The sequence below is a fragment of the Streptomyces sp. NPDC059452 genome (assembly GCF_042750035.1).
In the GTDB taxonomy this organism is placed as follows: Bacteria; Actinomycetota; Actinomycetes; order Streptomycetales; family Streptomycetaceae; genus Streptomyces.
Genome location: NZ_JBHYVE010000021.1, coordinates 115,343 through 159,803, shown reverse-complemented (window position 1 = coordinate 159,803; position 44,461 = coordinate 115,343). Strand labels below are relative to the sequence as shown.

At 70.5% G+C, this 44,461-nt stretch carries 47 protein-coding genes, 1 tRNA gene and 1 riboswitch (1 of these 49 only partly in view); of the genes, 12 read left to right on the top strand and 36 right to left on the bottom strand.

Annotation, left to right across the window (positions count from 1 at the left end; translation table 11 throughout):
- The 3 genes from ACFW9Z_RS26085 to ACFW9Z_RS26075 all read right to left on the bottom strand — a co-directional run.
- Positions 1-209 (bottom strand): hypothetical protein (locus ACFW9Z_RS26085; protein WP_384644967.1); only part of this gene is annotated, 209 nt, incomplete at its 3' end.
- Positions 210-268: 59 nt separating this feature from the next.
- On the bottom strand, positions 269-2,734 hold the full coding sequence (locus ACFW9Z_RS26080; protein ID WP_384644965.1) for an MFS transporter: 2,466 nt from the start codon (positions 2,732-2,734) through the stop codon (positions 269-271).
- Between the two features lie 31 nt (positions 2,735-2,765).
- Complete coding sequence (locus ACFW9Z_RS26075) at positions 2,766-3,278, bottom strand: MarR family winged helix-turn-helix transcriptional regulator (RefSeq protein ID WP_384644963.1); 513 nt, start codon at positions 3,276-3,278, stop codon at positions 2,766-2,768.
- 268 nt (positions 3,279-3,546) lie between these two features.
- Between ACFW9Z_RS26075 and ACFW9Z_RS26070 the strand changes: the two genes are divergently transcribed.
- Positions 3,547-3,762 (top strand): hypothetical protein, encoded by a 216-nt coding sequence (locus tag ACFW9Z_RS26070; RefSeq protein WP_384644961.1) that lies wholly within the window; start codon positions 3,547-3,549, stop codon positions 3,760-3,762.
- 139 nt (positions 3,763-3,901) lie between these two features.
- Here the strand turns inward: ACFW9Z_RS26070 and ACFW9Z_RS26065 are convergent, their stop codons facing one another.
- The 11 genes from ACFW9Z_RS26065 to ACFW9Z_RS26015 form a co-directional block, all read right to left on the bottom strand.
- Positions 3,902-4,201 (bottom strand): hypothetical protein, encoded by a 300-nt coding sequence (locus tag ACFW9Z_RS26065; RefSeq protein WP_384644959.1) that lies wholly within the window; start codon positions 4,199-4,201, stop codon positions 3,902-3,904.
- Between the two features lie 868 nt (positions 4,202-5,069).
- A complete protein-coding gene (locus tag ACFW9Z_RS26060; RefSeq protein ID WP_336678769.1) occupies positions 5,070-5,936 on the bottom strand; it encodes an RNA polymerase sigma factor SigF in 867 nt (288 codons plus the stop codon).
- Positions 5,937-6,170: 234 nt separating this feature from the next.
- Positions 6,171-7,127 carry a SigB/SigF/SigG family RNA polymerase sigma factor gene (locus ACFW9Z_RS26055; RefSeq protein WP_384644957.1) on the bottom strand — a complete coding sequence of 319 codons (957 nt, stop codon included), beginning with the start codon at positions 7,125-7,127 and terminating at the stop codon, positions 6,171-6,173.
- Positions 7,128-7,327: 200 nt separating this feature from the next.
- Complete coding sequence (locus tag ACFW9Z_RS26050) at positions 7,328-7,621, bottom strand: Dabb family protein (RefSeq protein WP_003967684.1); 294 nt, start codon at positions 7,619-7,621, stop codon at positions 7,328-7,330.
- 28 nt (positions 7,622-7,649) lie between these two features.
- Positions 7,650-7,814: a hypothetical protein gene (locus ACFW9Z_RS26045; RefSeq protein ID WP_384644955.1), complete on the bottom strand. Its 165-nt coding sequence runs from the start codon at positions 7,812-7,814 to the stop codon at positions 7,650-7,652.
- A gap of 785 nt (positions 7,815-8,599) precedes the next feature.
- Positions 8,600-9,667 (bottom strand): MarR family transcriptional regulator, encoded by a 1,068-nt coding sequence (locus ACFW9Z_RS26040; protein ID WP_384644953.1) that lies wholly within the window; start codon positions 9,665-9,667, stop codon positions 8,600-8,602.
- A gap of 366 nt (positions 9,668-10,033) precedes the next feature.
- A complete protein-coding gene (locus ACFW9Z_RS26035; RefSeq protein ID WP_384644951.1) occupies positions 10,034-10,885 on the bottom strand; it encodes a helix-turn-helix domain-containing protein in 852 nt (283 codons plus the stop codon).
- A 20-nt stretch (positions 10,886-10,905) separates the two neighbouring features.
- Entirely contained in the window at positions 10,906-11,436 is a 531-nt protein-coding gene (locus ACFW9Z_RS26030) for a DUF6879 family protein (protein ID WP_384644949.1), read from the bottom strand.
- Positions 11,414-11,668: a hypothetical protein gene (locus ACFW9Z_RS26025; RefSeq protein WP_384644947.1), complete on the bottom strand. Its 255-nt coding sequence runs from the start codon at positions 11,666-11,668 to the stop codon at positions 11,414-11,416. The genes ACFW9Z_RS26030 and ACFW9Z_RS26025 overlap by 23 nt, the downstream gene beginning before the upstream one ends.
- A 1,479-nt stretch (positions 11,669-13,147) precedes the next feature.
- Positions 13,148-13,354 carry a DUF397 domain-containing protein gene (locus ACFW9Z_RS26020; RefSeq protein WP_384644945.1) on the bottom strand — a complete coding sequence of 69 codons (207 nt, stop codon included), beginning with the start codon at positions 13,352-13,354 and terminating at the stop codon, positions 13,148-13,150.
- Entirely contained in the window at positions 13,351-14,208 is an 858-nt protein-coding gene (locus ACFW9Z_RS26015) for a helix-turn-helix domain-containing protein (RefSeq protein ID WP_384644943.1), read from the bottom strand. Before ACFW9Z_RS26015 ends, ACFW9Z_RS26020 begins: the two co-directional genes overlap by 4 nt.
- A 229-nt stretch (positions 14,209-14,437) precedes the next feature.
- On the opposite strand from ACFW9Z_RS26015, the gene ACFW9Z_RS26010 reads away from it, so the two are divergent.
- Entirely contained in the window at positions 14,438-14,896 is a 459-nt protein-coding gene (locus ACFW9Z_RS26010; protein ID WP_384644941.1) for an ATP-binding protein, read from the top strand.
- 95 nt (positions 14,897-14,991) lie between these two features.
- On the opposite strand, the gene ACFW9Z_RS26005 is transcribed toward ACFW9Z_RS26010, so the two are convergent.
- From ACFW9Z_RS26005 to ACFW9Z_RS25990, 4 genes are all read right to left on the bottom strand, one after another.
- Positions 14,992-15,079: transfer RNA gene (locus ACFW9Z_RS26005), tRNA-Ser, on the bottom strand.
- A gap of 67 nt (positions 15,080-15,146) precedes the next feature.
- Entirely contained in the window at positions 15,147-15,575 is a 429-nt protein-coding gene (tadA, locus tag ACFW9Z_RS26000) for a tRNA adenosine(34) deaminase TadA (RefSeq protein WP_384644984.1), read from the bottom strand.
- Between the two features lie 220 nt (positions 15,576-15,795).
- A complete protein-coding gene (locus ACFW9Z_RS25995) occupies positions 15,796-16,440 on the bottom strand; it encodes a hypothetical protein (protein ID WP_384644983.1) in 645 nt (214 codons plus the stop codon).
- A gap of 241 nt (positions 16,441-16,681) precedes the next feature.
- Complete coding sequence (locus ACFW9Z_RS25990) at positions 16,682-16,966, bottom strand: hypothetical protein (protein ID WP_384644939.1); 285 nt, start codon at positions 16,964-16,966, stop codon at positions 16,682-16,684.
- A gap of 147 nt (positions 16,967-17,113) precedes the next feature.
- Here ACFW9Z_RS25990 and upp point away from each other — a divergent pair, with 147 nt between their 5' ends.
- Complete coding sequence (upp, locus tag ACFW9Z_RS25985) at positions 17,114-17,749, top strand: uracil phosphoribosyltransferase (protein WP_018513622.1); 636 nt, start codon at positions 17,114-17,116, stop codon at positions 17,747-17,749.
- Positions 17,750-17,867: 118 nt separating this feature from the next.
- Here the strand turns inward: upp and ACFW9Z_RS25980 are convergent, their stop codons facing one another.
- The 6 genes from ACFW9Z_RS25980 to ACFW9Z_RS25955 all read right to left on the bottom strand — a co-directional run bounded on the left by ACFW9Z_RS25980 (position 17,868) and on the right by ACFW9Z_RS25955 (position 23,695).
- A complete protein-coding gene (locus ACFW9Z_RS25980; RefSeq protein ID WP_384644982.1) occupies positions 17,868-18,485 on the bottom strand; it encodes a LytR C-terminal domain-containing protein in 618 nt (205 codons plus the stop codon).
- Between the two features lie 173 nt (positions 18,486-18,658).
- The gene (locus tag ACFW9Z_RS25975) at positions 18,659-18,955 is read right to left on the bottom strand and encodes a type II toxin-antitoxin system VapB family antitoxin (RefSeq protein WP_003967677.1); all 297 of its coding nucleotides are present in this window, start codon (positions 18,953-18,955) and stop codon (positions 18,659-18,661) included.
- A 360-nt stretch (positions 18,956-19,315) separates the two neighbouring features.
- Complete coding sequence (locus ACFW9Z_RS25970; RefSeq protein WP_384644937.1) at positions 19,316-20,866, bottom strand: M28 family metallopeptidase; 1,551 nt, start codon at positions 20,864-20,866, stop codon at positions 19,316-19,318.
- A 162-nt stretch (positions 20,867-21,028) separates the two neighbouring features.
- Positions 21,029-21,721, bottom strand: coding sequence for an HhH-GPD-type base excision DNA repair protein (locus ACFW9Z_RS25965; RefSeq protein ID WP_384644935.1), 693 nt, complete (start codon positions 21,719-21,721; stop codon positions 21,029-21,031).
- Positions 21,722-21,932: 211 nt separating this feature from the next.
- The gene (locus tag ACFW9Z_RS25960) at positions 21,933-23,210 is read right to left on the bottom strand and encodes an RNA polymerase sigma factor (protein WP_384644980.1); all 1,278 of its coding nucleotides are present in this window, start codon (positions 23,208-23,210) and stop codon (positions 21,933-21,935) included.
- 74 nt (positions 23,211-23,284) lie between these two features.
- Positions 23,285-23,695 carry a YciI family protein gene (locus ACFW9Z_RS25955; protein ID WP_384644934.1) on the bottom strand — a complete coding sequence of 137 codons (411 nt, stop codon included), beginning with the start codon at positions 23,693-23,695 and terminating at the stop codon, positions 23,285-23,287.
- Between the two features lie 234 nt (positions 23,696-23,929).
- On the opposite strand from ACFW9Z_RS25955, the gene cbiE reads away from it, so the two are divergent.
- Positions 23,930-25,231 (top strand): precorrin-6y C5,15-methyltransferase (decarboxylating) subunit CbiE, encoded by a 1,302-nt coding sequence (gene cbiE, locus ACFW9Z_RS25950; RefSeq protein WP_384644932.1) that lies wholly within the window; start codon positions 23,930-23,932, stop codon positions 25,229-25,231.
- Positions 25,228-25,977 (top strand): precorrin-4 C(11)-methyltransferase, encoded by a 750-nt coding sequence (gene cobM, locus ACFW9Z_RS25945; protein WP_384644930.1) that lies wholly within the window; start codon positions 25,228-25,230, stop codon positions 25,975-25,977. Before cbiE ends, cobM begins: the two co-directional genes overlap by 4 nt.
- Before the next feature lie 86 nt (positions 25,978-26,063).
- Here cobM and ACFW9Z_RS25940 read toward each other — a convergent pair whose 3' ends face one another.
- Positions 26,064-27,359, bottom strand: coding sequence for a helix-turn-helix domain-containing protein (locus ACFW9Z_RS25940; protein WP_384644928.1), 1,296 nt, complete (start codon positions 27,357-27,359; stop codon positions 26,064-26,066).
- 189 nt (positions 27,360-27,548) lie between these two features.
- On the opposite strand from ACFW9Z_RS25940, the gene ACFW9Z_RS25935 reads away from it, so the two are divergent.
- The 3 genes from ACFW9Z_RS25935 to ACFW9Z_RS25925 all read left to right on the top strand — a co-directional run bounded on the left by ACFW9Z_RS25935 (position 27,549) and on the right by ACFW9Z_RS25925 (position 29,829).
- A complete protein-coding gene (locus ACFW9Z_RS25935; RefSeq protein WP_384644926.1) occupies positions 27,549-28,019 on the top strand; it encodes a hypothetical protein in 471 nt (156 codons plus the stop codon).
- 134 nt (positions 28,020-28,153) lie between these two features.
- Positions 28,154-28,870 carry a class I SAM-dependent methyltransferase gene (locus ACFW9Z_RS25930; protein ID WP_384644924.1) on the top strand — a complete coding sequence of 239 codons (717 nt, stop codon included), beginning with the start codon at positions 28,154-28,156 and terminating at the stop codon, positions 28,868-28,870.
- Between the two features lie 242 nt (positions 28,871-29,112).
- Positions 29,113-29,829, top strand: a complete 717-nt coding sequence (locus ACFW9Z_RS25925) for an SMI1/KNR4 family protein (protein WP_384644922.1) — start codon at positions 29,113-29,115, stop codon at positions 29,827-29,829.
- A 67-nt stretch (positions 29,830-29,896) separates the two neighbouring features.
- On the opposite strand, the gene ACFW9Z_RS25920 is transcribed toward ACFW9Z_RS25925, so the two are convergent.
- A complete protein-coding gene (locus tag ACFW9Z_RS25920; protein ID WP_384644920.1) occupies positions 29,897-30,763 on the bottom strand; it encodes an NAD(P)-dependent oxidoreductase in 867 nt (288 codons plus the stop codon).
- Between ACFW9Z_RS25920 and ACFW9Z_RS25915 the strand changes: the two genes are divergently transcribed.
- Entirely contained in the window at positions 30,762-31,163 is a 402-nt protein-coding gene (locus ACFW9Z_RS25915; RefSeq protein WP_384644919.1) for a winged helix-turn-helix transcriptional regulator, read from the top strand. The two genes, ACFW9Z_RS25920 and ACFW9Z_RS25915, sit on opposite strands and share 2 nt — an antisense overlap.
- 92 nt (positions 31,164-31,255) lie before the next feature.
- Here the strand turns inward: ACFW9Z_RS25915 and ACFW9Z_RS25910 are convergent, their stop codons facing one another.
- The 5 genes from ACFW9Z_RS25910 to ACFW9Z_RS25890 form a co-directional block, all read right to left on the bottom strand.
- A complete protein-coding gene (locus ACFW9Z_RS25910; protein WP_384644917.1) occupies positions 31,256-32,380 on the bottom strand; it encodes a methyltransferase domain-containing protein in 1,125 nt (374 codons plus the stop codon).
- On the bottom strand, positions 32,377-33,330 hold the full coding sequence (locus ACFW9Z_RS25905; protein ID WP_384644915.1) for an MvdC/MvdD family ATP grasp protein: 954 nt from the start codon (positions 33,328-33,330) through the stop codon (positions 32,377-32,379). The genes ACFW9Z_RS25910 and ACFW9Z_RS25905 overlap by 4 nt, the downstream gene beginning before the upstream one ends.
- Before the next feature lie 47 nt (positions 33,331-33,377).
- Complete coding sequence (locus ACFW9Z_RS25900; protein ID WP_384644913.1) at positions 33,378-33,653, bottom strand: hypothetical protein; 276 nt, start codon at positions 33,651-33,653, stop codon at positions 33,378-33,380.
- Positions 33,654-33,774: 121 nt separating this feature from the next.
- Positions 33,775-34,101 (bottom strand): hypothetical protein, encoded by a 327-nt coding sequence (locus tag ACFW9Z_RS25895; protein WP_384644911.1) that lies wholly within the window; start codon positions 34,099-34,101, stop codon positions 33,775-33,777.
- Positions 34,102-34,431: 330 nt separating this feature from the next.
- Positions 34,432-35,211 (bottom strand): GntR family transcriptional regulator, encoded by a 780-nt coding sequence (locus ACFW9Z_RS25890; RefSeq protein WP_384644909.1) that lies wholly within the window; start codon positions 35,209-35,211, stop codon positions 34,432-34,434.
- An 18-nt stretch (positions 35,212-35,229) separates the two neighbouring features.
- On the opposite strand from ACFW9Z_RS25890, the gene ACFW9Z_RS25885 reads away from it, so the two are divergent.
- The gene (locus ACFW9Z_RS25885) at positions 35,230-35,697 is read left to right on the top strand and encodes an NUDIX hydrolase (protein WP_384644978.1); all 468 of its coding nucleotides are present in this window, start codon (positions 35,230-35,232) and stop codon (positions 35,695-35,697) included.
- 25 nt (positions 35,698-35,722) lie between these two features.
- Here the strand turns inward: ACFW9Z_RS25885 and ACFW9Z_RS25880 are convergent, their stop codons facing one another.
- Both ACFW9Z_RS25880 and ACFW9Z_RS25875 read right to left on the bottom strand, forming a co-directional pair.
- On the bottom strand, positions 35,723-36,256 hold the full coding sequence (locus tag ACFW9Z_RS25880) for an NUDIX hydrolase (protein ID WP_384644908.1): 534 nt from the start codon (positions 36,254-36,256) through the stop codon (positions 35,723-35,725).
- A gap of 337 nt (positions 36,257-36,593) precedes the next feature.
- Positions 36,594-37,703, bottom strand: coding sequence for a cobalt-precorrin-5B (C(1))-methyltransferase (locus ACFW9Z_RS25875; protein ID WP_384644906.1), 1,110 nt, complete (start codon positions 37,701-37,703; stop codon positions 36,594-36,596).
- Between the two features lie 30 nt (positions 37,704-37,733).
- Here ACFW9Z_RS25875 and ACFW9Z_RS25870 point away from each other — a divergent pair, with 30 nt between their 5' ends.
- Positions 37,734-38,492, top strand: a complete 759-nt coding sequence (locus ACFW9Z_RS25870) for a cobalt-precorrin-6A reductase (protein WP_384644904.1) — start codon at positions 37,734-37,736, stop codon at positions 38,490-38,492.
- On the opposite strand, the gene ACFW9Z_RS25865 is transcribed toward ACFW9Z_RS25870, so the two are convergent.
- From ACFW9Z_RS25865 to ACFW9Z_RS25855, 3 genes are read right to left on the bottom strand one after another with little or no spacing between them, the layout of a single operon-like run.
- Entirely contained in the window at positions 38,477-40,006 is a 1,530-nt protein-coding gene (locus ACFW9Z_RS25865; protein WP_384644902.1) for a precorrin-2 C(20)-methyltransferase, read from the bottom strand. The genes ACFW9Z_RS25870 and ACFW9Z_RS25865 overlap by 16 nt on opposite strands.
- A complete protein-coding gene (locus ACFW9Z_RS25860; RefSeq protein ID WP_086777636.1) occupies positions 40,006-40,632 on the bottom strand; it encodes a precorrin-8X methylmutase in 627 nt (208 codons plus the stop codon). Before ACFW9Z_RS25860 ends, ACFW9Z_RS25865 begins: the two co-directional genes overlap by 1 nt.
- Positions 40,633-40,685: 53 nt before the next feature.
- Positions 40,686-42,032, bottom strand: a complete 1,347-nt coding sequence (locus ACFW9Z_RS25855) for a cobalamin biosynthesis protein CobG (protein WP_384644900.1) — start codon at positions 42,030-42,032, stop codon at positions 40,686-40,688.
- A gap of 257 nt (positions 42,033-42,289) precedes the next feature.
- Positions 42,290-42,369, top strand: a riboswitch (cobalamin riboswitch).
- A gap of 177 nt (positions 42,370-42,546) precedes the next feature.
- Between ACFW9Z_RS25855 and cobN the strand changes: the two genes are divergently transcribed.
- Positions 42,547-44,461, top strand: the 5' portion of a protein-coding gene (gene cobN / locus ACFW9Z_RS25850) for a cobaltochelatase subunit CobN (RefSeq protein WP_384644898.1). Its footprint extends 1,691 nt past the window's final position; only the first 1,915 of its 3,606 coding nucleotides appear in the window; the start codon lies at positions 42,547-42,549; the stop codon falls past the right edge of the window.

Here is a 44,461-nt window from a genome sequence, read left to right as displayed (position 1 = left end):
CGACCGAGGAGAACCGCTTCGCGCTCACCGAGGTCGGCGCCGACCTGCACGCCCACGAGCACTGGGCCAAGGCCGGCAACCGGCACGAGGCCCTCATGAAGCTGAAGCAGGCCGCCCGGCCGCGACAGCCTCTCCGCAAGAAGTGCCGTCCGACCAGGGGTCTTTGCGATCCCTTCAGTACGTTCACGCGCATCCCTATAGGTGTGCACCTAGGCGCACATCTAGGTGCACGCGTGAACGTACTGAAGGGATCAACGCACCGGGTCGATCACTCCCCCGGGTGGGCGAGTTCGATGTCGTGCCCGTCGATGCCCTGCCCGCTCACCGTCAGCGCGCCCGGCACCGGCGGATAGCCGGTCGCGATGACCGTGTACTCGCCCGCGTCCAGGTCGGTGAAGGCGTACGCGCCGTCCTCGCCGGTCGTCGCGGAGGCGACCACGTTGCCCGCCGCGTCGATCAGCGTGACCCGGGCGTCGGCCAGCGGGCTGCGGGCGGCCCCGGCCCGTACGGTGCCCCGGACCAGCGCCCCGGCCCGCAGGGCGGCCTCGACGTGGGTGACGCCCTGGCCGCCGATCTCCACCGGCAGGGCCAGCGGGCGGAACCCGGCCGCGTTGACCGCGACGGTCACGGAGCCCGGGATCAGCTCGCCGAACGCGAACTCGCCCGAGCCGCCGGAGACTCCGGTGGCCAGCACATCGCCGCGTACGTCGGTCACGACGACCATCGCGCCCTCGACCGGCGCACCGGACTCGGCGGCCCGTACGGTCCCGGCCAGTCCGCTCGTACCGGAGAGCAGGATGTCGAAGGCCAGCGGCTCCCCGCCGACGACCACGGTGGACGCCTGCGGCTGGAAACCGTCGGCGGAGGCGATCAGGACGTAGCTGCCGGAGCCCGGCGCGTCCAGGGTGTACGTGCCGTCGGCCTGGGCGACCGGAGCCCCTTCGGCGCCGCGCACCACACCCCGTACGGGAGTGCCCTGAACGGTGTCGTACGAGGTGACGGCATCGACCGCACCGACCGAGGTGACCCCGGCGGCGCCCTCGGAGGCGAGAGCCGTGGCGCCGACGGCAGCCGGAACTTCCGCCTGCGCCGAGGCAGCCTCCAGGGTGTCGTTCCCAGCACTGCTCTTCAGCGCGACTTCCTTGATGAAGAGCGTCACGACGAAGGCGATCAGCGCGCACGGAGCGGCGTAAAGGAAGACGTCGCCGACGCCGTGCCCGTACGCGGCCTCCATGACCGTACGGAAGGGCTCGGGCAGCTTGTCCAGGTCGGGGATGCCCCCGCCGCCCGTACCGCCGTGGCCGAAGGCGGCGCCCTCGGGCCCGAGGGCGGCGAGGCCGTCCTTCACGTAGTGGGTGACGCGGTTGCCCAGGACGGCACCGAGCGCCGAGACGCCGATCGCGCCGCCGAGGGACCGGAAGAAGGTGACGACGGAGCTCGCGGAACCGAGGTCCTCGGGAGCGACCTGGTTCTGCGTGGCGAGGACCAGGTTCTGCATCATCATGCCGATGCCGAGGCCCATGACGAACATGTAGACGGCGACGTGCCAGTACTCGGTGTCGTACCGGATCGTGCCGAGCAGACCGAGCCCGGCCGTGACCAGGAAGCCACCGCTGACCAGCCAGGCCTTCCAGCGACCGGTCTTGGTGATGACCTGTCCGGAGACGGTCGAGGAGAGGAAGAGGCCCGCGATCATCGGGATGGTCATGACGCCGGACATCGTCGGCGACTTGCCGCGCGCGAGCTGGAAGTACTGGCTGAAGAAGACCGTGCCCGCGAACATCGCGATACCGACGAAGAGCGAGGCGATCGAGGCCAGCGTGATGGTGCGGTTGCGGAAGAGGCGCAGCGGGATGATCGGTTCGGCGGCCCGCGACTCGATGAGGACGAAGATCAGGCCGAGCAGGACCGAGCCCGCGACCATCACGTACGTCTGCCAGGACAGCCAGTCGTACTTGTCACCCGCGAAGGTCACCCAGACCAGCAGCAGCGAGACGGCGGCGCTGATGAAGAACGCGCCGGCCCAGTCGACCCTGACGCCCTCGCGCTTGACGACCGGGAGCTTCAGGGTCTTCTGGAGCACGATGAGGGCGATGATCGCGAACGGCACACCCACGTAGAAGCACCAGCGCCAGCCCATCCAGCTGGTGTCGGTGATGACACCGCCGAGCAGCGGGCCGCCGACGGTCGCGACGGCGAACACCGCGCCCAGGTAGCCGCTGTAGCGGCCGCGCTCGCGCGGGGCGATCATCGCGGCCATCACGATCTGCGCGAGGGCGGAGAGGCCGCCCACGCCGATGCCCTGGACGACGCGGCAGGCGATGAGCATCCCGCTGCTGGTCGACAGACCGGCGACGACCGATCCCAGGACGTAGATGATCAGCGCTATCTGGACCAGCAGCTTCTTGCTGAAGAGGTCCGAGAGCTTGCCCCAGAGCGGGGTGGTGGCGGTCATGGCCAGCAGCGAGGCCGTGACGACCCAGGTGTAGGCGCTCTGCCCGCCGCCGAGGTCGGAGATGATCTCGGGGAGGGCGTTGGAGACGACCGTCGACGACAGGATCGCGACGAACATGCCGAGCAGCAGCCCGGTCAGCGCCTCCATGATCTGGCGGTGTGTCATCGGCGTGCCGTCGGAAGCGCCGGAGCCGCCGGAGCCGCCGGGGCTCGCGTGGCCTCCATGACCTCCGTGCTTGGCGTGGCCGCCCCGCACACCGGCCGGTGTGGTCGTAGCCATTGAGTTCCTTATCCGTGCGTATTTGCTTCTGTTACACAGGTGTACGGGTGTGCGCGTCGTCGCCGAGCCCGTTCCGGCACTCGCCGGAGTGGCTTCCGGGGGCGCAGCCGCCCGGTCCGCGACAGGCGAAGCTGTCGCGCAGCCGGGACAGCAGCGCATTGAGCCGGCCGACGTCGTCGTCGGACCAGTCCGAGAGGTTGCGGGCGAACACATCGGTGGTCCGCCGCGTCAGCTCGTCGAGCTGCGCGTGGCCGCCGGGGGTCAGCCGCAGGATGCGGGACCGCTTGTCCGCCGGGTCCGGGGACCGTTCGATCCAGCCGTGCTCGGCCACATGGGCCACGTGGCGACTGGTCACCGAGAGGTCCACGGCCATCAGCTCGGCGAGCCTGCTCATCCGCATCTCGCCGTGCCGGTCCAGGAGCGTCAGCACGGCGGCGGAGCCACCGGGACACTCGGGCGGCAGTGCGCGGGCGAGCCCCCGCTTGACGGCCCCGACGGCACTGAGCTGCCGTGCCAGTTCCTCGTACCGGCTCCGTGCGGCCACGGGACCCCCCAACGCACTGATGTCCATGTTGTTGCTTAGGGCAACCATAGAAGCCGTTGGTTGCTGCAGGCAAACGAAAACGGCCTTGCAGAAGTAAAGGAACGCAAAAGCCTCCGTAGGCTCCGGGTCAAGCCCCCTGTTCCCCGGGTTCCACCGCTGGATTCCCCGGGTTCTGCCGTTGGGTTCTGCGGGTTCTGCCGCTGGTCGGGCGGGGTGCGGGGTGGCCGGGGGTTGGGCGGCAGGCCCGAGTTCGCTAGGGTCCTGCCCCATGGCACACAACCCCCACGCCCCTCAGCCGGGCCCCGAGGGCACCCCTGATCCGGCGGGCAGCACGCAGATGTTCCGCGCCTTCGTCGACGAGGGCGAGCCGCAGCGCCGGGCGCAGCCGGCCGCGGCCTCGTCCGGGCCGAGAGTCGGGGTGATCGCGATCGTCGTCGCGGTCGTCGCCGTCCTCGGCGCGGTGGCGTGGCTCGCACTTCGCTGACGTATCGACCACTGAACGACTGAACGACGTATGACGACCTGAACGCCCGTGGGGCGGACGGCGAACCGCGAACGCCTGCGGCCGCCGTCGGCCCCACGGGTGTTTCCGTACGCTGCCCCGTCGCATGCCCCCTGAGGGCTCACTGCCACACGGCGGAGACGTCCTGGGTCTCGATGCGCATCCCCAGGGGAACGCGCCAGGAGTCCACGCAGACGGTGTACGTCTCCGAGCGCGTCGCGCCGCCCGCGATGGGCGTCGGCAGGGACTGGCTGGATGTGATGGTGGCCCAGTCGACGCCCAGGGCCCCGATGATGTGCGTCTCGAAGGTGACGCTGCCCGAACGGGCGGGGGAGCCGCCGGTGTTGCGGAACTCCACGGTGACCTTCTCGCACCACCGCTTCTCCGCCGGCGCACGCTGCGGGGCGCCCAGCTTCAGCACGGCGGGCGTCGGGGGCGGGGCGGGCTTGGGGCTGCCACCGGGGGCGGACGGCTCGGACGGCTTGGACGGCTTGGACGGCTTGGAGGGCTGCGGCTGCGACGGCTTGGACGGCGTGGAGGGCTGGCCGCCGGGCTTCGAGGGATCCGATGGCTTCCCGGCCTCTCCAGGCTTCCCGGCCCCAGCCCCGGCTCCTGTCCCAGCCCCGACTCCTGTCCCAGCCCCGGCTCCTGCCCCAGCCCCGGATCCGGACCCCGACCCTGCCCCCGGTCCGGCGGCCCCCGCTCCAGCCCCGCCAGGTGCCCCCGTACGCGCTCCGCTCCCGCCGCCCCCCGGCCCGGAACCCGGGAGCCGCGCCGCGGGACCTCCCACGAGCCCCTCAGCGACTTCTGCGGCTTCCGCGGCTTCAGGGCCTCCGGCGCCATCGGAGCCGTAGGCGCCTCCGGAGGGCGACGAGGAGGCCCCCGGGGACCGGCTGCCACCGCTCCCCCCGGCGCCCCCCACGCCCTCCTCAGCCCCGCCGTCCAACGGGACCAGCGTCACGGTCCCCGAGGGTCCCGAGGGCCCCGAGGGCCCCGAGCCGCCGCCCGCAGACCGCTCGGGCCCGCTTCCGACCGCGCCCACCGCCGCGTAACCGTCCCCGTCCGGCCCGCCCCCGCAGCCGACCAGGAGACCGCCGCCCAGACACAGCGCGACCGCCGAGGCGGCGATCACGGTGCCTCGGCGGCCGTTGGGCCCAGGTGCCTCACGCATCTGACGTATCTGACGCATCTGACGTCGCATCGCGCCAGTGTGTCTGACGCACCGTCAAATCAGAACCCTCATGCACGGCTTACCCGTCTTACCCGGCTTGTGTCGCTCGTGCGACGACTCAGTCGGAGATGAGCCCTTCCCTGAGCTGGGCGAGGGTGCGGGTGAGCAGCCGGGAGACGTGCATCTGGGAGATGCCGACCTCCTCGCCGATCTGCGACTGGGTCATGTTGGCGAAGAAGCGCAACATGATGATCTGCCGCTCGCGCGGGGCGAGCTTGGCCAGCAGCGGCTTCAGCGACTCGCGGTACTCCACACCCTCCAGCGCCGCGTCCTCGTAGCCGAGGCGGTCGGCGAGGGAGCCCTCGCCGCCGTCGTCCTCGGGCGAGGGGGAGTCGAGGGAGGAGGCGGTGTACGCGTTGCCGACGGCGAGACCGTCGACCACGTCCTCCTCGGAGACCCCGAGCGCCCGGGCGAGCTCCGGCACGGTCGGCGAGCGGTCGAGCTTCTGGGCCAGCTCGTCGCTGGTCTTCGTCAGCGCGAGCCGCAGCTCCTGGAGGCGCCGGGGGACCCGTACGGACCAGGAGGTGTCGCGGAAGAAGCGTTTGATTTCGCCGACGACGGTGGGCATCGCGAACGTCGGGAACTCCACGCCCCGTTCGCAGTCGAACCGGTCGATCGCCTTGATCAGGCCGATCGTGCCGACCTGGACGATGTCCTCCATCGGTTCGTTACGGCTCCGGAACCGCGCCGCGGCGTAACGCACCAGCGGGAGGTTGAGCTCGATGAGTGTGTCCCGCACATAGGTCCGCTCCGGACTGTCCGTTCCCTCGGGACCCGAAGCGGGGCCGAGCGCGGCGAGCCGCAGGAACAGGGAGCGGGACAGAGTGCGGGTGTCGATGGCTTCCGGCGAGCTGGTGAGCACGGCGGGTGCCGGCACGCTCTTCGTGAGCGTGAGCACCTTCGAGCTGCCCTGTTCTGCGGACATGCCACCCCCTTGAGGTCGCGGACGGTCGCGGTGGCCGCGACCATCGGAGGAACGCAGCCTCCACCTGAATACCGGAGGCGGGGCTGCGGCAAACGCGCTTCGAGCAGAATGTCACATGTCGGCAACACGCTGTAGTGACATGTCGACAAGTCAGCGCTGAATCCGCCCTGGAAACAGGGGGTGTAGGGCTTTTATGCCGTCAGAACCGGTCCGTGGAGGGTCTACCCGTTCCGGTTACGCTTCGATCCTGTTTGCGGACCTCAGTCGGGCGAAACTTCGCGCCAGAAGCCTTGACACATGCATCTGGGAGACACCGAGTTCGGCGCTGATCTGAGACTGGGTCAAGTTTGAGTAGTAGCGCAGGAGGAGGATGCGCTGCTCGCGCTCGGGGAGCTGGACGAGGAGGTGGCGTACGAGGTCGCGGTGCTCGACACCGGCGAGCGCGGGGTCTTCGTAGCCGAGCCGGTCGAGCAGTCCGGGCAGCCCGTCGCCTTCTTGTGCCGCTTCCAGGGAGGTGGCGTGGTACGAGCGCCCGGCCTCGATGCAGGCGAGCACCTCGTCCTCGGAGATCTTCAGCCGCTCGGCGATCTCGGCGGTGGTGGGGGAGCGCCCGTGGGCGGTCGTCAGGTCCTCGGTGGCGCCGGTGACCTGGACCCAGAGCTCGTGCAGCCGGCGGGGGACGTGGACGGTGCGGACGTTGTCGCGGAAGTAGCGCTTGATCTCGCCGACGACGGTGGGCATCGCGAACGTGGGGAACTGGACACCGCGTTCCGGGTCGAAGCGGTCGATGGCGTTGATCAGCCCGATGGTGCCGACCTGGACGACGTCCTCCATCGGTTCGTTACGGCTCCGGAAGCGGGCGGCGGCGTACCGGACGAGGGGCAGGTTCGCCTCGATGAGTGCGGCCCGGACACGGCCGTGCTCCGGGGTGCCGGGCTCCAGCTCCTTGAGCTGGCCGAAAAGCACCTGGGTGAGGGCCCGCGTGTCCGCCCCGCGGGTCCTGGCGGGCGGGGCGGTGGGGTCAGGGGTCTCGGTCTGGATCTCCCCGGCCGGGACGACGGTCTGCGCGGCGCCCTGAACGGCCTCCTGGGCGGCCCCCTGAACGACGACCCCCTGAGGGGGGTGCTGGGAGGGCTGCTGGGACGGCTGGACGGACTGGGGAGGCACTTGAGGCGCTGTACTGGCCGGCACGGTGACGCCACCCCTTCGCGATCAATTACGGTCAACTCATCCGTCAAAAGCGGTCATAGCATCACAAGACATGCCCACTGTGTGCAAGCACCGCAAAACGACGTGTTGAGGCCATAAAGGCTCAAAAAGCACGAAGAAACCCCTCGCCTGCAACGGCGAGGGGCGGGTGGAGCCGGTCCTGCAAGCGGTGGGGGGAGAGGTCAGAACGGATAGTCCGCGATCACCCAAGTGGCGAATTCGCGCCACTGGCCCGCGGCGGCCTGGTGGGCCGGGTGCTCGATGTAGCGCTTGAGGGCGTCCTCGTCGGCGACGGCGGAGTTGATGGCGTAGTCGTACGCGATCGGCCGGTCGGTGATGTTCCAGGCGCACTCCCAGAACTCCAGCTCCGGAACCTGCCCCTCCAGCTCCCGGAAGGCCCGGTCCCCGGCGACGACCCGCGGATCGTCCCGCTCGACGCCTTCGTTGAGCTTGAAAAGAACAAGGTGGCGGATCATAGGTACCCCTACTGCTTCTACTGCTTCGCTACTTCACCAGTTCGGACATGAAGTCACCGACGCTCTGAGCGGCGCTGGAAACGCCTTCGAACCCTACCCCCACGAGCTCCGCGGACCGCTGGGGCGAGGTGATGATCGTGTACACCACGAAGACCACCACTATGTAGAGCGCGACCTTCCTCGCTTGCGCCACTGCCTTGCCTCCCCGTAGACCCCGCCCGGGCTCCGCCTGGACCTCGTCCGGCCCTCGCGTGCGATCGGCAGATTGTATCCGTACGCATGGCCGTATCCAGTGGCTGCTCTCGATCACTGATGCACCTTTTAAGGACCTACGACCTGCCGGCTGAGGCCTTTTGCCCGCCCGTACGGCTTCTGCACCCCGGCAGGATGGACCCCGGGCCCTCCGGCCCTGGCAGGACCCGGAGGCCCGGAACAGGCCCTCACTGTGGGGTCACCGCCGCGCGATTTCCCCCCTGACCGCGACGGCTGACCGAAGGCCCTGTTCCCACCGGGGGAAGCGGCTCACCCCCCGACGCCGCTTCCCCCGACCTGACTCCGGCGCCGGGCGCCGTACCTTTCCCCGCGTGCGCGGGGACCACGGGGTCCACTCGGACGCCGAGAAGGTCGCACCGGGACCACCCCGCACGCGCGGGGACCACTTCGTGACCTGCGGTCTTATGCGGCCAGGGGCTCGGTTTACTCACTTCTTGAGAAACGGGCATATCCCCCCTATCGAACGGTCAGGCCGAGCCGGAGGCTGCACCTCCCCTCCGGCCTTTGCGGCGGGGGTGTGTCGCCCCTCGCGGGCCAGAGGCTCATCTTCTCCGCAGGTTAGCCACTGCGCAGCAGAGACCGAGAGCGTTCGCAGGCTTTCCGCCGCCTCTCACGGCCCCGGCACCCGGGTCTCCGCCAGGGCTGTGCGAGAGGCGCCGTCAGGTCTCAGGGCGAGGCACTCAGGCGATCCCATGCTGCTGGTCCTCAGACGGGTTTGAGGAGGTTGCGGAGGTTGGCCATGCGCACCTTGATGTCGGCGACTTCGGCGGGTTGGGCCGGGGCCTGGTCGATGTGGGTGGTGCGGCAGGGGCGGCAGAGGCCGTCGGGGAGGTTTTCGGGGCGGGCGGGGCGGCCGCAGTCGGTGCATTCCATGAGGAGGCGGTGGCGGGTGGGGGTGGTTGGGGTGTTCTCGGCCGGCAGGTGGGGTGGCATTTTGTCAGTGAGGCGGCGGCGGAGGAGGCCGACGGGGGAGTCGACCTTGGTGGGGAGTCCTGCGGTGAGGGCGTTGGTGAGGTAGTCAACGCTCACGCCCCGGTTGAGCCATTCGGCGGCCTGGGTTTCCAGGGCGGCGCAGTCGTCGGCGGAGAGCGCGAGGCGGTGGTCGGTGCGGCCCAGGCGGGCCAGGGCGAGGTAGGCGGGAGAAGGACCTGCTTCGGGGGCCTGGAGTGCTGCCGGGGCCGCGTTCGGGGCGGGAGGCGCGGGTTCGGCGTCCGGGGCCTGAACCGGGGTGCGTTGCTGCGGTACGGCGGTGGCTTCGGGGCCCTGTTCCGGGCCGAGGTCCTCCGGGGCGGGCGGCGGGGGTTCCTCCTCGAACGGGGCCCACGGCGGCGGGGGCGTCGCCTCCGGTTCCGGGCCCGCCGTCTGCGTGGCGGTCTCGGTGGCCAGGTAGGTGTTCCACCACTCGTTGTCGCGGGCGGTGCGGGACCAGAAGGTACGGGAGACCCACCTCGTCCCGTCGCCCGCGCCGACCGGGCACCGTACGCGCCGCAGATAGCCCGCCACCGACAGGGCCGTCAGCGCCGTGGAGACGGCTTGTTGCCCGTAGAGCGGGAGCTGTTTGGCGAGCTGCTTCACGCTCATCGCCGCGCCCTCGGGGAGGTGGTCGAGGAACCCGGCAACGTACCGCTCACGCATCGGCAGGAGGGCGAAGTCCTGGGGCGTACGTGGGCGTTGGTCGGGTGCGGAGCGCTTGCCGTAGCCGGGGTTGGCCATCGGGTATGTCGGGGAAAGTGCGGGGGCGTGCGGGGCGGGGCTAAGGTGCTGTGTAGCCATGGGATCGTCTTTCTAGGGTTTCGATCTTGCGGTCAGACCCCGGCTCGGTGTCCCAACACCTACCGGGGTCGCTTAGTTCTCGAACCGTAAGCACTCGTGACGCTCCGCCGCAAGCCGTCACGATTAGTCATACTTCCTCGCCGTTACGGGGTAGGGAGGTGGGGGAGGTTTTCCCAACCCCCTTCACTTACCCACCGGTTAAAGAAGGCGCTCGAATCCCGGGTCTCGCGCCCCGAGGCCCGAATCCCGGGACCCGAGCTTCGGGCCGTGGCCCCATCCCCGTACCCCCGCAAGAGTGAACGGCCCGGTCCCGACGCTCGAAGCCCGGCGCTTGGGACCCGAGCTTCGGGAATGGAGCGCTCCGGGTCAGGGCAGGGCGTCGATGGCCTTCACGATCAGCGTTCGCGCGTCGGCGCCGTAAACAGCCATGGACCGCAACTGTTCGAACGCCTTGAGGTACAGGGCGATCTCGCTGGGCTGGGTGATGTTGACCTGTGCGGAGAGCAGTTCCACGGAGACGAGGGTGTCGTCGTAGATGTGGAAGGTCTCCTGCGGCCAGAGCGTGCGCTCCCTGGTGGCCATGGGGATGATGCCCAACGACACGGCGGGCAGCGCCCCGACGGACAGCAGATGGCCGAGCTGAGCGGCGACGGCATCGGCGGAGCCGAGTTGGAAGTGGAGCACCGATTCCTCGATGAGGAGCAGGACCCGGTGTCCTGGTTCCCGGATGATCCGGGACCGCTCGACCCTGGCCGCCGCTGCTTCCGGGCCGTCGTCGGGGACTTCGAGCAGACGCGCGTTCGTGCTGAGCAGGGCGGCGGCGTACCCCTCGGTCTGTACGAGGCCAGGCACCAGGGTGGGCGAGTAGACGCGGAACGTTCTGGTTGAGCGGTACAACTCCAGGTAGCTGTCCTGGAGTTGCCGCAGACCCGTTCGCACCCGGCGACGCCACTCCGTGTAGAGCGTCTCGGCTTGGCGGGATGCGGCGATCAGGTCATCCGCTCTGCCGGACGCCTGGCACGTGGCGCACCAGACACGGATGTCCCGGGCCGAGGGTGGTGTCTTGGCGTTCTCGATCCGGGACGTCTTCGCGTGGTGCCAACCGCACCGAGCGGCCAGCTGGGTCACGGTCAGGCCGGCGTCCTGCCGGAGTTCGCGGAGTCGGCGGGCCACGTTCTCGCGGGCTGTCTGGGCGGAGGACGACGGGGAGACGGACATGTTTGTGCGGGTGCTTCCTGTCAGAGGAGGTCGTACTGGTCGTGCGGTGTGGCGCGCTCCCATACGGCTTCGAAGGAGTCGGCGCACTGCTTCACGATGGGGGGTTCGGTGCGGAGTTCGAGCGCGGGGTCGGACCATCCCCCGGCACCGGTGAAGTGGTTGAAGAGCACCCGCTGGCCGTCGAAGATCCACAAGTCGGATCCCGGCAGCATCAGTTCGACGGCCTGGCGGCGCGGCAGCCACCGAACCTGCTCCCCGGCGAGGACGTTGACGACGGTACCCGCGTGCTCGTAGCGGATGTACTCGGTGACCGGTTCGGACACGATGCGAGCCCGGCGGACGGTCACTCCGCGCGTGACGGCGCTCTGGATGAGGCCGACCCACGGGGCCCAGTACGCGGATGCCGGGTCTACGTCCCGTCGGCCGGTGCGCTGCCAGGCGGCGAAGTCCTCCGCTTCGTCGCCGACGCCGTACGTGTCCCGCATTTCGAGGTGGACTGCGGAGCGCTGTGCGGCTTTGAGGAGTTCGTCAAAGCTGACGTTCTGCGGCATCGCAGGCCCTCCTGAGTGCCGGCACCATGCGGGCCGGGATGCGGATGACGGTCTCGTGGTCGGGGATTCCCCGGGCGTGACCGGGGACGGTGTTCCGGACACACGCATCACGGGTTGTGTCGTCCGCCGTGTAGCTCTGCATGACGATGTCTCTGGTCTCCGGGTCCACCCATACCGTGGGGGACCCGCTCTGACCCGTCTCAGGGTCGATTCCGACGAACTCTAAGTCCATTGCGGTCTCCTCTACGAGGCCGTGCGCTGATGTGCACCAAGGTGATGGCAACGGAGAAGGGGGTCAAGGGTGTTCTCGGTCATCACTCGCTGATGCAAGCTTCCATGCACACTGGTGCACATTGCTAGCGTGCCGCGTCGTCGATTACATAACGTCTTGCGCATCTCACTCAATGCGTGCGACAGGGTGATTGCCCATGATGACGATCAAGGTGTACGCGGTGAATCGCGAAGGGGACGTTCGCGTTCTGCGTGAACGGGCCGAAGTGGTCCCGCTCGACCAGCCGGACACCTCGCAACAGCTTCCCTCCTGCGGGTGCCGCAGGTGTACGGAGACGGAGACGGAGCCGGTGCAGTGAGGGCTGTGGAGCGGGTGGCTCGGCCGGACGTGGCGTACCGCATGTTCCTTGGCCACACCGTGGTCTGTGCCGGTTGCAGGTCGGCTCGTCGGCCCTGCCCCAAGGCCGTTCAGCTGGGGCGTGCGTGGCGGGAGGCCCGTCGTGGTGTGTGATCGCTGTGACGAGACGATCCCTCCCGGGCAGGCGGAGGAGGTCGTGGTCCACGGGGCGTCCGGTGCGGGCGGCACGGTGGTGTTGCACCGGGTGCCGTGCCGGGTACCGGCTTGCCTTCAGCCTGCGTCCTACCCGGTGGAGGGCGAGTGACTGTTTCCTTGTCGGCCACGGACGTGCGTATCTGCGAGGCCTGTTGGGTTGCTCCTGTACGTGCCGTCCGGCATACGCCGGGCGGCCGTGACCTGCTCTGCCGAGAGTGCGCGGAGGGTAGCTATCCCCGCCGCGTCGACCTCTTCCCGTCGTACGGCATCTACGGAATGGCCGATACGCGCGCATCCTGATACCCGCCGCTGTCATCCGTCCGGGTGGCCGGAGCGGGTGAGGGCAGCACCATCCGCTTGGCGGGGACAGGCTGGCCCGAGACCTGCTCCAGGAGGACACCGTGGACCAGCCGCCGATCTGCCCCCACTGCCAAGGCCGTCGAGCGCTTTGGCGTGACAGCACCCGGACGAGTCCTTGCCCAGCCGCAGCGGTGGGTCTGGTTCTGCGCGGGCTGCCGACGTACGTGGGAGCCCACGCCTGAGCAGAGGGCACCGAGGGCACCGGGCCGTGGGGCATCGAGGGACCGGGGGCACCGGGTGCGCTAGCACCCCTGCCGCTGCGGGGACAACGCCACGAGCCAGCAGGTTGAGGCCTTCTCTACGGACCACTTCCACACACGCGGGGGCCACTCCTCGGGGCGAATGAGGCCGACAGGGGCAAGGTCCCCCCGGCACGCGCGGGGACCACGGACTGCCCCCCGTCGATGCGCCGATCATCTCGGGAGCACCCCCGCGTGCGCGGGGACCACAGTTCGTGACCTGCAGGTTTATGTGGCCGAGGGGCTGTTTTTACTCACTTCTTGAGAAACGGACATATAGGCCCTTGCCTCGCAGGAAGCCTTAACTGTTCCGCCCATCGACATGTAGCTACAGAAGCCCAGCCGCGACCGCCCCGACCATGGCCGCTAGTGCACCCCGGCCGAAGACCAGAGCCGGCCCGTTCGGCGTTTTGCTGTCCCGGACGGCGATGTGGTCGGCGTCGACGATGCCGCACTCCAGGCAGTCCGACTGTGCGTGGGACGCGGAGGACTTCCACCAGGCGACGGGGAGGTTTGAAGAGTCGGGGATGATCATTTCTGGTCCCTTGCTTGTTTGATCAGGTCGAGTGACTTCTCAACGGAGAGCGCTGCGGCCGTGAGTGACTCGTGGGCGTCCGCATAGGTGCTGACCTGGTCGTGGTCCTCCACGTACAGGGCGCTGGTCAGCTGCTCCAGGTGTACGACGCTCAGTTCCGTGAGGTTGCCGAACCCGAGGATCGCGAAGCTGCCGGTCTGCCCGACCGTAAGGGGAGCGCCGACGGGTAGCACCTGGATATTGATGTTGGGCAGCGTCGCGAGGTGCACCAGGCGGGAGAGCTGGTCGTGCATCACGGCTGGGTCCGGCAGTTGGGTGCGGAGTGCCGCCTCCCCGATGATCGCGCGCAGGCGCAACGGCTCTGACCGGGACAGTACGGACTGCCGTGCCAGCCGCACATCGACAAGTGCTTGTACCCGGTCGCTTATGGCCTCGGACATCGCTGTCGATGTGATGGCCGCGTGGGCGTACTGCGGTGTCTGCAACAGTCCGGGGATCGATGCGATCTGCCATGTCCGGATGGTGGTCGCCTCTGCCTCAAGGCTGATCAAGTCCTGGTAGACCGGGGAGAGAACGCTTCGGTAGGACTGCCACCACCCGCGCTGTCCGCCCTCTCGCGTGAGGCGGATGATGTCGCGGCGCAGCTCGGCGTCGGCGACCCCGTAAAGATCCAGAAGGAGTTCGACGTCCGAAGCGGAAGCGGCGTTGCGGGCTGTCTCGATGCGCGACAGCTTCGCCGGGGAGATCTTTCCGCGGGTGCCGTCGGCAGCGTCTTCCTGAGTGAGGCTCAACCGCTCCCGCATGGCTCGCAGGGTGCGGCCGAGTTGTCGTCTCCGAACCGTGGGCGCCGACACGTACCCCTCCCGTCGCTGTTGGTGACGGTCAGTCTGCCGTCAGCGCTGCTCGGCTGTCACCTTTGCTCCCCCGCTTACAAGCAGTTCTCATAGTGGAGTGCAGATTTGCACATTACTAAGAATCGCTTGCACTTAACCCTGAGTGTCGGCACTCTGAAGTGACGATCTGCAGTCGGGTCGACACGGCTATGTGGGCCTCTGTCGGCCTGCCCTACCGTGAGGGGGCCGCATGACGACCATGCGTCCGAGCGCCTTACCGTCCATCTCGCCCATCCAGCCCCGCTGCACCTCCGCCGTGGAGCCCGTGCCGCCGCAGGCGGTCTACCTGGCCGTGCCGGAGTCCGTCGGGCCCGCCCGGCGGTACGTCAGAGAAGCGGCCACGTATCAGGAGCCGTCGATCGGCGAGGACGTGCTCGACACCCTGGAGCTCCTCGCCAGCGAGCTGGTGACCAACGCCGTTCGGTACGGGTCCGAGCCCGGCGATTCCTTCAAGGTCGCCGTTGCCGCCGAACCCGGGAAGTGCCGCGTGGAAGTCCACGACACCCGGCGGCGGACGCCCCGTCTTCGGCCGGTCTCCGATCAGCGTGTCCGTGGGCGGGGGCTGCACCTCGTCGAGGCTCTGGCCTCGCGGTGGGGTGTGGTCGAGCGGCCCTTCGGCAAGGTCGTGTGGGTGGTCGTCACGTGGTGAGCCGTCTCCGAGCGCCGTAGGCGCCGTAAATCGGAGACCGTAAACGCAGAACGCCCCCTTGATCGCGTTTCCGCAGATCAAGGGGGCGTCAGAAGCGGTAGCGGTGGGATTTGAACCCACGGTGACGGGTTACGCCACACTCGCTTTCGAGGCGAGCTCCTTCGGCCGCTCGGACACGCTACCGAGAGAGAGCTTAGACCATTCCGGGGCGTGCACAGAAATCGGTTCTTGGAGGTGGGGCCCCACCTGGTCAGAGTGCGCGGAAGAACGCCGTCAGCTGCGTTGCGCAGGCGTCCTCCAGCACGCCCGCGATGACTTCCGGGCGGTGGTTCAGGCGGCGGTCGCGGATGACGTCCCAGAGGGAGCCGGCCGCGCCCGCTTTCTCGTCGCGGGCGCCGTAGACCACCCGGGCCACCCGGGACTGCACCAGCGCGCCCGCGCACATCGTGCAGGGCTCCAGGGTGACCACCAGCGTGCAGTCGGTCAGGCGCCACTCGCCCACCGCCTCCGCCGCCCGGCGCAGGGCCAGGATCTCGGCGTGGGCCGTCGGGTCGCCGGTGGCCTCGCGCTCGTTGTGGGCGGCGGCCAGCTCGGTGCCGTCGGGGGCGAGGACGACGGCGCCGACCGGTACGTCACCGGCCGACGCCGCCCGCTCGGCCTCGGCCAGGGCGCGGCGCATCGGGGCCAGCCACGGATCGCGTACGGGGTCGGGGCCGGGATCGTGCACAGGTACGCGTACGGGGTCCGGGGCGGGCCGGGGTGTAGGGGAAGGGGAAGAGGGGTTCGGCGGGCGTGCGGTCACCCGCGGACCCTAACGGACAGGAAGCCCGCGGACCTCAACGGACAGGGAAGGAGGGGAGGGAGGGGAAGCCCCCGGCGAACCGTGCGCCGGACGCCCCCTACCGCACCGCCTCCAGCACCTCCGCCGCTCCCAGCGCGTCGGCGATCTCCGTCAGCGCGTCGGTTCGCAGCGTCAGCAGGTCCTTCTCGGAGATCCCGAAGTCGGCAAGGATGCCCAGCTCGCCGATCGGGCCCGCCGGGACCGCGTCGGAATCGAAATCGGGGTCGGGGTCGAGGCCAGGGCCGGGGGCCGAGTTGGAAACGGAGCCCGTATCCGAAACGGAGCCCGTGTCTTCGGTCAGGGCGGTGGTTCCGGCTGCCGAAGTGGTGGCGGGCCGGGCCGCCGGGTCCGGTTCGCCGTCCTCCGTGCCGTCGAGGTCGACGAGCTCCTCCAGTGCGGCGATCTCGTCCTCGGCCCCTGGTTCGCGGCCGAGCAGTTCGTCGGTGAGCAGGATCTCCCCGTACGAGGAGCGGGCGGCGGCGGAGGCGTCCGAGACGTAGATCCGGGGGTCCTCCTCACCGTCCACCCGGAGGATGCCGAACCAGGCGTCCTCCTGCTCGATGTAGACCAGGACCGTGTCCTCGTCCACCGAGGCCTCCTGAGCGAGATCCGTCAGGTCGGACAGGGTCTCCACATCGTCGAGCTCTGTATCGCTCGCTTCCCACCCGTCTTCGGTGCGCGCGAGCAGTGCGGCGAAGTACACCGTGACTCTCCCACTGGTCATAGGTGAATCGGTCCGACGGGAGGGCAGACGGGAAAGTCCGTCTGCTCTGAGCCCCGCCCAATCGGCATCGTGGCAGAAACAAGCGCCGAGCGAGACCTCTTCGACCGTTGCGTCGGCCATCAGTTCCAGGAGTGCCTGGTCGGGCGTCGCCCTGACGGAGCCGGTACAAACCCGATCGGCAGGGGGAGTGCGCCGGTGGTACGGGGCGGCTTCAGGGGCCTCACCAGCGGAACGTACGCATGCGCATCTGTTGGCGCATACGGGCGGCACGGGCCCTGCGCGGCTGCACCCGGTCGCGCAGCTGCTTGGCCTCGTGGAGTTCGCGGAGGAACTGGGCGCGCCGTCGGCGCCGCGCCGCGTCACTCTCCTGCGCGTCCGTGACGTCACCCGTCGTGTCGCGTGTCGCGTCGCCCGTCGTGCCGTGTGTCGCGTCACCCGTCGTGTCGCGTGTCGCATCGCGTGTCGGGTCACCCGTCGTGTCGCGCGGCTCGCGCGCGTCGCTCACTCCGCGTGAGACCGCGTTCCGCCGCTGTTCCCCGTCCGCCGCCATCGACACACCACCCCAACGCTGGGTCCGTATGCCCCCACCTTCCCCCCGAACAGGTGGTTGATGCCAGCGCAGAGTGCCGGAAGGCGCGGTTACTGTTGACGCATGCGGATCCACGTCGTCGACCACCCGCTGGTGGCGCACAAACTGACCACGCTGCGCGACAAGCGCACCGACTCCCCGACCTTCCGGCGCCTCGCCGACGAGCTGGTCACCCTCCTCGCCTACGAGGCCACCAGGGATGTGCGTACCGAGCAGGTCGACATCGAGACCCCGGTGACGCCCACGACGGGGGTCAAGCTCTCGCACCCCCGCCCCCTCGTCGTCCCGATCCTGCGCGCCGGTCTCGGCATGCTGGACGGCATGGTGCGGCTGCTGCCCACCGCCGAAGTGGGCTTCCTCGGCATGATCCGCAACGAGGAGACGCTCCAGGCGGAGACGTACGCGACCCGGATGCCCGAGGACCTCTCCGGCCGCCAGGTCTACGTCCTCGACCCGATGCTGGCCACGGGCGGCACCCTCGTCGCGGCCATCCGCGAGCTGATCAAGCGTGGCGCCGACGATGTCACCGCCGTCGTCCTCCTCGCGGCGCCCGAGGGCGTCGAGGTGATGGAGCGCGAGCTTGCGGGCACCCCCGTCACCGTGGTCACCGCCTCCGTCGACGAGCGGCTCAACGAGCACGGCTACATCGTGCCGGGCCTCGGCGACGCCGGTGACCGGATGTACGGCACGGCGGAGTAGCCGACCAGGACAGGACCTGCCAGGCCGACCGAGCAGGGAAGAAACAGGGCGGTGCCCCGCACTCTCGTACGAAACGGGAGTGCGGGGCACCGGTGCGTTCGGGGAGGGGCGGGGTCCCTCAGCCGTTCTTCGTCGGCGAGCAGGACGCGGACGGCGCCGGGGACGGCTTCGTGAGGGCCGTCATGGCCGCCGTGGCCTCCGCCGGGGTGCTGAACGCCTTGAACTTCGCGCCGAGGATCAGGTCGACCTCCGGCGTCTTGCGCTTGTCGGTCTTCTGCACCGTGCCCGGCAGCTGCGTGCCCAGCACGGTGAAGCTGCCGTTCGCCGCCGTCGGGGCGCCGAGCAGCACCGCGGTCCCGGGGACCTTCTTGTCGTACTCCTCCGAGGCGTTGCCCACCTCGCCGATGGCGAACCCGCGCTTCTTCAGCTCGTCCGCCGCGGCCTTGGCGAGCCCGCTGCGGGTCGTCGCGTTGTAGACGTTGACCTTGATGCCGGCCGGTTTCGGGAGCGCCTTGACGGGGGCCGCCGGCTTCGGGGTGGGGCAGTCCCGTGTGTGGGCGGCCGCACTGGCACTCTTGTCGCCGCCCGTGAAGACGTCGATGAGCTGCAGTGTTCCCCAGCCGGCCAGACCGAGGACCGCCACGGCCGAGACGCCCACGAGGACGATCCTGCGGCGGTGCCGGGGGCGGCGCATGCGGGGGTAGGCGTCGCCCGTGATGCGGTACTTTCCGCCCATGCCGGGGGGAGTGAGCATGCTCATGGAAGCAGCGTAGTGCGACCCGGTGATGATGCGTACTAAATGATCAACGTAGAGCACCCGGATGAGTACGAAAGCACCCGAAAGGCCCGAATTCGGGTGGCGTCGTCATCAGGGTGTTACGTGGAGGCGGCGCGGGAGGCCTGGCTGCGTCAGCCCAGGTCGAGGACGCGCGCGTGCAGTACCTGCCGCTGCTGGAGCGCGGCCCGGACCGCCCGGTGCAGCCCGTCCTCCAGGTAGAGGTCGCCCTGCCACTTCACGACGTGGGCGAAGAGGTCGCCGTAGAACGTGGAGTCCTCGGCGAGGAGGGTCTCCAGGTCCAGCTGCCCCTTGGTGGTCACGAGCTGGTCCAGGCGAACCGGACGCGGCGCGACATCCGCCCACTGTCGGGTGCTTTCCCGGCCGTGGTCGGGGTATGGCTTCCCATTTCCGATGCGCTTGAAGATCACACGGAAAGCCTACCGGTCAAGGGGTGCCGGGCGCAGCCAGGGAACCCCTGTGCGGCGCCCCGCCAAAGGGGGTAGAGCGCCGCATAGTGCTGGATACCGGGGCAGCAGTTCGTCCGTACGAATGCGAGCACGCCGCAGGCGGTGGGCGTTCGGGCCCTGGCTCGGCTCCGCCTGCGGCGTGCGGCGTTCCGCCTGGGTGTGGCGTTACGCGCGGTGCGTTATGTGGCGTTACGTGTGGTGTGGCGTTCCGTGCGGTGCGTTACGCGTGGTGTGGCGTTTTCGCGCGGTGCGTTACGCGGCGTTACGCGCGGTGCCTTACGCGGCGTGCGCTACGTGGTGTGCGTGCGTACGGGGCGGTCGTTACTCCGTGACCTCGTGCCCGTGGCCGTCGTGCAGGCCGCCGCCGCTGCCCGGGGTGCCGGTGCTGGGCACCGGCTTGACCGGACGCTTCAGCGAGCGCAGGTCGTGGGCGTACGTGCCGACGGCGTTGGCGATCACGTCGATGTTGAGGTCGAAGTGGCGCATGTCGATGTTGCTCAGGTCGTCGCAGGCCGCGTGGTAGCACGGGTCGTAGGCGACGCCCGCCTTTCCGCCGTAGGTCCGGGCCTGGGCCGGCGTCTTGATGCCCTCGGCACCCGTGAACGTACCGCCTGCGGGGATGCCGACCTCGATGAACGGTCCGTAGTCCGAGCGGCCCGTGAAGTCCGTGCCCTCGTGCTTCTTGCCCTTGCTGTCGAGGAACTTGTTGATGTCCCGCTCCAGTTGGGCGGAGCCCTCCGGGCCGGGGCCCGCGCCGACGCCGTCGGAGTCGTCGCCGTCGTAGACGAACTGGACGCCGTTGGGCGAGGCGATCATGTCGAAGTTCAGGTAGAGCTTGATCTGCTGCCGCTGCTTCTCGGAGAGCGACGCGACGTACGCCTCCGAGCCGAGCAGGCCGTTCTCCTCGGCCGACCACCAGGCGAACCGGACCTTGTTGGCGGGCTTGCTCTTCGACTTGGCGAGTTCCAGGGCGACTTCGAGCAGCCCGGCCGAACCGGAACCGTTGTCGTTGATCCCGGGGCCCTCGGTGACGGAGTCGAGGTGGGCGCCGAGCACCACGGTGTTCGCCGCCTTGCCGCCGCGCGTGTCCGCGACGACGTTGCGGGTGGTGCGGTTCTCCTGGAGCTCGCGGACCTCGAAGGAGACCGTGACCTCGCCGGCGGCCAGGTCGGCGGCGAGCTTCTCGCCCTCCTCCTGGGAGACCCCGCCGGTCGGGATCTTTCCTGCCGCGGCCTCGCCGAGCGTGCCGGAGAGGATGCCCTCGGTGTTGTTGTAGATGACCGCCCCGGCCGCACCGGCATCCGCTGCCGCCGCCTGCTTGTCCGCGAAGGTGCAGCCGCCGCGCTTGATCAGCGCGATCTTGCCGGTGAAGTTGGCGGAGGCGTAGTCGGACGCCTCGCAGCCCGGGGTGTCGTCGACGGGGACGCCGACGAGTCCCGCCGTCAGGCCGCCCACCCGGGTCGACGGGGTGTACGTCATGGCCTTGATCGTCACGTCGCGGGGCGTCGGCGAGACCACGGCGAGCTTTTCGGCCAGGGTCTCCGTGTAGATGAAGCGGAAGCTCTGGTACGAGACCTGGTACCCGGCCCGCTGGAGCTGCCGGTAGACGTACGCCGCCGAGGCGTCGTGGCCGAGCGACCCCGCCGCGCGGTGGCCGCCGGCCGAGTCGGCTATCGCCTGGAACTGCTTCAGGTGGCGGTAGGCGTCACGCGCGGACGAGTTCTTCACCAGCTCACGGGAGAGCTTGACCGCCTCCTTCGAGGGGCCGTGGGACCCGTGGGAGTGCCCGGGGTACCCGTGTGAGGGCTTGTGGTGCGGGGCGGCGCCCAGGAGGAGCGGCGTGGCCAGAGCGGTGGCGGCCACAACTGCCATGGCTCTGCGACGTGTTGCGTGCACAGGAGTCCTTCCGGTGGAGACGTGCTGGACGTGTGAACGAATGTGGAGCGAAAGCTAGCGAGTGGGGTGGCTCCTGGGAACCGCAGTGGCTGGATCTGATCGCTTCCTCCACTCGTTCTGTCCGGCTGCTCCTTCTGGTCACTTCCCGTGTGAGGCTTTCGCGGCTTTCGCCGTCTTCGCTGACGGCGGCTTCGCTTTCGTCGCCGCATCCGTGGCCTTGGCCGCCTTGGCTGCCTTCGCCGCCGCCTTCGCCTCCTGCTTGTACGCGCGCACCTCCGCGAGCGACTCCGGCCCCGTGATGTCCGCGACCGACCGGCGCGACCCGTCCTCCCCGTACGCCCCCGCCGCCGCCCGCCACCCCGTGGGACGTACGCCGAACTGCTTGCCGAGCAGCGCCAGGAAGATCTGGGCCTTCTGGGTCCCGAAACCGGGCAGCTCGTTCAGCCGCCGCAGCAGCTCCTCCCCGGTACCGGCGTCCCGCCACACCGCGCTCGCGTCCCCCTCGTACTCCGCGACCAGGTACTGGCACAGCTGCTGGACCCGCTGCGCCATGGAACCGGGGTAGCGGTGGAGGGCCGGTTTGGTGGTGAAGAGGGCGGTGAAGGCCTCGGGGTCGTACGCGGCGATCTCCGCCGCGTCCAGGTCGTCCGAACCCATCCGCTCCGCCAGCGTGTACGGGCCCGTGAACGCCCACTCCATCGGGACCTGTTGGTCCAGCAGCATGCCGACGAGGGCGGCGAGCGGGCTGCGGGCGAGGAGCGCGTCCGCCTCCGGCTGCTGGGCGATCGCGATCTGCCGGGTGCTGTCCTTGCCGCTGTCGCTCTTGGTCATACTTTCGATGATCCCGAGGCCGCGCGCGGACGGCGACTCCAGTCGCGCCGATGGCCCCTTCTGCTTCGGCTGAAGGAAGTACCCGCGTGTGTTCGGGCACTTACTTCAGGTGTTCATGGGTGCTCATGGGCGTTCACCGGTGCTTACCGGCGTTTACCGGCGTTTACGGGTGTTTACGGGCTGACAGGTGTTTACGGGTGCTTACGGGTGTTTACGGGCTGAGCCGGTCCGCCCGCGTCCGCAGGTAGTGGCTCTCGGGTTCGCTGAGGGTGCCGTCGGCCGCCGCGTGGTAGGCGGTGCGGGCGGCCTCGTGCTCCCCGGCGCGCTCCAGGAGGTGGGCGCGTACGGCGTCGAGGCGGTAGTGACCGCCCAGCGTCCCGGTCAGCGCGTCGACCTCCGCCAGCCCGGCGCGCGGCCCGTGCACCATGGCCACCGCGACCGCCCGGCCCAGGACGGCGGCCGGGTCGGGGGTGCGGTGCACGAGGAGCTCGTACAGGGCGAGGATCTGCGGCCAGTCGGTGTCCTCGGCGCGCTCCGCCTCGTCGTGCAGGGCGGCGATGGCGGCCTGGAGCTGGTAGTCCCCGGCCGGCCCCTGGGACAGGGCCTCCTCGGCCAGGGCGGTGCCCTCCGCGATCGCCGTACGGTCCCAGAGGGCGCGGTCCTGCTCGTCCAGCGGGACCAGCTCGCCGTCACGCCCGGTGCGCGCCGGGGTGCGCGCCTCGGTGAGGACCATCAGCGCCAGCAGCCCGGTCACGCGCCCCTCGTGGGGGAGCAGCCGGCGTACGGAACGGGTCAGCCGGATCGCCTCGCGCGCCAGGTCCGTACGGTGCAGAGCCGGGCCGGAGCTCGCGGTGTACCCCTCGTTGAAGATCAGGTAGAGCACCTGGAGGACGGCCGCGAGCCGCCGGTCGCGGTCCTGGGGCTCCGGCGGCCGGAACCGCGTACCCCGTACCGCCCGCTTGGCCCGGCTGATCCGCTGCGCCATCGTCGCCTCCGGCACCAGGTGCGCCCGGGCGATCTCCGCCGTGGTCAGCCCGCCGACCGCACGCAGGGTCAGTGCGATCTGGGCGGCGGGGGAGAGCGCGGGGTGGCAGCAGAGGAAGAGCAGGGTGAGCGTGTCGTCCTCGGAGGGGCCCCGGCCGCCCTGCCGCCCGGTGGGGCCTTCCCCGGTGGGGCCCTCCCCGGGCGGCAGGGCGACGAACGCGTCCGCCGGGGTGAGGGCCGCCGCCTTCGCCTCCCGCCTCCGACGGGCCTCGTCACTGCGGAGCCGGTCCATGAGGCGGCGGGAGGCGACCCGGATCAGCCAGCCGCGTGGGTTCTCCGGAACCCCGTCCTCCGGCCACTGCCCGGCCGCCGCGATCAACGCCTCCTGGACGGCGTCCTCGGCCGGGTCGAAGTGCCCGTAACGGCGGACGAGCGCGCCGAGGACCTGCGGCGCGTGGCGGCGCAGCAGGTCCTCGATGCCGTCGGCCGTACGGTCCGCCTTCAGTGGTTGCTCCTAGTCGTCGATCAGCCGTCGAGCAGCCGTCGAGCAGCCGTCGATCAGCGTCGATCAGCCGTCGGTCAGCCGTCGATCCCGCCGCCGATGGTCCGGATGAGCACCGGGTACTCGGGCGCCCCGGCCGGCTGCGGACAGCGTGTCACGCGGGCGGCGATCTCGGTCACCCTCTCCAGGCTCTCGCATTCGAGGATCCAGAACCCGGCGAGCAGCTCCTTCGTCTCGCTGTACGGCCCGTCCGACACCACCGGCCGCCCCTCGGCGTCGACGCTCACGGCCCGCCCCTGTGCGGGCTCCGTGAGCCCGTACGCGCACACCAGCTCGCCCGACTCGGCGAGGTCGTCGTTGATGCCGCCCATGTGGGCGAACATCGCCTGCATGGCCTTCTCGTCCCAGACCGGACTGTCGGGGGACCCCTTGCCGGCCTGCGCGTCGTAGTCCTTCTGGCTGCCCTGGACCATCACCAGATACTTCATGACTGCCGCCTCCGTGGTAGCTCGCTCTTTGTTCTTCCTTCTCCGCTTACACAGGGGACGTCGGGGCCGGGGCGCGGTTCTCGACACCACGCGCGGTTCTTTTCCGGATTCACCCGCTGGAGGGTCCGGAACGACAGGTTCAGTAAAGTGCGGCAACGTCGCCCCTCCCTGCACGCTTATTACCTCCCCGCCCCTATTACCTCCCCGCCCCCCCCCTGATCGAGGTCTCCGACTGTGTTTGCCGCCCCTCCCCCCGTTCCGCCGGCGCATCCGGTCTCCGTCGTGGGGATCGGCGCGGACGGCTGGTCCGGTCTGTCCGGTGGGGCGCGGGGGGCGCTGCGGGGCGCGGAGGTGCTGATCGGCGGGGCGCGTCAGCTGGAGCTGCTTCCGCCGGAGTGCGCGGGCGTACGGGTGGCGTGGCCGTCGCCGCTGCGCCCCGCCGTGCCCCGCCTCCTCGCCGAGCACCGGGAGCGCCGGGTCGCGGTGCTGGCCAGCGGGGACCCGATGTTCTACGGGATCGGGCGCGCGCTCGCGGCGGAGCTGGGGCCGGAGGGCCTGCACGTACTGCCGCACCCGTCCTCCACCTCGTACGCCTGCGCGCGGCTGGGCTGGCCGCTGGAGGACACGGAGGTCGTGACGCTGGTGGGCCGTCCGGCGGCTCGGCTGGCCGCATCCCTCCACGAGGGCCGCAGGCTGCTGGTCCTGAGTGCGGACGATTCGACGCCCGCGACGGTGGCGGCGCTGCTCACGGCCCAGGGCTTCGGCCCGAGCCGGATGCGGGTCCTTGAACAGCTGGGCAGCGAGGCGGAGGCGTACGCGGACGGCATCGCGGAGAGCTGGGCACACGCGCCCGGGGACCGCCTGAACGTCATCGCGATCGAGTGCCGGGCCTCGGCGGACGCGCTGCGGCTCGGCGCCGTACCGGGGCTGCCGGACGAGGCGTACGAACACGACGGCCAGCTCACCAAGCGCCACATCCGGGCCGCCACACTCGGGGCCTTGGCGCCCGCGCCCGGAGAGTTGCTGTGGGACGTGGGCGGCGGCTCGGGATCGATCGCGATCGAGTGGATGCGTACGCACGTCTCCTGCCGGGCGGTGAGCGTGGAGCGGGACCCGGCGAGGGCGGAGCGGATCAAGCGGAACGCGGACCGCCTGGGAGTCCCGGGCCTGCGGGTCGTAACGGGCCCGGCCCCCGCAGCCCTGACCGAACTGGAAGTCCCCGACGCGGTGTTCATCGGCGGCGGCCTGACGGCACCGGGCCTGCTGGACGCGTGCTGGGAGGCGCTGAGGCCCGGGGGCCGGCTGGTGGCGAACACGGTGACGCTGGAGTCGGAGGCGCTGCTGGGCGAGCGGTACCGGGCGTACGGCGGCGAGTTGACCCGGCTCGCGGTGGCGCACGCGGTCCCGGTGGGCGGGTTCACCGGCTGGCGCCCGGCCATGCCCGTAACGCAGTGGTCCGTACGCAAACCCCCAGTCCCCACCCCAGCCCCGGCCCCAGCCCCAGCCCCGGCCCCAGTCCCAGGAGATCGATCATGACGGTGTACTTCATCGGCGCGGGCCCCGGCGCGGCCGACCTGATCACGGTGCGCGGCGCGAGACTGCTCGCCGCGAGCCCGGTCTGCCTGTACGCGGGCAGCCTGGTCCCGGTCGAGCTGCTGGCCGAGTGCCCGGCGGACGCCCGCCTGATCGACACGGCAGACCTGGACATCGAGCAGATCACCGCGGAGCTCGTACGGGCCCACGCGGAGGGCCACGACGTGGCGCGGCTGCACTCGGGCGACCCGTCGGTGTTCAGCGCGGTGAACGAGCAGATGAAGCGCTTGGACGAGGCGGGGGTGCCGTACGAAGTCGTCCCCGGCGTCCCCGCGTTCGCGGCGGCGGCCGCGGCCCTGAAGCGCGAGCTGACGGTCCCCACGGTCGGCCAGACGGTGATCCTGACCCGCATCGCGCAACGAGCCACGGCCATGCCCGAGGGCGAGGACCTGGCCACCCTGGGCCGCAGCGGCGCCCTGATCGTGCTGCACCTGGCGGCCCGCTACGTGGACCGGGTCGTGGAGGAGCTGCTCCCGCACTACGGCGCGGACTGCCCGACGGCGGTGGTGGCGATGGCGTCCCGCCCGGACGAGATCATCCTGCGCGGCCCCCTGGACTCGATCGCGGAGCAGGTGAAGGCGGCGGGCGTGATCCGGACGGCGGTCATCATGGTGGGGCGGACGCTGGGGGCGGAGCAGTTCCGGGACAGCCACCTGTATGCGGTGGGGCGGGACCGGGGCGGGTGCTGACAGCTCTTCCGGGCAGCTTTTCCGGGCAGCTCTTCCGGGCCCTGAAGTACCGGACATGCTGGGTGACGCCACTCCCGCCAGGGAGGTCAGGTGGAGCGCAGACCTGCTGCTTCGGCCAGTTCCCGAACGCCTGTGGTCCGGGGGTGGCGGGAGTGGATCTCGGTGACGATCCGCCGGATGGCCGGTCGATCGCGTACCTCACCCGGTGAAACACGTACTGCGGACAGAAGCTCGGCGGTCGCTTGTTCCGGCTTGCCCCACTGCCACCAGGCCCGAGCCAGGTCTGTGTGCATGCGGCCGCGACGCTCAACTGTTCTGAACTGCGCCGCGCGCAGGCCCCGACCCGCTTCGAGCGCCGCGCCGGCGTCACCGAGCGCCCAGTGGACGCTCACGGCATACAGGTCGACAGAGGCAGGGGTGACGGAGAACAGACGTCCCGCGGGCGGGTCGGCCGGGAGGTCGCGGGCGGCCCGTGACGCCTCCCGGATCATGGTGACGGCCTGATGCCGATCACCGGCGACCGCTGCGGTGTACGAGGTGGTGCAGAGCATCTGCGCGTAGGCGGACGCCTGCACATCCGTCGTGAGTCCCGTCGCCTCGACCTGGGCTACGGCGTCGATGATGAGGCGCTGCGCGGCTGCGGGCTGACTCTGGTGGCGGAGCACGATGCTCAGTTCGCGGGCGGCGGCTGCGATGGCGAGCGGGGAGCCGGACAGTTCGGCGTAGACGGACGCCCGGTCGGCGGTCAGCCGGGACTGCTCGTAACGGCCCACCTTCGTCAGGACCTGCGAGGTGAGGCTGTAGGCGGAGGAGAGCCTGCCGTACGCCACGTCGGTGCGTGTCCGCCGTGCGCCGTCATGCGCGTCGGCCAGAAGCCCCGGGAGCACCTTGAGCAGGTGAGTGTTGCGGGCAGCGTCGAAAGCGGAACGCGCCTCTGCGAGGCGCATGTCCAGGGGGACGGAGGACCCTGTGGGATCCGGCATGGCGGCCAAGGCCGTGTCCATTCCCGCGAGCAGCTGGACCGGGACGGCCAGGCCGGCTGCGGCGAGCAGGGTGCGGCGGCGCATCAGGTCCTCCTCCACTCGTGGACCTACCGGCGCAACCCTAGTGGTTGTGGGTCTCACCAGCCCCAGACACTCCGCCAGAAGATCTGTGGGCAAGCCGACTTCCGAGGCGGCTTTGCGAAGGAGCCGCAGATCGGCATGGCGCCCGCGCTGCTCCAGACGGGACACGGTGGATGCCGAGCACCCGATCCGTACGCCGAGGTCCGCCTGCCGCCACCCGCGCTCTTCGCGCCCTATGCGGATGAGTGCCCCCAGTTCGTGGCGGGCGACGAGCGCCCTCGCCTTCGGAGAGTGCCACATCGGATCGATGGTGCGCATCGCACCTCCACTGGCCGGGGTGGGGACCGTCTTTCCACGTTAGGCGGTGCGGCGACGCCCGTATACGGCACATGCAAGACGTGCAAATGTGTTGCACGGTACGGGTGTTGACTGTCGCGCCACCCTCGGCGCGAGGTGTCCTTCTGTCATCGCCCCCGGCCGGGGGCCGAACCGGAGGAGGCTGCCCCAATGACCGCAGTCCTGGACACCCCTGTTCGCGGGAGCACCGGACTCGTCAGTTCCCCGCGGGACCCGCACGCGTATGTGTCCGCCGATCAGTGGTCCAAGCTGGTCGGCCTGCTGATGCGCGACTACCCGTTCGACTCCGTGATGGCCGAGCGGGTGCTCGGCCAGGCCGTCGCCTATGTGATCACCGCCATGGAGAACAAGGGACGTCGACTCGGCATGGGGCCGGGCCGCATCGTCGACATCGGGGTCCACATGATCATGCTGGACACGAAGGCCTTCTTCGCCCTGTGCGAGAAGTACAACGCCGGCGAGTACCTGCACCACGTGCCGCTGGTCGAGATGAAGGGGGACGGGTCTGTGGCCCGGACCGCCGAGCTGCTCGCCCACGCGGGCTGGGACATCGACGGCCCGCTGTGGGCCGCCGATTCCTCTCAGTGCACGCCGTGCCGTCCCGGCGAGGACGGGCACTGAGAAGGCATAGGGGCCCGCCGTCCTTGCTGGAGCAAGGACGGCGGGCTGCGCACTGCCGAGCGAGGCGGGGCGCGTACGGGTGAATGCTGTGAGGCCGCTGCGGCTGTTGTGATGGGCAGGCCAAGATATGGTCCGTGACTTCGACCTCGTCCTCCCCGGCAGACATCCTCGACCGCTGGCATCACTATGGAACCTCCACGAACGTGCGTCGCGCTGTTGGCCGTCTGTACTGGGACTGGTACCAGCGAATGGGACCGGGCGATGAACTGCTGGGGTACCTCGCCGGTCGTACGGTTGCGGAACTGGGCGCCGGAGCAGGCCATCAGGCGGCCCATGTCGCCGCCGAGTTGAAAGCGGCGCGCGTCATCGCGATCGACAGTTCTGCTGCTCAGCACACCCGTGGCCGCGACCTCTACGGAGACGTGCCAGGCCTGGACTTTATCCACGACGACGCTGCCGCATACCTCCAGGACCACCCGTCCAGTCTCGACGTCGCGTACAGCGTCTTCGGCGCACTCGACTTCAGTAACCCCCAGACCTTGCTCCCGGCCGTCGGGGCGGCGCTCCGGCCCGGTGGCACTCTGGTGTTCTCCACGCTCGCCCACTACCGAACGGGTGCGCCGCCCGAGACGGAGTGCCGCCCCGCCGACATCCCGACCCGCATGCCTGACGGCAGTGCCGGAACCATGCAGCGATGGGTCCTGGAATCGACGGTATGGACGAAGCTGCTGGACAAGTACGGGTTCGACCTCGTCGATTCCGACACCGTGCACGACCCGGGGCCCGACGGCGGGGCGCCGGTGGCCACCACCCTGTTCCGGGCGAGGAGGAGGGGGCGACACGCCCTCTGATGCGGTGGCCGTTTCGGCTTGCCCTACGACAAACAGCAACGATACGGACCGGGACTGACCTATGGCAGTCGATGTTCAAGGCCGGTCAGCCACAATCACTCCAGGGATCCGTCCATCACGCTTGTAGCTGCCCCAGGTGAAGGCGGCGGGGGTGATCAGGAAGCTCTGCCGATGGCCGGTCCGGCACACCGCGTGCGGTCGGCAGTGGACGGATCCGGCTCTTGGCGCGGCGCCTCCCTGCCATGCCTGCCACGGCATGCCTGCCGGGCCTGCCGGGCCTGACATGCCTGCCATGGCAGAGGCTCAGCGCGTCGACGGTGTTTACGCTCCCCCGTATGACGATCGACTGGATAGCGGAATCACGACGCCTGGACCGGGGGCATCGCTCCGACGAGAGGGGCCGGAGACCTTCGAGGCGAGGCGCTCCCCCGCCGCCGCTGTCCGAAAGGGAGGTTCGCGAAGCGGAGGCGGAGCTGGGCATCGTGTTTCCGGACCAGTACCGGGAGTACGTACTCCGGAAGAGCGCAGGCGGCGCGGTGAACCGTCTGCGTCGTTCTGCGGCGGGCTGGGGCTGGGAGGGGGACGCGGACACCAACTACGACCTGCTCACCACTCCCTTCCCGCATCCCGACTCCTACCGTGGTGATGAGGACGACCTGGACGCGCGGGAGCCGCTGGCGGAGAACTTCCCGGACCACAGCGCCCATCAGGCGGCCTGGAAGCAGTGGGAGGCCGAGTACGAGGTGTTCGAGGAGCACAAGACGGCCGGCGCTGTGGTCATCCAGGAGAACGGCTGCGGCTTCTCGACCCTGCTCGCCGTCACCGGTCCGCTCCGGGGCTCCCTGTGGTTCGACGCCCGGGCCACCTGTGACCTGATCCTTCCTCTGCTCCTGGGCGGTCGGCCGGTGTCCTTCACGGACTGGCTCGCTCGGGGTTCCATGGAGCTGGTCCGCTGGTGAACGCTGCCGGGTCGGCGGGTCGGCGGGTCGGCGGGCCGACAACGGGATGCGGGGTCGGTCGGCCGGTTCAGCTGCTGAGCAGTTCGGCGACGTGGGCGTAGGAGTCGTCCGCGTAACCGGCCGTCATGCCGCGGCTCGCGATGTCGTGGGCGGCGGAGATGACCGTAATGTCCACGCCACGGCTGCGGGACGCGTCGAGCACATGGGACATGATGGCCGCCGCAGAACGGAGGTTGGAGCCTCCGGCGGGGTACTCGCCGGTGTCGACCTGCTCGGCGAAGGCGTCGATCACCTCGGGCAGGAGACCGGCGATCCCCTTGGCGTAGGGGGCCAGATCGGAGGCGGTGATGCCCTCGGCCCCGGCGAGGGCGAAGGCGTGGACGACGCCGGTCAGCGCCGTCCAGAAGATGTCGAGCAGCGCGACGTCGTGCGCCCCTGCCCGCCCCGGGTCCGAGCCCAGGTGTACGCAGGTGCCGCCGATGGCCTGGAGGGTGTTCCGGTGGCGTTCGTACAGGTCGGCCGGGCCGCTGTGGAGGACCAGGGTGGCCGGGCCGCCGACGAGGTACGTCGGAACCATGATCGCGCCGTCGAGGTAGCCGATGCCGTGCGAGGCGGCCCACTCCGCGGTGGCGCGGGCGTCGTCGGGGGTGCCGGCCGTGAGGTTGACCAGGGTGCGGCCCTTGAGCGCGGCGGTGTGCGGGGCGGTGATGGCACGGACGGCGTCGTAGTCCAGCACGCAGACCACGACGAGGTCGTTCGCCGCGATCGCCTCGGCGGCGGTCGCGGCCTCGGCGGCGCCGTTCTCGACAAGGCCGTCCGCCCGGCCCGGGGTACGGTTCCACACGGTGGTGGGGTGGCCCGCGGCCAGGAACGCGGAGGCCAGGGACCGGCCCATCGGGCCCAGGCCGAGAACGGTGACGGGGGAAGCAGACATGGGGAACTCCGAGGTCGTGACGGTGACCGATCCGCACACGTGCGGGATGGCCGTGGCCGTCGGGGTGTTCGAGGGCAAGTGGAAGTCGTTCATCATGTGGGCGCTCGCCGACGGCCCACGCCGTTTCGGGGAGACCAGACGGCTGGTCACCGGCATCAGCGAGAAGGTGCTGACCCAGCAGCTCAGGGAGCTCCAGGCGGACGGGATCGTGCACCGGGAGGACTACGACGAGGTACCGCCCCGGGTCGCGTACTCGCTGACCGAGAAGGGCCATCGGCTCTACGAACTGCTGGAACTGCTCTCCGCCTGGGGTCGGGACCACCTCGCCGCAGGGGCGGGGGCGGTAAGGGACGAGGGGCTTGGCGCGCCTCCAACAGACTCCCCGGGCATGGGTACTTGATCAAGTACGCACCTTCAGGTACGTGCCCACACCTGGCCCGGGCACCATGCGGCGGTGGGCCTCGCCGCCTTGCCCACCCGTTCGCGGCTCAGCTATGTACGGAGGCTCCAGCTCGGGCCGTCCGGGGTGTCGAGCCATACGCGTTGGACGTTGTTGTCGACGGTGAGGCCGTATCGCTCGGGGCCGGGCTCGTCGTGGTCGGTGAAGATGCGGTACGAGTCTTCGAGGCGGGTCCAGAGGGAGCGGGGGCCTGCCTCGCTCACGGTGCCGTCGGGGTGGAGGGTGGCGATTGCCCCGTCGGGGGACCAGACGCGGGCGGCGGTCGGCTTCCCGTCGGCGTTCAGGTCGTACTGCCAGTCGAGGTGGGGTTCGGCGATGCTCAGCAGGAAGCGGTAGGCGTTGTCGGCCAGTGCGGATGCGGGTACTTCGGTGTGGTGGGCCTTGCTGTTGGGGAGGGCGGGGCGGCGGGTCGGGATCCCGTCGGCGGTGTCGTGCCGCAGCGGCATGAAGTAGGCCCCGCCGGGGAGGAACCGGCCCTCGGCCTGGTGGGGGCCGGTTCGGTGGATGCGGACCAGGGCGTTGCCGAGCGGGGCGAGGATCTGGCCGGCGTCGGTGCCTGTTCCGTCGGTGAGTTGGCGTACCCATGCGGGTGGTACGGAGTTGATGCGGCAGGTGGCGATGATCCGGTCGTACGGGGCGAGTTCGGCGTGCCCGTATGTGCCGTCGGCGAGGACGACACGTGGTTCGTATCCGGCTTCGGTGAGACGGGCGCGGGCTGTGGTGACGAGATCGGGCTCGGTGTCGAGGGTGGTTACGGAGTCGTTGCCGAGGCGGTGTGCGAGGAGCGCGGCGTTGTAGCCGGTCCCGGTGCCGATCTCCAGTACCTTCATGCCGACCTCGTCCTCCACTTGCAGGGCTTCCAGCATGGTTGCCATGAGGGACGGTTGAGAGCTCGACGAGGTCGCCGTGCCGTCGGTGCGGTGGGTGACCAGGGCCCGGTCCTGGTGTACGGCGTCGAACCACTGGTCGCGCGTCTCGGCCTCGTACGCCGAGATCCTGCGTCCGGTGTGGTCGTAGAAGTAGGGGACGAACACGTGTCGGGGGACCTGCTCGAAGGCGGCTTGCCAGGCAGGATCGGTGAGGTCGCCGGAGTCGATCAGGGCCTGCACGAGTTCGGCGCGCCTGGCGGCTGCGGCCTCAACCAGGTTGGTGGTCATGGGGTGCCCTTCTCCAGGAGGTCGGCGAGAGCGTGCGTGATCGGCTCGCGTGTGAGGTCGATCCATGCCCACTGCCCGCCGGGGTTCACGTCGATCAGGTAGTGGGTGCCGTCGGCGTCGACGATGAGGTCGAGCGCGGCGTAGACGAGGCCCAGGTCGCGCAGCGTGGTGCGGATGCCGTGGGCGACATCGGCCGGGAGGGCGGCAGGCGTGTGAGCGAGCGATGAAGAATCGCGGCGCCAGTCGAGGCGGGCGGGGCCGTCGGGAGCGTGGAGGGCGACGGGGAAGAGCTGACCGGCTACGGAGGTTACCCGGATCTCGTACGCCTTCGTCGTGATTTCCCGCTGGAACAGATGGGCGGTGAGTCCGATGCGGGGATTGCTGAACTGGTCGGGCGGGACGCGGCGGGTGTAGAGCTGCCCGCGTTTGCCGTCCTCGGTGTGGACGATGCCGCCGAACACCTTGGTCACGATGCGCCCGCCGCACTTGGCGGCGAACGGGGCGACGGCGGCCGGGTCGTTGGTGATGAGCGTCTCCGGTACGCGGAGCCCGGCCCTGGCCGCGGCGGCGAGCTGCGCGGGCTTCGTGCAGTCGGCGTTCCGCTCCGGGTGGTTGACCCACAGGACGCCGGGGAGAGATCCGAGCACTCCGGGGAGCGCACCCTTGGCCTGCGAGGCGGCGAAGCGCCGTTCGGGTCCGCTCATGGTGTCGGGGAAGGAGTACGGGGTGGGCTTGCGCCACCACACCGACCGGAGCTCGGACAGGTCGACGCCGCGCAGCCCGTCGTACATCCGCCCGGTCCATCCGGCCTCGGGCTGTAACTCGGCGGTGAGCGTCGACCGGCGGGGGAAGTCGGCCAGGTCCGTACGCCAGAACGGCACGCCCCGCTGGGTAAGTTCGCGTAACACGTAGTCCGCGGTGGGGTCGAGTGCGTAGGTGATGACGAGCACGCGCGGAGCCTCCGCCCCGCGCGTGCTCTGCCCATGGTTGGGGGCCATCAGTCGTCGTTCTGGTCGGTGTCGATGGCGATCGCGTCCCTGCCGTCCGACTCGGTGTTGCACGACGTGCCCGCCATGCCCTCGATGCCGAGGACTATCGTGCCCTCGACCAGCGAGAGCTGCGCGTCCGGGTCGACCGAGACTGCGGGCTGTCGGCCGACGGTGACGGGGGTGGTCAGGGCGTCCAGCCCGAAGGGCCGGGTGTGCAGGGGGCCGGGGGGCTGGGTGTGGGTCAGGAGGGACAGGGTCGGGATGCGGTCGACGAGTACGGGCATGACTTTCGCCTTTCGCTGGGGCTGAGTTGATGGGACTGGCTCGGGGTGGTGCGGTGATCTCCGTCCGGGCGTCCGAGGGCGGCAGGACGGAAGCTTTGAGGGAGGGGGCGATGGCTTGCGGTCAACCTGCGTACGAGGCCGGCTCCGGGGCGTTCTGCCAGGTGTGCAGCTCGGCGTGACCGGCGAACAGACAGCAGCCCTCCCCGTCCGTTCCCGGCCCGGCCACCGGGCAGTCGGGCAGCGCGATCAGGTCCGTCCCGGTTCCGCGCCAGCGGAGCCAGAGGGCGGTGCCGTACGTGGCGAGTTCGGCCAGGAGGCCGTGGTGCTCGTTGCTTTCGTGGGCTGGCAGTTGGCACTGGACGGCCCTGTCGACACATCCGGCCGGAGCCATCTGCCGTGCCTCCTGCGCCAGGTCCAGCGGCACCCGGCACCAGTGCTTGCACCGCATCACGACACCATCCGCAGGGAGTCGGCGGAGTCCTGGCCCGCGCACCGGCCGCACGCGCACGGCGGGAGCCGCCGGGGTTCTTGGGGAGTACCGGGTCGTCGCCTACACGGATCTCCGTGAGCCGCCCCCAGGTCCGGCCGGAGTCGCGCGAGACCCGCAGTGTCATCCGTACATCAGCGTTCTTCGCCGACGGCATGAGCACCTCATATACAAGAGACAATCTCCTTCACTCATGTATATGAGTGATAGTCGATAGAGTGCCTCACTCCTGTACATGAGTCAAGTGTTCTTCGGTATGCGGAGGTTGTGAGGCAAGCGCCTGATGTTGCCTCAGTCTGCGGCGGGAAAGCGGTAGTCCAGGACGAACTGGTCGGCGGCCATGATCGTGTCGCACACCTCCACGACCCGTCCGGACTTTGTTTCCGCGTTCCGTACGAGGTGGATCACCGGGGAGCCCGGGCTCAGTGCGAGTGCGGTTGCCTCGGCCTTGGTCGCGAGCCGTGCCCGGACCGTTTCGCTGAACTCCGCGAGGGTGTGGCCGTGGTCTTCGAGGCGGGCGTAGATCCCGCCGCCGCCGGGGTTCTCGGCGAACATCTCCGGGATGTCCTTCACCACGTCCCAGGGGAGGTATGAGGTGGCCTCCTCCGTGGGAACGCCCTCCCGGAAGTAGCGGCGTTTGCGTGCGAGGACCTGGGAGCCGATGGGCAGGGCCAGCCGCTCGGCGATCTCCTCGGGCGCCTCGGTGGGGCCGACGAAGAGGACGGTCACGGACGGTTTGCCGCCGGACTGCTCGGCTTCCGCGAGGTAGGCCGCCTTGCCTGCCTTCCGGTGTGTCCGGCGGAACCGGTCGGAGGACTTGCGCTGCACAGGCGGCCGGGAGCGGACGAACGAGCCCCGCCCGTGGTGGGTCTCGATCAGCTGAGTCGCCCGCAGTTCCGCGACCGCTTTGCGTACGGTTCCCGAGGCGACGCCGTAGCGTTCCATGAGGGTCGTCTCGCTCGGCACGGCGTCTCCGGCCCCCAGAGTGCCGGACCGGATCTGCGCGGCAAGGTCGTCGGCGATCTGGAGATACTTCGCCTTGGCCGAAGAGGTCACATCGCTGCTCGCCATAGTCCTTCTGAGTCTCCTATTCTCCTGTACATGAGTAACATCCGTCAGGAGAAACCGTCAACGCCGCTCCACTCCGTGTCCGTAGCCGGAGTGGTCGTCCGGGAGGACGGCCGGGTGCTCACGATCAGGCGGGCCGACAACGGGACCTGGGAACCGCCCGGAGGCGTGCTCGAACTGACCGAGGCCCCCGAGGACGGTGTACGGCGCGAGGTCTACGAGGAGACCGGCATCAAGGTCCAGGTGGACCGGCTCACCGGCGTCTACAAGAACACCTCACGAGGCATCGTCGCCCTGGTCTTCCGCTGCCGTGCCGAGGGCGGCCACGAGAAACTGTCCGACGAGGCCGTGGCAGTTGAGTGGCTGACCCTCGACGAGGTGACCAACCGGATGGCCGAGGTCTACGCGGTCCGGGTCACCGACGCCCTGCTGGACGGTCCGCCCCACGTGCGTGCGCATGACGGCCGGAAGCTCGCTCGGGACGCTTGAGGTCCAGGACAACTGCCGCGCGAATTCAGCTGATTGCCTCGCCCATGAGTACGTAGAGCAGTCCGACGAGGGAGCCGCTGCTGACGATTTCGCGGCGGTCGATCATGCTGCGGATGTTGGCCAGCGGGATCCACTCGATGCGGTCCGACTCGTTCTTTTCGGTGGGCGGGCCTTCGTACGTGGCTCCGTCGGCGTGGAAGATGTGGTGCTGGGAGTCAGTGATGCCGTTGGCGGGCTCGGCGTAGATCAGCGGCCTGAGCGGACTTGGGCGCCAGCCGGTTTCCTCCAGGACTTCGCGGGCCGCTGCCTCGGCGGGGGTTTCGTCGTTCTCGACCAGGCCCATGGGGAGTTCCCAGGCCCAGGTGTCGGTGATGAAGCGGTGGCGCCACATCATCAGGACCTCGCGCTGCTCGTTCACCACGGCGGCCACGGCCAGGTTCCGGAGTCTGACGACGTGGTGGTCGAAGCGGTTGCCGTCCGGGGTCTCGATGTCGGTGAGCCACAGGTTCACCCAGTGGTTCTCGTAGACCGGGCGTTCCCCGTGGATCTTCCACTGCATGCTGAGGCTCCTCTCGGCTGACCTTACCGAGACCGAGGGTGCACGACTGTTCCGGGGAGCCTGGATCGCGGGGGCGCTTCGTCGCGACCTGTTGGACCGCTCAGATGTTCCGGCACTTCGACGACCCGAAGCCGGGCTATGGGGCCGACTGGCCCGATCTGCCCGCCTGGCAGCAGGAGACCGACGCCGACATCTTCGACACCATCGAGAAGACGCTGAGCTGAGCGTTTCACGCCCATGAGGGGCATCAACATGCCCTGGCATTCCACCCTTGCGGGTTGATCTGCGTTGCTCTGCCCCGCCCGTTCAGCGGATGGTCCGCAAGGCACTTCAAGGCCTACGTCCTCCCCACCACCGTCCCCGCCCGGTCGATGCAGATCACGTCGACCGCTACCGGCGCGCCCCGCAGGACCGACAGTGCCTCGTCTCGGGCGCGGGTCGCCACCAGGTCGCCCAGACGCACCCCCGCCGCCTCGCTCAACCTCAGCGCCTCCAGGCCCGTGTTGGCCGTGGCGATCCGTGTTGCCAGCTCTTCGTCCGCGCCGCCCTGTCGGGCCAGGTCTGCCAGGAAGTCCTTGTTCACCTGGGAGCGGGCCGAGTGGAGGTCCAGGTGGCCTGCTGCCAGTTTGGAGAGTTTGGCGAAGCCGCCGCAGATCGTGAGGCGGGGGACGGGGTGGCGGCGTACGTATTTCAGGACCGCGCCCGCGAAGTCGCCCATGTCCAGGAGCGCGATGTCCGGCAGGTCGTACTCCGCCGCCACCGTCTTCTCCGACGTAGAGCCCGTGCAGCCCGCCACGTGTGTCAGGCCTGCTGCTCTTGCCACGTCCACGCCCCGGCGGATCGAGTCGATCCAGGCCGAGCAGGAGTACGGGACGACCACGCCTGTGGTGCCGAGGATCGACAGGCCGCCCAGGATGCCGAGGCGGCCGTTCCACGTCGAGCGGGCGATCTCCTCGCCGTGGTCCACCGAGACCGTCACCTCCACGTCCCCCGGCTCCCCGTACTCCGCCGCCACCCGCTCCACGTGCTCCCGCATCAACTGGCGCGGCACCGGGTTCACCGCCGGCTGGCCCACGTCCAGGGGCAGGCCGGGGAGCGTCACCGTGCCCACGCCCGGGCCCGCCCGGAACACCACCCCGGAGCCCGGCGGCAGCCTCCGTACCGTCGCCCTCACCAGCGCCCCGTGCGTCACGTCCGGGTCGTCCCCCGCGTCCTTCACCACCCCGGCGCTCGCCCGCCCGGCCCCCAGCTCCTCCACCGCCAGCGCGAACGCCGGTGTCTGGCCCCTCGGCAGCGTGATCCTCACCGGGTCCGGGAAGTCGCCGGTCAGCAGTGCCGTGTACGCGGCCGTCGTCGCCGCCGTCGCACAGGCACCGGTCGTCCAGCCGGGGCGTAGACCCGTGTGCTTGAGTTGGGCACTGCGACCGCCCCGCGCCTCAGCGGTCATGAGCGTCGTTCATGAGAAGAGTCCGTTCCGATGATGCACGTGAAGCATGTTCTTGTTCTGGGAGGGACCACCGAGGCCCGTCGGCTGGCCGAGCGCCTTGCCGGTGAACCGCGCGTGCGCGTCACCACCTCGCTCGCCGGGCGCGTGGCCTCCCCCCGGCTGCCGCCCGGTGACGTGCGCGTCGGTGGGTTCGGGGGGCCCGACGGGCTTGCGGAGTGGGTACGTGAGCACCGGGTCGACGCCCTTGTCGATGCCACCCACCCCTTCGCCGCCACCATGAGCCGGAACGCCGCCTCGGCCGCCGCGCAGGCTCATGTTCCTCTGCTCGCCCTTCGCCGGCCCGGCTGGGTCGCCCAGGACGGCGATCGCTGGCACTCCGTCGCGTCCCTCGCCGAGGCCGCGAGCCTTTTGCCGGCCCTCGGTGAGCGGGTCTTCCTCACCACCGGGCGGATGGGGCTCGCGGCCTTTGCCGAACTCCATTCCCTGTGGTTCCTCGTACGGTCCGTCGATGCGCCGGAGCCGCCCTGCCCTCGGAGGATGGACGTTCTGCTCGATCGGGGGCCGTTCAGCCTCGACGGTGAGCGGGAGATCCTCCGGCGTCATCGCATCGATGTGCTGGTGACCAAGGACAGCGGCGGAGACGCCACCGCTCCCAAGCTCACCGCCGCCCGTGAGGCCGGGATTCCCGTCGTCGTCGTGCGGCGGCCACCGGTTCCCGGTGGGGTGCCGGTGGCCGCCACGCCGGACGAGGCCGTGGAGTGGGTACGGCGCCTCTACGCCTCCGGGTAGCGGCGCGGCGTCCATACGATGCCCTGATCGGCCTTGCCCCGCCGCACCCAGCGCGTCTGCGACGAGCCCACGATGAGCAGCGTCCGCATGTCCACCTCCGCCGGGTCGACGTCCGCCAGCCGTACCGTACGGACGCTCTCCGTCGGGCCGCCGACGTCCCGTGCCAGAACGACCGGGGTGTCCGGAGAGCGGTGCTCCAGGAGCAGATCACGGGTCTTGCCGACCTGCCACGTACGGGACTTCGAGCCCGGGTTGTACAACGCCAGCACCAGATCCGCCGAGGCGGCCGCGCGGAGCCGTTCCGCGATGACCTCCCACGGTTTGAGGCGGTCCGAGAGGGAGATCGTGGCGTAGTCGTGGCCCAGGGGTGCGCCGGCGCGCGCGGCGGCGGCATTCGCTGCGGTGACCCCGGGCAGGACCCGTACGGAGATGTCCGCGTACTCCTCCTGCGAGGCCACCTCCAGCACCGCAGTCGCCATCGCGAAGACCCCCGGGTCGCCGCCCGAGACCACCGCGACGCGGTGGCCCCGCCGGGCCAGGTCCAGCGCGAACTCCGCCCGCTCCGACTCCACCTTGTTGTCCGAGCCGTGCCGCGCCTGGCCGGGGCGGACCGGGACCCGGTCCAGATAGGTCGTGTAGCCGACCAGGGCATCGGCCGCCGCCAGCGCGCCCCGCGTCTCCGGCGTCAGCCACAGCGGGCCCGCCGGGCCGGTGCCCACCACCACGACCCCGCCACCTGCCTCACCAGAAGGGCGCGGCGCGTCTATCCGGCTCGGCAGCACCGCCACCGAGAAGTACGGCACCGACGCCGGGTCGATCTCCGCCAGGTCGCCCGTGCGCTCCCCGGCCATCGTCGCCCGCTCCACGTACCGCGCCTCCGCCAGCCGCCCCGACGCCTCGAACGCCCCGCGCACCGCCGGGAACGTACGGCCCAGCTTCATCACCACCGCCGTGTCGGTGGCGGCCAGGCGGGCCGTCAGCTCCTCCTCCGGGAGCGTGCCGGGGAGGATGGTGAGGATCTCCTCGCCCTCGACGAGGGGGGTGCCGAGGCGGGCCGCCGCCGCGCTGACGGACGTGACGCCCGGGATGACCTCGGTGGCGTACCGGTCGGCCAGCCGCTTGTGCATGTGCATGTACGAGCCGTAGAACATCGGGTCGCCCTCGGCGAGCACCGCCACCGTCCGGCCCGCGTCCAGGTGCGCCGCCAGGCGGGCCGCGGCCTTCTCGTAGAACTCCTCCAGCGCGCCCCGGTAGCCGCCCGGGTGGTCCGTGGTCTCCGTCGTGACGGGGTAGACCAGGGGCTCCTCGATGTGGTCGGGCCGCAGGTGGGCGGCGGCGATGGACCGGGCGATCGAGCGGCCGTGGCGGGCGCTGTGGTACGCGATCACGTCGGCCTCGCCGATGACCTGGACGGCCCGGAGCGTCATCAGGTTCGGGTCGCCGGGGCCGAGTCCGACGCCGTAGAGGCGGCCGGTGCCGGTGTCCTTCACCGGGGAAGTCACTGGAGAGTTCACTACTCTTCCTCGCTCGCGATGGCGTTGAGCGCCGCCGCCGCTATCGCGCTGCCGCCGCGCCTGCCGCGCACGATCAGGTGCTCCAGGCCCGACGCGTGCTCGGCCAGGGCCTCCTTGGACTCCATCGCGCCGACGAAGCCGACCGGGACGCCGATCACGGCGGCCGGGCGCGGGGCGCCCTCCTCGATCATCTCCAGCAGCCGGAACAGGGCCGTCGGCGCGTTGCCGACCGCCACCACCGCCCCCTCCATCCGGTCCCGCCACAGCTCCAGGGCCGCCGCGCTCCGGGTGGTCCCCATCTTCGCGGCCAGCTCGGGCACGGACGGGTCGGAGAGCGTGCACACCACGTCGTTGTCCGCGGGCAGCCGCTTGCGGGTGACCCCGCTGGCCACCATCGCCACATCGCAGAGGATCGGTGCGCCGGAGCGCAGGGCCGCGCGGGCATCGGCCACGGCGTTCGGCGAGAAGGCGAGGTCGCGTACGAGGTCGACCATGCCGCACGCGTGGATCATCCGGACGGCGACCTGGCTGACGTCGGCGGGCAGCCCGGCCAGATCCGCCTCCGCGCGGATGGTGGCGAAGGACTGGCGGTAGATCGCCGGTCCGTCCTTCTCGTACTGGTGCACAGTGCTGTCGCTTTCTTCTGCCGTGAGCTCGTCAAGGAATCAAGGAAGGGTGTTCAGGCGCGGGCCGCGGCCACCGCTGCCGTCAGTGCCGTGGGGTCGTCGCGTACGGTCGCCGGAGGGTCCCGGCGCTCTCCCCGTACGTGCGAGATCCGGTGTCCGTCCGGCGTGGCGACCACGTCGATCCACTCCCCGTGGGGGTGGCCGCAGCGGCGTTCGCACCCGGACCAGTACACAGGTAGCCGTCCGGGCGGTCCGACAGCGGCCCCCGCTTCGGCCCGTACGTCGGACAGCGACTTCGCGCAGCCGGGGTGGCCGATGCAGGCGCCCACGCCGGTCCAGGGGGAGTCGGGGGCGGTGATCAGGCCGGCCTCGTCCAGTGCGTGGAGTGCCTTCGCCACTTCGTCCTGGCCCGCCCCGAAGGGGATGACGATCCCGCGCCAGGGGGTGAGCCGGAGCTCGCCCCCGTACCGCCTGGCTGTTTCCGTGAGCAGCCGCCACTGGGCGGGGGTGAGCCGTCCCAGCGGTACGTCGACGCTGATCGCGGCCGTGCCGTGCGGGCCGGGCAGGGGGGCTGCCGCTGTACGCGGGCGGGGGCGGTGGACCGCCGGACCCGTCGCCGCCGCCGCCGACCTGATGGTGCTGACCAGATCTGCCCGTACGTTGTCGGGCAGATCCTTTACGCGCCAGGCGCCGGAGTCCCCGGCCGCGCGGAGGAACGCCTCGGCGGCCAGCAGCGCGGCGCGTGGGGCGTCGGCGGCCGGGATACGGAACACCTCGTCGGCCATCCCGATCCGCAGCAGGGCAGCTTCCGAGCGGCCTGAACCCTCCGAGTTCCCCGGACCGCCCTGACCGTTCGGACCGCCCTGACCCTCCGGACCCTCCGCGATCAAGGTCACGTCCGCGCCGAGGGCATCCACGTCCCCCCGCCCGTCGTCCAGGGCGAAGAGAAAGCGGCCGGAGAGCGTGGCGGCGGCGGGCGACGAGCACACCAGCCGGTCCAGCTCAGCGAGCCACGTACTGAGCGACGGCGAACCGTCCAGCCCCGCCAGCGGCGACGCCACGATGTTGCGGGCCCGCTCGTGCGCGGGGGAAGGGAGGAGGCCCGCGTCCGTGAGCAGGTCGGCCAGCTCCCCGCCGCACCCCGCCCCCAGACCGCGCAGCTGTACGTTGCCCCGCGAGGTGAGATGCAGCTCACCGTCCCCGAACCGGGCCGCCGCCGTCAGCAGCGCCTCCGCCCGGTCCGCGCTCAGCACGCCGCCGGGGATGCGTACGCGGGCCAGCGCCCCGTCGTCGGCCCGGTGCAGCCGCAGCGTTCCCGGGCAGGCGTCGCCTCCGGTGCGGGGGGAGACGCCACCCGCGGAAAGGGGCGAGGGGGCGGAATCGGGCATGGCGGCGAGCATACCGACCGGGCCGGTCCCGACGGCGGGCCCGCGCCTGTGACCTGCGGGACAGGGCCCCGGCTCGCGTGCTCCGACCTGCGGGACAGGCCCCCCGCTCCCGTGCTCCGACCTGCGGGACAGTAGCCCGCCCACCCACGGGACCCACCCCGCAAACAGTGATCACCACCGCACCCACGCCCCCTGCCCCGCCCCCACCCCCGCCGCTTAGGATGCAGGCGGTGGTCCGTTCAGGCCGCCATCGCCAGACGGCGACAGGGGAGGAAGCCCGGTGAGATTCCGGCGCGGTCCCGCCACTGTGAGCACGGCCACCACCACCGGCCGGGCGAGTCAGGAACTCCCTTCCCCGAGCGCCCGGTTCCGTACGAGCCAGGTGCGGCACCCGGTTCCGTACGAGCCGGATGCAGCGCCCGGTTCCGTCCGAGCCAGGTGCGGCGCCCGGCTTCCGAGCCGGACGTGGGGAGACCCCTCCGACACCGCCCGGGGCGTGGACACCCCGAGGAAGGCCTGACGCAGCATGATCCTGCTCCTGTCGACGTCCGACACCGACCTCCTGAGCGCCCGAGCCTCCGAGGGACCGGTCAGCTACCGGTACGCCAACCCCTCCCGCGTCGACCTCGACGGCCTCCCCGAGCTGCTGGACGGCGTCGACCTCGTCGTCGTACGCCTCCTCGGCGGCGTACGCGCGTGGCAGGAAGGCCTCGACGCGGTGCTGGCCACCGGGCGGCCGGTCGTGGTCCTGACCGGTGAGCAGGCTCCGGACGCGCAGTTGATGGCCGCCTCCACTGTGCCGATCGGGATCGCGGCCGAGGCGCACGCCTACCTCGCGCACGGCGGGCCCGCCAACCTGGAGCAGCTGGCCCGGTTCCTCTCCGACACCGTGCTGCTCACCGGCCACGGCTTCGAGCCGCCCGCCCCGGCCCCCGCGTGGGGCCCGCTGGAGCGGGAGGCCCGTGCGGTGCCCGAGGGCGCGCCGACGGTCGCCGTCCTCTACTACCGCGCCCACCACATGAGCGGGAACACCGCCTTCATCGACGCGCTGTGCACGGCCGTGGAGGACGCGGGGGCCCGGCCGCTCCCGCTGTACGTCGCGTCTCTCCGTACGCCGGAGGCCGAGCTCATCGACACGCTCCGCGCCGCCGACGCCATCGTGACCACCGTCCTCGCGGCGGGCGGCACCAAGCCCGCCGAGGCGTCCGCCGGAGGCGACGACGAGTCGTGGGACGCGGGCGCGCTGACCCAGCTCGACGTGCCGATCCTCCAGGCGCTCTGCCTCACCAGCCCGCGCGCCGCGTGGGAGGAGAACGACGAGGGCGTCTCCCCGCTGGACGCGGCCACCCAGATCGCGGTGCCGGAGTTCGACGGGCGGCTGATCACCGTCCCGTTCTCCTTCAAGGAGATCGACGAGGACGGGCTCCCGGCGTACGTCCCCGACGCCGAGCGCGCGGCCCGCGTCGCCGGGATCGCCGTACGCCACGCGAAGCTGCGCTCCATCCCGAACGCGGAGAAGAAGATCGCGCTCGTGCTCTCCGCCTACCCGACCAAGCACTCCCGGATCGGGAACGCGGTCGGGCTCGACACCCCTGCCAGCGCCGTGGCCCTGCTGCGGCGGCTGCGCGCCGAGGGGTACGACTTCGGGCCCGAGGCGGACATCCCGGGGCTGGTCTCCGGCGACGGCGACGAGCTGATCTACGCGCTCATCGAGGCGGGCGGCCACGACCAGGAGTGGCTGACCGAGGAGCAGCTGGCGAGGAACCCGGTCCGTATCCCGGCCGCCGACTACCGCCGCTGGTTCGCCCAACTCCCGCAGGAGCTGCGGGAATCGGTGGAGGAGCACTGGGGTCCGGCGCCCGGCGAGATGTTCGTCGACCGCTCCGCCAACCCGGAGGGTGACATCGTCCTCGCGGCCCTGCGGCGCGGGAACCTCCTCATCCTCATCCAGCCGCCGCGCGGCTTCGGCGAGAACCCGATCGCGATCTACCACGACCCCGATCTCCCGCCGTCCCACCACTACTTGGCCGCCTACCGCTGGATCGCCGCCTCCGCCGAGGACAACGGGTTCGGCGCGGACGCGATGATCCACCTGGGCAAGCACGGCAACCTGGAGTGGCTGCCGGGCAAGAACGCGGGTCTGTCGGCCGCGTGCGGCCCGGATGCGGCCCTCGGCGATCTGCCCCTCGTCTACCCGTTCCTGGTCAACGACCCGGGCGAGGGTACGCAGGCCAAGCGCCGCGTCCACGCCACGCTGATCGACCACCTCGTGCCGCCGATGGCCCGCGCCGACAGCTACGGCGACATCGCCCGCCTGGAGCAACTCCTCGACGAGCACGCCCAGATCGCGGCGATGGACCCGTCGAAGCTGCCCGCCATCCGCGCCCAGATCTGGACGCTGATCCAGGCCGCGAAGCTCGACCGCGACCTCGGGGTGGCGG

What these genes read in the sequence shown, in the direction of transcription:
- ACFW9Z_RS26080 (WP_384644965.1), bottom strand. Translation starts at nt 2,734, where the DNA reads ATGGCTACGACCACACCGGCCGGTGTGCGGGGCGGCCACGCCAAGCAC.
- ACFW9Z_RS26070 (WP_384644961.1), top strand. Translation starts at nt 3,547, where the DNA reads ATGGCACACAACCCCCACGCCCCTCAGCCGGGCCCCGAGGGCACCCCT.
- ACFW9Z_RS26060 (WP_336678769.1), bottom strand. Translation starts at nt 5,936, where the DNA reads ATGTCCGCAGAACAGGGCAGCTCGAAGGTGCTCACGCTCACGAAGAGC.
- ACFW9Z_RS26050 (WP_003967684.1), bottom strand. Translation starts at nt 7,621, where the DNA reads ATGATCCGCCACCTTGTTCTTTTCAAGCTCAACGAAGGCGTCGAGCGG.
- ACFW9Z_RS26040 (WP_384644953.1), bottom strand. Translation starts at nt 9,667, where the DNA reads ATGGCTACACAGCACCTTAGCCCCGCCCCGCACGCCCCCGCACTTTCC.
- ACFW9Z_RS26035 (WP_384644951.1), bottom strand. Translation starts at nt 10,885, where the DNA reads ATGTCCGTCTCCCCGTCGTCCTCCGCCCAGACAGCCCGCGAGAACGTG.
- ACFW9Z_RS26030 (WP_384644949.1), bottom strand. Translation starts at nt 11,436, where the DNA reads ATGCCGCAGAACGTCAGCTTTGACGAACTCCTCAAAGCCGCACAGCGC.
- ACFW9Z_RS26025 (WP_384644947.1), bottom strand. Translation starts at nt 11,668, where the DNA reads ATGGACTTAGAGTTCGTCGGAATCGACCCTGAGACGGGTCAGAGCGGG.
- ACFW9Z_RS26020 (WP_384644945.1), bottom strand. Translation starts at nt 13,354, where the DNA reads ATGATCATCCCCGACTCTTCAAACCTCCCCGTCGCCTGGTGGAAGTCC.
- ACFW9Z_RS26010 (WP_384644941.1), top strand. Translation starts at nt 14,438, where the DNA reads ATGACGACCATGCGTCCGAGCGCCTTACCGTCCATCTCGCCCATCCAG.
- tadA (WP_384644984.1), bottom strand. Translation starts at nt 15,575, where the DNA reads ATGCGCCGCGCCCTGGCCGAGGCCGAGCGGGCGGCGTCGGCCGGTGAC.
- upp (WP_018513622.1), top strand. Translation starts at nt 17,114, where the DNA reads ATGCGGATCCACGTCGTCGACCACCCGCTGGTGGCGCACAAACTGACC.
- ACFW9Z_RS25980 (WP_384644982.1), bottom strand. Translation starts at nt 18,485, where the DNA reads ATGGGCGGAAAGTACCGCATCACGGGCGACGCCTACCCCCGCATGCGC.
- ACFW9Z_RS25970 (WP_384644937.1), bottom strand. Translation starts at nt 20,866, where the DNA reads ATGGCAGTTGTGGCCGCCACCGCTCTGGCCACGCCGCTCCTCCTGGGC.
- ACFW9Z_RS25965 (WP_384644935.1), bottom strand. Translation starts at nt 21,721, where the DNA reads ATGACCAAGAGCGACAGCGGCAAGGACAGCACCCGGCAGATCGCGATC.
- ACFW9Z_RS25955 (WP_384644934.1), bottom strand. Translation starts at nt 23,695, where the DNA reads ATGAAGTATCTGGTGATGGTCCAGGGCAGCCAGAAGGACTACGACGCG.
- cobM (WP_384644930.1), top strand. Translation starts at nt 25,228, where the DNA reads ATGACGGTGTACTTCATCGGCGCGGGCCCCGGCGCGGCCGACCTGATC.
- ACFW9Z_RS25940 (WP_384644928.1), bottom strand. Translation starts at nt 27,359, where the DNA reads ATGCGCACCATCGATCCGATGTGGCACTCTCCGAAGGCGAGGGCGCTC.
- ACFW9Z_RS25935 (WP_384644926.1), top strand. Translation starts at nt 27,549, where the DNA reads ATGACCGCAGTCCTGGACACCCCTGTTCGCGGGAGCACCGGACTCGTC.
- ACFW9Z_RS25925 (WP_384644922.1), top strand. Translation starts at nt 29,113, where the DNA reads ATGCCTGCCACGGCATGCCTGCCGGGCCTGCCGGGCCTGACATGCCTG.
- ACFW9Z_RS25915 (WP_384644919.1), top strand. Translation starts at nt 30,762, where the DNA reads ATGGGGAACTCCGAGGTCGTGACGGTGACCGATCCGCACACGTGCGGG.
- ACFW9Z_RS25920 (WP_384644920.1), bottom strand. Translation starts at nt 30,763, where the DNA reads ATGTCTGCTTCCCCCGTCACCGTTCTCGGCCTGGGCCCGATGGGCCGG.
- ACFW9Z_RS25910 (WP_384644917.1), bottom strand. Translation starts at nt 32,380, where the DNA reads ATGACCACCAACCTGGTTGAGGCCGCAGCCGCCAGGCGCGCCGAACTC.
- ACFW9Z_RS25900 (WP_384644913.1), bottom strand. Translation starts at nt 33,653, where the DNA reads ATGCCCGTACTCGTCGACCGCATCCCGACCCTGTCCCTCCTGACCCAC.
- ACFW9Z_RS25895 (WP_384644911.1), bottom strand. Translation starts at nt 34,101, where the DNA reads ATGCGGTGCAAGCACTGGTGCCGGGTGCCGCTGGACCTGGCGCAGGAG.
- ACFW9Z_RS25890 (WP_384644909.1), bottom strand. Translation starts at nt 35,211, where the DNA reads ATGGCGAGCAGCGATGTGACCTCTTCGGCCAAGGCGAAGTATCTCCAG.
- ACFW9Z_RS25880 (WP_384644908.1), bottom strand. Translation starts at nt 36,256, where the DNA reads ATGCAGTGGAAGATCCACGGGGAACGCCCGGTCTACGAGAACCACTGG.
- ACFW9Z_RS25875 (WP_384644906.1), bottom strand. Translation starts at nt 37,703, where the DNA reads ATGACCGCTGAGGCGCGGGGCGGTCGCAGTGCCCAACTCAAGCACACG.
- ACFW9Z_RS25870 (WP_384644904.1), top strand. Translation starts at nt 37,734, where the DNA reads ATGATGCACGTGAAGCATGTTCTTGTTCTGGGAGGGACCACCGAGGCC.
- ACFW9Z_RS25855 (WP_384644900.1), bottom strand. Translation starts at nt 42,032, where the DNA reads ATGCTCGCCGCCATGCCCGATTCCGCCCCCTCGCCCCTTTCCGCGGGT.